Genomic DNA, 57,671 nt, shown 5'->3' with positions numbered 1-57,671 from the left:
CTTCGCCGTCTTCGTCCATATCCCATAAATCGTCGTACCGGCCGGGAGGCTTTTGCCGCTTGGCTTCCTCTTTCTGCTCCTGCATCCGCCGTGCGGTGTACCGCTGCTTATCCAGTTTATCGGGCCTCACGATATGCGGATCCACATGCTCTTGAATCGCCAGCACCGCGTCGATAAACTGCTCAACCGCCTCCGTGCCATGCTCAATCTCATAACGGGAGATGCGCTCGGCAGTAGCCGACATGCTCTCGACCATATTGCGGTTGGAGACGGAGAAGCGGGCGTTGTTTTTAAAGAAGTCGCAGTGTGCAAGGACATGGGCGACAATGAGTTTATTCTGAATCAGGGAGTTGCCGTCCAGGAGAAACGCATAACACGGATTGGAGTTGATCACGAGCTCGTAGATCTTGCTAAGGCCGAAGTCGTACTGCATCTTCATTTTATTGAAGGTTTTTCCGAAGCTCCAGTGGCTGAACCGGGTAGGCATGCCGTAGGCGCCGAAGGTGTATATGATGTCTGCCGGGCAGATCTCATATCGCATAGGGTAAAAATCAAGGCCAAAGCCTGTAGCGATCTCGGTAATCTCCGCAATGGAACGTTCCAGTTCCGCGATCTCGTCTTGGTGCACGAGAATCCCCCCTTCGTCATTAAAAACATGGTTCTTATCATTTATATGGGATCTTGCTGCAGATATGCGGGCAGAAGAGGGACGCCGGGAATATATACAGGCCCCTGTCAAAAATTGTACATCCTCTCGGTCTACAGACTTAGCAAGCTGCCCGACTATGTAACGGTGACCCTTACGATGCTTTGCGTTATAATGAGAATAATCCAGCGGTTTGGCAAACTTCTCCATTTATTTACCGATGGATAATAAGATGAGGTCAGGGAGGCAAATGAATGATCGAATTTCCTAAACCCGATGTGGAGCAATTTTTTCAAACGTATGGCATTCGTACCTTCGGAATCAGTGCAGACGAATCACGGCTTGTATTCAGCAGCAGTCTAAACGGAAAATTCAATTTATGGGCCATGGAGTTAGAAGGGGAGACATCCTACCCATACCCGCTTACATACAATGACCAGATCGCAAGCTTTATCAAGCTGGACCCGGAAGGGCGGCATATCTTAACGGCGTTTGACCGTGACGGGAATGAGAATTATCAGTTTCATGCGCTGCCCTGGAACGGCGGCGAGCCGATGCCTTTGTTCGAAGGGGCGGAGGCGGATGACAAACATTATTTTGTGCATCTATCGGAGGACGGCAAGCGACTGTATTACGTTACGTCGAAGGGGAATCCGTCCTTCCTGAATTCGCACGTATATCATCTGGACACCAAGGAGGATCATTTGCTGCATGAAGGCGAGGTGACGTCGACCGAAATGTGTGCTGTGAGCCCCGACGAGAGAACCATCGCGTATACGAAAGTGTATGCCAACACCTACTATGTTAGTTACGTGAAGCGAGAGGGCGAAGAGCCGCTGTGCTTGACGCCGTCGCCGGAACAGGTGCATATTTCGGGGGATGTGCTGTTTGCCGGCAATGACCAGGTCATTTTTGCAACAGACTTTGAATCGGAATTTTCTTATGTGGCCCGTTACGACATCCCGCAGCAGAAGTTTGAACCGCTGTGCCGCATCGACCGGGAGAGCATTCAGCTCTTGCGCTACCATAAGGATTCACGAACCCTCTACATTGTCACGGAAAAAGGGGTGGAGGATCGACTGTATGCCTATTCGCTCGACAGTGGTGAGTTAACTGCCATTCCTCTCCCATCGGACATCGTGGAGCAGTTGAACGTGACAAAGTCCGGCAATCTGTACCTGCTCGCCCGCGGCGCCGTGAAGCCGCTTAACATTTACCGCTATGCGGATGGCGCATGGAGCATGATCACGAAAAACGTTCTGACAGGATTAACCGACGAGGACATGGTGACACCGGAGGTTGTGACGTATCCATCTTTTGACGGTATGGAGATTGAAGCGCTCCTGTTCCGCGCCAAAGATCACGTGGCGAACGGCTATACGGTATTTTGGCCGCATGGCGGCCCGCAAGCCTCGGAGCGCAAGCAGTTCCGCTCCATGTTCCAGTATATCCTGGCCAAAGGGTATCACATCTTCTGTCCGAACTTCCGGGGAAGCACGGGTTACGGCAGCTCCTTCGTGAAATTGGTGGAACAGGATTGGGGCGAGGGACCGCGCAAGGACTGCTTGGCAGGCATGGATTGGCTGTTTGAGCAAGGCATCTCGAGCCGTGAGAAGCTCTTCGTGATGGGCGGCAGCTATGGCGGTTATATGACTCTGCTGCTGGCAGGGCGTAATCCGGAGTATTTCAAAGCGGCCATTGACATTGTTGGCGTCAGCAACCTGTTTACCTTCTACCATTCGGTACCGGAGCACTGGAAGCCGATTATGGAGCGCTGGATAGGCGATCCGGAACGGGATAAAGATCGCTTTATCAAGGACTCGCCGATTACATACCTGGATGGGATGGTGAACCCGATGCTGATCATCCAGGGGGCTAACGATCCGCGTGTCGTCAAAGAGGAATCCGACCAAATCGTGGAAGCCTTGAGGGCGAAGGGCCGTGACGTAGAGTATCTCGTGTTTGAAGACGAGGGACATGGCATTACGAAGAAGGCCAACGAAAAAATCGCTTATGCGCGGATGGTCGAATTCCTGAAGCGCAATCAGTAAGAGTCGTATGAAAAAAGAGGCGTACCTTAAGGTCCATCGGACTCGGAGGTATGCCTCTTTCCCGTTTAGTTATCCAGATTCTCGCTCGGATTCCAAAGCTTGATTCCATCGTCCTCCAGGATGCCCAAGGTCACATCCGAGATGTTTGGATCCTGGGTCAGCAGGGCGTTGATTCTCATTTTGGAATGGCCGGCCTCGGCCAGGCTCATCCCTTTCTTCAGCTCAATGTAGGCCTCCACATGATAGTTCCGGCCTTCCTGCAGGATGCGAAGACGATTGATATCGCGGACATCCGGATCGCCGAGAATGATCTGGGACATCTTCTCTTCCACTTCATTCGGAGCGGCGACTCCGATTAAGCCGACCATATTGTCATATCCAACCTTAAAGGCGACGCCTACCATCAGACAGCCGATGAGGATCGTGGCGATTCCATCCAGGATGAGGAAGTTGAAGAAATGTGCGAATATAATGGCAACCAGAGCAAAGAGGGCGCCCAGCGTAGCAACGATGTCTTCATAGAACACAAGCCGTGTAGGCGGGGCGGCGCGGCCGGCATTTTTGAAAGCCGCTGGCAGCAGGGCAAGGCCGGATGCTTGAACGCGGGTTTCCTTCATTATCTCTTTCATGGCTTTCATCAGAATGGAGCCATCAATGATAACGGCAATGGCCAGCACAATGAAATTAAGCCAGAAATTCGTGGCTTCTTCCGGATGTTTTAACAGCTTGAAGCCTTTCAGTATCGTTTCGTAGGCCATGATGGTAACCACGATCACCGCGACCATGCAGACCAGATTAATGACCCTGCCGAATCCGGTGGGGAACTTCTTGGTCGGCTTTCGCTCGGCCAGCACGCTGCCTACGAATACAAACCCCTGGTTTACCGCATCGGCCACCGAGTGCATGGCGGATGCAAACATCGTACCGCTGCCGCTGACAGACGCCGCAATCCCCTTGATTATGGCCAATCCCGTGTTGCCCAGTGCCGCAATGGCGGATGAGGTATTTCCTTTCTTAATGAGCTGCCATGTGTTCTTCAATCCAAACCCTCCGTCTATAATGTCGATTTCTATAAATCTGAAGTATATATTATCATATCATGCCAAATTAAGGGTATCCCCATCCCTTATCTTCACAGGAAACATGATGACATACATATTACTTAACATGTTTTTTGTTACATTAATCATGATTTACTCATATCTTCATTTCTTACCCAATACATTAAGAATATAGTGGAAAATAAAGGGATGTGGGAAACGAAACGGTTGGTTAGCGGTCTTTGGCATGATGTGGAGAATCGAGTTACCCCCTTGATAACAAAGCGTAAACTGCCTTGCAGCAAAGTGAAAAAACATGAGGAGGAAATGTTATGAAAGCGTTAACAAGTCCGGAGGCAGCGAAAGGCAAGGCGAACGAGGAATGGGGCCTGATTATATGCTCCAGATGTGATGAAATGGTGGATACGATTCCAACCGACGGAGTGAAGATCATTTATGGATATTGCGGAAAAGGGGAATGCAAAGGCACAGACCCTCAAGATTAAACGATGGTGATGATTAGACCGAATGTAAACAAAGCATGCTTATCGGGAGGAAACCTCCTGAAGCATGCTTTTTTAGTGGAATTATGTGGATTTATAACCTTTTCTGATAGGGGTTAAAAAAATGATTGATACCTAATTATGCATTTTTGAACGAAAATATGTTGCATATATATTATATATGACGTATTATATCGGCAAGTAGAGGAAATGCACGCAGGAGGGATCACTATCGAACTGACGACAAGGCAGCAGGATATCGTCGATATCGTAAAAAAACATGCACCCATTACAGGAGATCAGATTGCGGAGATGCTGAATGTCAGCCGAGCCACCCTTCGTACCGATTTATCCAAACTGGTGGTTCTGGATTATATTGATGCCAAGCCCAAGGTGGGGTACTTTCTGGGAAAGCGGGGTACGCGCGACCGGGAGGAGAAGTTTCGCCTTCTCAAAATGAAGGTTGGCGATCTGCACGGTGTTCCGGTTATTGTGCGTGAGACCACGACGATCCATGAAGCCGTTGTATCCTTGTTTCTGGAGAACGTGGGGAATCTGATCGTTACCGATGCCGACGGCCATCTGGCCGGGATTGTGTCCCGCAAGGATCTGCTAAAGGTAACGCTTGGCAACCCGATGGCATCCTCCATGCCGGTAAGCCTGATCATGACCCGACGGGCTAACGTGACAACGGTGCAGCCGGAAGATACGGTACTGGATGCCGCACGAAAAATCATCAATCATCAAATCGATAGCCTGCCGGTTGTTGTTCCATCCACCACGGGGAAGCCGGGGGAACACTGGAAGGTTGTGGGTCGGATTACAAAAACGAATATTATCAAAATGCTGCTCGACATGGTAGCCGAGGAATAATGGGAGGAATCGGATGAATCAGGCATTAACTCATTTCATAGCAATCTGTTCGGACTCCATTGGGGAGACGGCTGAAGCGGTTGTGCAAGCTACATTACGCCAGTTCGAGCTTCCGAATACAGAGATTAAACGTTATATGAACGTTCGCGACGAGGATGAATTGACCGAATTGATGGAGGAGGTGGCGCGGCGCGGAGGCTTTGTGGCCTACACGCTTGTGCAGCCGGAGCTTCGCGAGGTCATGCGGGAGGAAGCTGTGCGGCTCAACATTCGTACGGTGGATATTATGGGGCCGATGATGCAGGCATTTGCCGATACGTTCAACGACTATCCCAAACGACTGCCGGGACTGCTGCATCGCTTAGACGACAGCTATTTCCGGAGAGTCGACGCGATGGAATTCGCTGTCCAATATGACGATGGCAAGGACGTTAGCGCCATTTTGAAGGCGGACATCATCTTGCTGGGCGTATCCCGAATTTCCAAGACTCCGCTATCGATGTTTCTCGCTCATAAAGGCTACAAAACGGTCAATTTTCCGATCGTGCCGGAGATGTCTCCGCCGTCGCAGCTCAGAGAAGTCACGAACGGCACAATTATCGGACTTACGATCGAGCCGGAGCATCTTCTCAAAATCCGCAGCGAGCGCTTAAAGGTCATGGGACTGCCGCATCAGGTGCAGTATGCAGCCCTTGAGCGGATACAGGAGGAGTTGGATTACGCCCTGTCGCTGTATGCGGAGCTCGGATGTCCGGTCATTGATGTCACGGATAAGGCGATTGAGGAATCCGCAGGACTGATCATGAATTATCTGAAATAAGCTGCACCGGTAAGGAAAAAAGCAGAAGGAGGGATTCATTCATGGAGAGTTCATTAGCATTGGAGCTTGTAAGAGTAACGGAGGAAGCGGCACTGCAATCCGCCCGGTGGACAGGAAGAGGTGACAAGAACAGTGCTGATGAAGCCGCGACGGTTGCCATGCGCAAGCATTTTGATTCCGCAGCGATGGATGGGGTCGTTGTCATAGGGGAAGGCGAGATGGATGAAGCTCCCATGCTCTATATTGGAGAGCGCGTTGGGAACCGCAAAGGTCCGAAGATGGACGTGGCGGTGGATCCGCTTGAAGGAACGGAAACGGTGGCCAGCGGGCTGAACAACGCGTTGTCCGTGATTGCCGCAGCTCCCCGAGGCACCCTTCTGCATGCGCCCGATATCTACATGCATAAGCTCGCGGTTGGACCCGAGCTTGCGGGCAAGCTGAGTTTGAATGATCCGATTGAAGTAACCCTTCGAAAAGCATCGGAGATCTTATCAAAACCGCTGTCGGAGATGACGGTATCCATTCTCGATCGTGAGCGACACAGCGCGATGATTAAGGCTTTGCGAGAGTCCGGGGTAAGGATCAAACTGCTCAGCCACGGGGATGTCATGGGTGCGATCGAGACCTGCACGGACAGTGAGGTCGATCTCTATGTGGGCTCTGGAGGAGCTCCGGAAGGCGTTCTCGCCGCCGCCGCTTTGAAATGTCTGGGCGGAGAAATCCAGGGACGGCTTATACCGGAAACACCGGAGGATTTTATCAGATGCCAGGATATGGGGTTGGAGCATCCCGAGCAGCTGCTGACCATGGAGGATATGGTAGGCCGCGAAGGCGTATTATTCGTGGCAACCGGCGTGACGGCTGGCGATTTCCTGCGTGGCGTGAAGTATATGCCGGGTCAGCGGGCCGAAACGCATTCCGTCATGATGTACTCCGGCACTCGAACCGTCCGTTATATCCGCAGCGTTCATCATCTGTTTCAAAGCAGTGAAACGTTAGCTGCCGCTGCATCTTCTTAATGCATATGCAGGGCATCTATAACATAAAGGCACGCCAAAGGTTAACTAACCTTCGGCGTGCCTTTATGCGTTGTTAACGGTTTGGCGCAGCGGATGCTTAACCGTGTCTCTTCCGTCCGAGCATCAGCCAAGCTCCGCCAAGCACAAGCACTACGGCAATAACAGGCTGCACGACGGACAGGTAATTCAGCACGGGTCCGATAGAGAATACCACGAAGAACAGCAGCGACAATACGGTCAGAATGTTAATCGGGATGAGCAGCCACTTGTTACGCGATCCGAACCAGTAAAACTCGAACAGCCCTGCCGCAACGGCCAGGATAAAGCCGGGCCACATTGAACCCCATGAGTCGAACAAGGAAGCGATTTGGCTGACAATACCGGCTGTGAGCAGAATGCCGCCCGGTATCAACAGTCCGATGCCCTGTCGTCCAACCAGCGAGAAGTACATCCAGTGAAAAAACAGGCCTAACGGGATCACGAACAAGGTAGGCCAGAATGTGGCGAAGATGGAACCGGCGCCTACCGATCCGCCTTGGTTTAAGAGCAAGTATGCGCCGAGCAGGATGAGCAGCGGTGCCAAGATTGTACGTTTCGTCATACAAACTTCGTTCCTTTCCTTTTGTAGATTGATTAATCCAAGAATACCATGCAATGGATGGGGATGTCCTCGGTCCTTCGGGGAATGTTTCACCTAGACTTTAGTCTAGGATGACATGTTTAGCCAATAGTCAGCCCGTGTAATAAGGTCCTAAGCGCCCGGTGGGCAGCCTTGAGTACAGAAAAACAGTCCTGCGGCAGAACGTTACATGGCAGGACTGTCTTTTTCGAAAGAAGGATATTATGAAGGCTTCTTGGTATACATGAGTCCGACGGTTTGAGGACCGCAGTGGCTGCAAATGACGCAGCCCGCCGTAGAAATGCTAACCTGCCGTGCGCCTGTTTTCTCCTGCAGCTCCTTCTGCAAGAAGCGGGCTTCCTCTTCGGCCATGGTATGTACAACCACGATCAAATCATTGTCCATCTTATCCACTTGAGTCAGCGCATTCTGGATCATTTGCTCCAGCGCCTTCTCTTTTTTGCCGCGTACCTTGTAAGCGGGGATCATACCGCCGTCCACGACTTTGATAACCGGACGGATTTTCAGCAGGCTGCCAATGATGTTTTGCGTGCCGGAACAGCGTCCGCCTTTATACAAGTAATCCAGCGTATCAACAACGAATTCGCATTCCACTTCATTTACGGTACGGCTTAATAGCTCCACAATTTGCGGTATGGACGAACCTTCATTGGCCGCGTGAACAGCCTTCATAACAAGCAGTCCGATACCGGAGGAAAGATTGCGTGAATCAAACACGGTAACCCGGCCCTCGGGCAGCTCACCTGCGGCTATCAACGCATTTTGGTATGTGGAAGAAAGCTCTGACGAAATGCTGAGGAACAGGATATCCTCGCCTTGCTCAATAGAAGGCGTGAAGGCTGCAATAAAGTCGGACGGAGAAGGTGCCGCTGTTTTGGGAAGGCTGCCGATCTGATCGACTTTGGCGTATAGCTGTTCCGGCGTAATGTCGACTCCGTCGCGAAAGGATTGTTCTCCGAATACGACGTAGAGCGGAACGATGCCGATATGATATTCTTCTATCCATGAAGGTGGTAAGTCGCAAGTACTGTCAGCAAAAATTCTAATTTTACCAGACATGAACATCTCCCTTTATCAACTAATTGAATCTTGTACTACTAGAATACCTTGTTTGATGAGAAAAGGGAATGCTCTTGTCGTTTTGGGGCGAGTGCTGTGAGCATACTCCAAAAAGGCGGTGATTGTGCAACATATTCCATAGGTTTCCCGTTAATTATAATGGAGGTGGTTTTATGGCAAAGCGAAAGCATTTGAGCAAAATCATCGCAGCAGCTGCCGCAGCTATGCTGCTCATGGCAATTACGGCATGCGGCGGCGAAGACCCGACTTCTCAGCCGCCAGTTGATCCGAATCCGGTAGAGGATGATGTCAAGGAACCGGCTGAACCCGTCGAAGAGCCGAAGGTCGAGATCAAGCAGGGAACCGGTACCTATGTAGGTCAAATCGATAACAATTCCGTTGAAATTGAAACAGCAGATGGCCCTACCGCGTTCCGGCTGGGCGAAGGTATGGACCAAGTCATATCCAAGCTTCAGGGAGATGAGTCCGTCTCGTATGAGTATTGGGAGCAGCCCATTGAGGGCGAAGAAGAATTGAAACAGCTGATCCTCACCAAGCTGACGGTGGAAGAGGGAGGCGGGGGCACGGGTCCAGAGAACGCGCAGCTGCCTGCAACCAAAGATTTTGAACTTGAGCTGGAGGGCATGAAAGAGACCAAAACAGCTAAACTGGCCCAGGGTGACGGCTACGCGCTCTATATTTTTGATATCTTTTCCTTTGATGCAAAGACCAACAAGCTGACCATGAATGTGGATCAAGATTATTATGTCGAGATTACGAAGCTGCCTTCGGATTATAACGGGGATGAACTCAAGCTGGAAGCGGAGAAAGAGCTTGCCGAGACAGGTAAAGTTCGTGAAGCTGACGACCATGAGAAGCATAAGGGCATGGAGGATGCGTCCGTGTATATGATAGGCGAAGGCGAGAACCTGACCAAGATGTACATTGTGGATGAGATTGACGGACAGGGCTATATTTTCCGCGTAAATAACCCTCACCGTGAACCTTCCGAGGGGTTTGCCACGCATGCCTTTACATCCTTGAGCTCGATCGTTAATCAATAAGGCATAACAAAACAGCCTCCGCTGTTTGGCCATATGGCTAAGCAGCGAGGCTGTTTTGTTATTCATATCGGATGGGCGCATTCATTACTTGGACGTCTCCAAATATTGCTTAATAAAGCGCAATGCATTTGCGTCCCGTTCCGTGCCTTCACGAATGCCCGCAAACATTTCTTTCTTAAGGACAGGCAGTTCTTCGCCAAGCGGGCTGCCCATAATATCCACGGCATACACATGCTCCGAACCGTCTTCCTCATTTTTTCCCTTGACCAGCATCTCCGGTGTGAGCAGTTCCTTCAGCTCGCCTTCAACGTCCGCTTCGAGCGGACGTACCATCCCTTGATTGCCAATCCAATCAAAGGCGGTCTGATCCATAATGTACAGGTCCGGTCGCTCGGTTGACAGGACAAGCAGTGCCTTTTGCAGCATGGCTGCATCCTGCGGATTGTTGGAATCCAGAGGCGGTACATAGTTAATGTTAACGGTTACGCGTTTCCAATCGGGGAATTGCGCCAGAATCGCGTCTTCGATCGGCTTGAGGTCCTGTCCTCCATCCTGATTCATATAAGATCCGAGGAACATGACTTCCAGATCAACCGGGGGCAGATTGGCCAACCGTTCTTTCTCGGCCTGATGGTTGAAAATGCTGATCACGATATAAATGAGTACGCCGACTAGAGCAATTCCGCCGAGCACATGAAATTTATAATAACGGAAGAAATGATCGGTTTTCTCCGCTGTCCCGGCAAACCTTTTATATTTGCCGTACCGTTTCTGATTCATCTCTTCCAAAGCTTTACGGTTCTCTTCTTCAAGGATGAATTTATAGGCTTTGGTGATTTCGGCAAACTCGGCTTCGATCTCCTCCGCCCGGTCCGGCTCCCGCCTTTGATGTGAGCGGGTTTGGCGCATGAGCAGCGTATACCGGTCGTCGAGCTGTTCCTTGGTTGCATCCTCCGGCAGACCCATTCGCTCATAGGCTTCTTTCAATTGGTCCATTCATGTCACCTCTTCTATACTGTGAGAGTTTCCTATTTACCAGTATATAGTGTAGAGGTGGCAGGTTACAAACGTTTATGTGATGTTTCGACACTTGCCGGCTTGATAATGGGTAAACTGTCATGAACAAGCAAAAAATGCCGAATGAAAATGATGCGATATGGTAAATGATTCATAGCTTTCCTGAATGATTATGAATGATTTTGAAAGTTTTAGATTGTTTTTTGGAATGATTATGGTAGTATAAGCTTTGAGGGGGGATTCGATTATGCTGACGGAAGAAAGATACCGAATCATTTTAGAGCGCTTGCAAGAACGCGGCGTCGTGAAGCTGCAGGAATTGGTTGAACTCCTTGAAGCTTCGGAATCAACAGTTAGGCGTGATTTGATCGACCTTGAAGAACGTCAATTATTAAAGCGCATTCATGGCGGAGCGGCTCTGCCGAGCCCTAAGATACAGGAACCTGGAATTGAGGAAAAAACGTTCAAAAACATTCAACAGAAAAAGGTCGTTGCCCGTTTAGCGGCAGCACAGGTGGAAGATGGAGAAAGCATTTACCTCGATGCGGGAACGACCACACTGGCGATGATACCGTTCATCGACGCGAAGGATGTCACGGTTGTTACGAACGGTTTATCCCATATCGAAGCGCTGGTCAGCAAGCGAATCAAAAGTTATCTACTGGGCGGCATGATGAAAATTCATACCAAAGCCGTCATCGGCAGCATCGCGCTGCAAAATATGGACAACTTCCGCTTTGACCGTTGCTTTCTGGGCACGAACGGTGTGGATGTAGAGATGGGTTACACCACGCCCGATCCGGAAGAAGCCTTGATTAAGCGGCGCGCCCACCAGCTGTCCGCCTCCAGTTATGTCCTTGCGGATTCAAGCAAAATAGGTGAGGTTTCCTTCGCCAAATTGTTGGATCTGAACGAAGCGACGCTGATTACAGAGCCCTTGCCGGAATCATGGAAGAAGGCCATTTCACAGAAAACCAAAATAATTGAGGGATCATGATGATATATACAGTTACACTGAATCCTTCCATCGATTACATCGTGGAAGTTGAGCATATCGAGCTTGGCGGTTTGAACAGAATGACCCGGGACATGAAGTTTCCGGGCGGTAAAGGAATTAATGTATCGCGGGTGCTGAACCAGCTGGGAGCTGATAATACGGCCATCGGTTTCCTTGGCGGATTCACCGGTCGTTATATAGACGAGATGCTGGGCAAGGAAGGAATCTGCACCGATTTCGTAAATATCGCGGACGATACCCGCATCAACGTCAAACTTAAGCATGGCGAAGAGACCGAGATTAACGGCCTGGGTCCTATCATCAGCGACGAAGAAACGAAAGAGCTGCTTCATAGACTGTCGCAGCTTCAAGCAGGGGATATCGTTGTGTTGTCCGGCAGCGTTCCGCCTTCGCTGGGACCTGACTTCTATGGCCGTCTTATCGAAGCGTGCCGGAAGAGCGGCGCCGAATTCGTGATGGACACCACCGGAGAGGCGCTGATGAAGGCTTTAGCCTGGAAGCCGCTCCTCGTTAAGCCGAATCATCACGAACTGGCCGAATTATTCGGAGTCGTGATCGACTCAAGCGAGAAGCTTGTGGAGTACGGCCGAAAGCTGCTCGAGCAAGGAGCACAGCATGTCCTTATCTCCATGGCCGGCGAAGGGGCGCTGTTCATCACGACCGATCGGGTATATCACGCGAGCGTACCGTCAGGTACAGTCCGTAATTCCGTCGGGGCCGGCGATTCGATGATTGCCGGATTCGTCGGTACACTTGCGATGGGCAAGGACCCGATCGAGGCATTCCGGACAGGGGTCGCCTCGGGAAGCGCGACGGCGTTCTCGGACGATTTGGCTGTGCGGGAGACGATTGAGCGACTTCTTCCGCAGGTTAAAATCACGGAGTGGTAAGTCGCTTTACATCGAATCACGCGTTATGGTGCGGCTATGGCGTGGTTGTCATCACGATGATATCAAGGGAGTGTGAACCAGCATGAAAATCACGGATTTAATGATACAGGAAACGATGATCATGGACCTGAAGGCGGTCACGAAGGAGACAGCTATTGATGAACTGATCGCAAGCCTGGCTGCAAGCGGGCGGATCAACGATCCGGTCTTGTTCAAAGAAATGATTCTGAAGCGTGAAGCCGAATCCAGTACGGGGATCGGGGGCGGCATCGCGATGCCGCACGCGAAGACGAAAGCGGTTAATGAACCGACCGTCGTGTTTGCCAAGAGCAGTGGGGGCGTGGATTTCGAAGCGCTGGACGGAGAGGCGGCGTATGTGTTTTTCATGATCGCTGCCCCGGAGGGAGCGGGAAATACGCATCTTCGTACCCTTGCAGCGTTATCGCGGCTGTTGATCGATACAGAATTCATCGCCCAATTGATGGATGCGAAGACGCCCGAGGAGGTAACGGCTTTATTCGATTCCAAGCAGGCGGTAGAAGAAGCCGCCAAAGCTGAGAGGGAAGCGGCTAAAAAAAAGGAAGCTGCACAAAAGGAAGCCGAGAACAACCGTCAGGAGTCCGTCGGCGCTCCCGAATCTGACCAACGGAATGCTTCTGCAGGAACTTCGACTGCATTTGTGGTTGCCGTCACGGCTTGCCCGACCGGCATTGCCCACACATTTATGGCTGAAGACGCCCTGAAGAAGAAAGCTCAGGAGATGGGCGTCGAAATCCGGGTGGAGACCAATGGCTCGGAAGGTGCGCAAAACGTGTTAACGGAAGAGGAAATCCGCAGGGCTGCAGGCGTCATCATTGCCGCTGACAAAAACGTGGAGATGGCCCGCTTTAACGGAAAGCCTGTGCTCCAGCGACCTGTCAGCGACGGTATCCGCAAATCAGAGGAGCTGATCCGTAAGGCGATGAGCGGTGATGCGCCGATCTACCGCAGCGAAGGCGGCGGTGAGCCGCAGGCGAAAGGCGCGGAGAAGGGCAGCATAGGCACGAAAGTGTACAAGGATCTGATGAATGGTATTTCACATATGCTGCCATTCGTCGTAGGAGGCGGTATTCTTCTGGCCATCTCCTTCCTGATCGAGCAGCTTGCAGGTGAAAACCATCCCCTCTTCCAGCTGCTGCAGACGATAGGCGGGGGAGACGGCGCCTTCCACTTCCTGATTCCGGTTCTGGCGGGATTCATTGCGCTGAGCATAGGCGATCGCCCGGCATTGATGCCCGGCATGGTCGGAGGCCTGATGGCCCTCAATTCAAATTCGGGATTCCTTGGCGGGCTTGCCGCAGGTTTCTTGGCGGGTTATGTGGTGATCCTGCTGCGCAAAGTGTTTGCCGGCCTGCCAAGAGCGCTTGACGGCTTAAAGCCGATTCTGCTGTATCCGGTTGTCGGCCTTCTTGTCACGGGGACAATCATGTTCTACTTGTTCGATCCGTTCTTCAGCTGGATCAATCTCGGTCTGATTGATATTCTGAACAATCTGGGTACCGGCAACGCGGTGATTCTCGGTCTTATTCTGGGCGGGATGATGTCGATTGACATGGGCGGTCCCTTCAATAAAGCGGCTTATGCATTCGCGATCGGCGTCTTTACATCCAGCGGCAACACGAACGGGGCCATGATGGCTGCGGTCATGGCCGGCGGGATGGTTCCTCCGCTCGCCATTGCGCTGGCAACAACGTTTTTCAAACACAAATTCACGGAGCAGGAGCGCAAATCGGGCGTGACCAACTACGTGATGGGTCTTTCCTTCATCACGGAGGGCGCGATCCCGTTTGCCGCAGCCGACCCGCTGCGCGTACTAACTTCCTGTATCCTGGGCTCTGCGGTTGCCGGCGGGTTGACGCAGCTGTGGAGCATCAACGTGCCTGCTCCCCATGGGGGAATCTTTGTTGCCGCTCTGGCCAATCATGCGCTTTTGTTCTTGCTGGCCGTTCTCATTGGTTCGGTGATATCAGGCATGCTGCTAGGACTATGGAAGAAGCCGCTTGAGCGCAAATAGATTCATGTAAGACAAGACATAGCGAGTTTGGGGTAAGCATTTTTGCTGACTTCCGACTCGTTTTTTTTTCATTGTCGGTTGGGTCATTTCTATAGATGACCGCATGTTATAATCTAGTCGTGATAGAAAATGAAAGGAGAGATAGTAGAGATGATGGAACAGAACAGCAAGGGTCGAGGTCCCGGGCAGCTTATCGAAGAAATCAACCGCACGTCCACAGCCGAAGGGATGGCGGCGGTATGGTTTCTGGGACAGGAGAGCGTTGTCCTTAAGGGTGGGGAGGTTGTCATCTACATCGACCCTTATATGTCGGATGATCTGGAACGCAAAGCGGGATTCCAGCGCGCATTTCCTGCACCGCTGAAGCCGGAGCAAATCACGAATGCGAGCATGGTGCTGATCACCCATGAGCATGACGATCATATGGATCTGGGAACGATTGCGGTCATAGCCAAGCAGAATCCGGAGACCGTCTTTGTTGCACCGGCTTGCTGCCATGAAGCGATGAGAGAGGCTGGTGTTACGCCGGAGCGTTTGTTCGCGGCAGTGTGCGATCAATGGCAGCAGTTTGAGGGCTTCCGACTGATGGCGATTCCGGCTGCCCATGAAACCTTGGATGAGCATGAACAGTTTGGACACCGGTTTGTCGGATATTTGGTGGATATCCAGGGCGTGTTGATCTACCATGCGGGGGATACCGTCGTATATCCTGGTTTGGTAGAAAGGTTACAGGGGCATTCGATTGATATCGGGATGGTGCCGATCAACGGGGGAGATGCCTTCCGCCGGAAAGACGGGATCGTTGGAAATATGGGCTTCCGGGAGGCTGCAGAGCTTGCCGCAGCATCGAGATTCGATCTGACGATTCCGATGCACTATGATATTTTCCCTTGGAATGGAGAGAAGCCGGGGTATTTCGTGGATTATTGTTATGAGAATTATCCCTATATGAAGACCAAGGTGATGGCACGGACCGAGCGTTTGATTTATGTAAAAGATTAAAAGCGAAAGGCGTCCAAATCGATCATGGTGGAATTTTTTTTCAAATGCGGGACAGCAAGTCCGCAATTTTTCGAAATGACAAGCATATAAATGAGACATGCCCTTATAAATGGAGATGTGGGAAATGGTGTCATTTCGAAAACATGTCATTATCGTGATCGGCAGTTTTCTGATCGCGATGGGGACCAATTTTTTTCTTGTCCCGCATAAAGTTTTGGATGGTGGAGTTATCGGCATTGCTCTGATTGCTAACTATGTATTTGATCTACATATCGGATTCGTCATCATTTTGTGCAGCATTCCCATGTTTATCGCAGCCTGGATATTAAATCGCGAAATCTTTTACAATAGTCTGTCAGGCATGCTGATATCCTCATTTATCATCGATTTGCTTTCACCGCTGCAGCAGGTTTTTTTGCGATTTTTTTCCCCGAATGTCATCCTTAGCGCGCCCCTGGGCGGGGCATTGATCGGAGCCGGACTTGGATTTATGCTAAGAAACAATGCAAGCACGGGCGGAACGGACCTCTTGGCGCATTTCCTGGCTAAATATTTGCCATTAAATGTAGGCGTCATTATTTTGCTGATGGATGCGGTTATCATCGGGTTCGGAGGCATCCTGCTATCGGGAAGCACCTTCATGTATTCTGTTCTGACGATCGTAGCAGGCGGGTTTACGACGGGGATGTTCACTCAAAAGCGTTGGTTCAAAAAGAGAAGGATTAAATAAACAGACAAGCCTATCAAGAGTTGACTCTTGATAGGCTTGTCTGTTTTCAAAAAAATAGTTAGAGAAAATCATATATCATAACAGTACATATTTTTTATCTTTGCGCCTGGGCTTCCTTAAAGGCGTTAATATAAGCGCGTGCCTTTTCTGTAATCAGATTGAAGTCACCGCTCTTCAGTGCGTCCTTGGTTAGGTCCGATCCGATCCCGACCGCAAATGCGCCGGCCTTGATCCATTCATGCAGATTATCCAGATTCACGCCCCCGGTTGGCATGATGTTGGCCTGCGGGAGGGGGCCCTTCAGGGATGGAATGACGGATGGAGAGTACAAATTCCCCGGGAAGAGCTTAATGACATCGACGCCAAGCTCAAGAGCGGCGACGATATCATGAACGGTTACGGCACCCGGCATAACCGGGATGCGGTAACGATTGCTGAGCAAAATGGTATCGCGGTCGAAGCCGGGCGAGACCACAAACTCGGCACCGGCAAGAATGGTGATTCTGGCTGTTTCAGCATCCAGAACCGTGCCTGCGCCGATAATGGCATAGTTATCCGCTTGCGGATCGTTGGAGGAATACATTTTGGCCAGCGTTGTAATGGCTTCGGTAGCGAACGGTACAGTCATGGTTACTTCGATAACCTTGATACCGCCTTCAATCGCATGTTTGGCAATCTTGACAACCTCTTCGGGGGAATCCCCGCGAAGGACAGCGACGACGCCTGCATGATGAATTTGTTCGATCAGTCTTAGTTTTTTCATGTTTACACTCCTTCTCGTCTATGAATGGATTCGAAAGAAAAGATGACTCGTTTAAAGAACAGGAGTTAACGTTCGATATGAGCAGCGTTCCCGCGCCGCTGTTGTACCTCTTCCCAGGTCGGAAGTGCTTCCCAATCACCAGGCGCTTGGATCACCAGTGATCCGGTTAAGCCGCCCAATGAGAGAGCCTCTTCGGGTGTCCAGCCTTTGGCGATGCCAGCGAGGAAACCGGCACAGAAGCCGTCGCCTGCGCCCACGGTATCCACCACTTGATCCACCTGCTCAAAAGGAAGGGAATAGGTGTGGTTCTTGTGGACAATGACATTGCTCCCATTGAAACTTTTGATAATGGACATGGCGGGAAGCTGTCGCAGACGATCCAGGATCACCTGCTCGTCCTCTGTTTCGAACAGCAGCTTGCATTCATCATAACCTGGAAGAAAATAATCACAGGCTTCCGCAAGCTCCAGCAATACAGGACGAGCCTCTTCGATATTCCATAGCTTGAGCCTGAGGTTTGGGTCAAAGCTGATCAGGACGCCATGTGCTTTGCATACGGAAATGACATGCCGTATCGTCTCCAGGCAGCTGCTGCTTAAAGCTGCGGTGATGCCTGTAAAATGAAGGATACGGGCATTGGCTATGTATTCGGAGTCTACATGGTCCGGGGTCATTTGACTGGCAGCAGAGCCTTTGCGGTAGTAATAGACGGAGGATTGACCGCGAACGTTCTGTCGCAGCATAAGACCGGTCGGTGCAGCATCCGTTTGTCTGGCGGCGGAAATGTCGACACCTTCTCCTCGAAGCGTTTTCAAAATACCGGTTCCGATCGGATCGTTGCCGAGTTGACCGAACCATCCGCTGCTGCAGCTAAGTCTGGAGAGCCCGATAGCAAGATTGCTTTCGGCACCACCGAAGGATTGTGCCATGCTTCCTCCTTGTCCTATGCCCCGTGTGCCTTCCGGATATAGTAATCCCATCGATTCACCGAACGTGATGACATCGATAGGACGCTTACCATTCTTCATAGAATCTACCCCCTTATATTCAGTCTCCGTTACTAACACTTTACCCTGATGGGGAGGATAACTCAATAATAAATAACACAAGATAAACAACCTCCTATCAAGAGGGATAGGAGGTATGCATGGGCCTTACATGTTTATGGAGCAAACAAAAAACAAATGGTTAGAAACCTTTATACTGAGGCTCTTCCTGTTCAAGCTGCTGAACCCGCTGGGCCACTTGGTCCACGACTTGTTGTGTTTGTTGTGCTGCAGCCGTGAACAAATCTTTGGCATTTTGATCTTGCGTGGACAGTGCAAATTGCTCAAGACTGGCTTGAGCGCTTTTTAAGGATGAGAGACATGTTTTGACGTCGGATGCTACGGTCATTGGTTTTTATCACTCCTTTCATGCGTAATAATGTACGCATTTTGCAGAAGAACATGCATGAAGCATTGACTGGGAAATAATGGTGTGATTTCTATAGGGATATTTGACAATAATCTATAGAGTGATTATCAAGTCAAATGAGGAGGTTTTATTGTGGCCCAATGGTTGGAAATTGTACTTAGAACCTTATGTGCTGTGGTCGTGTTGTTTCTGATGACAAAACTGCTGGGCAAGCGGCAGGTTTCGCAGCTATCTTTTTTTGAATATTTAACGGGGATTACGATCGGCAGCTTGGCGGCCTATATCTCCTTGGATCTTGATGCGAACTGGTATTTGGGATTAGTAGCGCTAGGCGTGTGGGTAGCCTGCTCATTAATTATTGAATTCCTGCAAATCAAGAACAAGAAGGTCAGGGACTTTATCGATTTTAAGGCGACCGTGCTCATTAAAGATGGCAAGATATTAGAAGACAATTTAAAGAAAGAAAGACTGTCTGCCGATGAGTTAATGGAGCAGCTGCGGAAAAAAGACGTGTTTCAGGTCGCTGACGTGGAATTTGCCATCATGGAGTCAAGCGGAGAGATTAATGTGCTGCAGACGCGTGAGAATCTGCCTTTAACTCCTAAAGATCTTGGTATCCAGGTAGCGCCGGAAAAAGTTGCACAGGTTGTGGTCATGGATGGTAAAGTCCTGGATGAACCGCTGCGCGTTATGGGCTTCAATCAGGGATGGCTGGTAGAAGAACTGGACAAGCAGGGCGCAAAGATCAAGGATGTATATCTTGCCCAGGTCGACACTTATGGACAACTAACCGTCGATCTGTATGATGATCAGATCCAGGCTCCACAAAATGAGGAGCGAAAACTGCTCTATGCGAATTTAAAGAAATGTCAGGCGGATTTGGAGTTATTCAGTCTCAGTACGAAGAGTAAAAAGGCCAAGAAAATGTATGAGGAAAGCTCCAAACAGATCGAGAACATTATAGCCGAGGTAAAGCCAATCCTGAATACTTAATTCACCACCGCCGAGTCATAATTCGGCGAAAATCAGAATAGGATATTTTTGTGTATTACAAAAGGAGCCGGTTGCCGCCGACTCCTCGCACAGCAGATCATCACCTGCAAGGTGGATATTTGCTTGCAACCAGACGTAAGAAATAGATTCATCTGTACAAGGGACGGGTCTATTTCTTATTATGGAAGGCAAGGATCGAAACGACCAGAGTGGCGAACGATATCATTAAAGCCAAAGCTTCATTCACGCCCATGCCTATCACCTCCTGCTGCCACCCTTGCCAGCTGGTCTACTGTACTATATAATATGCCAATTGCTTACAATAAAAGAACCTTTTTGTAGGAAGCGCTTACATAAAATGTTGATTTTTTGACGAGATAAGATAGTATAAACTTCAGAGGCTTATCATACTTTCCTTGCGAAGGAGAAGGCTATAATCAGTATAAAAGGTGATGGACCCAGAAACTAAGAGAGCGGCAAATGCTGCTCTCTTATTTCATTTTTCATTTAGATATCGATACAGTTTCAGATTCAAGCGGGTTTATGATTCGCTTTAGGTTTTTGTTGACCCTTGGGTTTGCGTTTGCGGAACAGGGAGACCATCCAATATAAAATGGGGATGAACTCCATAAGAATAAAGAACATCGCCATCCCGAAAGAATTGAAGTCCTGGAGAAAAAGGATCGGATTTTGCGAATACTGATATGCTATCACGATAGCGGTTCCCCCAATAATGGCGATCAGCGGCCCATCCATTTGCTTCAGGTGAAGCAACTTGGCAAGACATCTTACACTTACGTGGATGAGAAAGGCGCTATGGAAAAACATCGAACTGCTCCATAAGCCAATGATAAGCGGATCGGAGTTGCCGAGGAACCCACTGGCTGAGCGCATTAATTCAACAAGTGGATATTGCATCTCCCGCCCTAAATAAGGGCCGAAATTCAGTAAAGCAGAAGCCCATTGGAGCAATATGCCTATCGTCACCAGCATCCCGGCGGCGGCGAGGTTTCGAAATGATTTCCGGTTAAATTGGATATAGGGAGCGAGAAAGAGGAAGACGATCCATTCCGCGAAGAATGAAAAACAGAACAGGGCATCCTTAATGGCCGATTCATAATTGTGATGCCTGACCATCGCAATCATCATATCAAAATGGGCTTCCTTGAAGAAAAACATGTTCATGCACACGATCGCAATGACAATGACGAGAAAGAGCCCGTCTGAAATATAAATCATCGTTTCCATGCCCCATCTGGCGGTAATCATAACGACCAACCCCACGATCAGGAGCACGAACCATTGAGGAGACTCACGCATGTAATTGGTGTCGAAGAATAAGGTGAAGCTTTCGATATCCATTCCTATGTAATTGATCGACCAGAAGAAAACCAAAGCGACGACCGGGATATGAATCCATTTGCTGACAAGTTTACTGCCGAAATCGATCCAAGGTTTCTGAGAATCCCACAGCGCGAGCTTTACCGTAAACCACAGGAAGATTAAACTCATCACATAGCCGCCCAGAATCGCAGCCCATCCTAAGTAAGCAGAGTTCCACAATAGGGGACTGATCAGAAATCCAGTAGGTATGGCGTTAAGGTAGACAAATCCGAAACGGAACAGCTGCCAGGGAGTATTGCGCATGTTGGGTTCGTACATCCTTTCCGTCATAGATTATAGTCCTCTGTGAAAGTAAGCCGATAGATGTTGTTGTTATAGGTTATCAAGCCAACCGAACAGCAGCATAATCAGATGGTTGGGGGTCAGCCGCTCGTTAGAAAGCAAGGCGAATAAATTCCAGACGGTAAACGCAAGGATCAGCAGGAGAACCGTCCATTTTTCACGAGGTGCTTTTGCCTTTTTCTTCGCGATATACCATTCCACCAAGGAGTACACGAGGAACAGAAGAGCGAGCATAAGCAAAACCTCCTTATTTCGGATTCATTTTGAGTACGGATCCGAAGTTTCGAATCTTGATGTCGGTAACAACTTGGATCTCCACTTCGTTTTTGTAATAATCGGGCCAGTCGGCACGAACCTTTTGCCAATGATCCGGATAGTTCCAATCCACCAGCATGCCAAGCTGCAGGATGTCTGCTCCTACTCGCTGCGATGTATGAAGAGCTTTTCTTAAATGACCGGCGATTTGATCATTGAGCTCACGCTCGATGAGCTCTTTCACCTGCAGGGTATCAAGCTTCCTTTGCTTTGGTTTGTATATGACATCGCCCGTTCCGCTTAGCTTTACTGTGAACACCGGATGACCCGAAACCATGCGTACGGACTTATTGGATCTGGATGTGATGACAAACACGCTTGCTTTCTCGCCATCACTCCAATGAACAGTATACATAGGACCTTTCACCTCGTTTACTCCCCAACTGACGGCAAGCGACTCCTTCATCGGGAGTGTGGCAACGAGTTTATGATGACGGAAAAGCGCCGTGCCCTGAATCCCTGCCCAGGGTTCCAGTTTCTCTTGGTCGGCCACCATCGGCTTCAAGCCTGCTGACAAATAGTTCAAAGCATAGCCTTGATTGGCCGATTCGGCATAGAGGCAGTCCTTCAGGTTCGTCACGATCATGTTGTGCTGGTCTGCAAAGCGGGTGAGCACCTCCGAGGGCATCTGCTCAAAGACCGGCGTCAGCTCCGCGACTTTTTTAGCGTCTCCGGGTGCAACCATTAAATAAATATTCAGGTTGGTTGTCGGTTCTCGCTGAAGCCAGTCCGTAAGCTCCTCTAATCCCGCCTCCGCGAAGCTTTTGCCCACGATTACGACCTTGGTGTGACTGAAGTCAAAACGTCTGGAAAGATCCCGTTGAATCAGGTGCAGGGCATCCTGCACGGTACTGGAGGTCTTGGTTACCATGGCATACGGGTCACCACCACCTTGGCCGCCTGCTTGGCTTCCAGATGTAAGCCGATTTGGAAGGGGGGCACTGATCGTAACTTCTACGGTGTCTTTTTGCTGACCCTTATTCACATACATGGCAAATACAAAGGTTTGCTCATTGATTTCAACCTTGGTCATCGTGAAACCGCAACCCGTTAACAGAGTCAGGGGAAGCACCAATTTGAACAAGTTAAACCATTTGAGTAGAGGCATTATGGCTTTCTTCTCCTTAAATTGTTGGAAGACGCATAGGTTTTAGGCCGGTTCTTCATCAGCATGGATGGTGCCCGCAAAAAGGTATCCTTCCATTCGGATATCACAAGCGGCGCAACCGGCTGCAGATAAGGCGTATTAAACGACTTCAGGGAAGCCATGTGGCCATACACAAGGAAGGCAGCGGCAAACACGCCGATAAGGCCGAGTGTCCCTCCGAGAATGAGTATGGGGAAACGCAGCAAGCGGAACGCAAGCCCAAGCTCGAAGTGCGGAATGATATAAGAAGCGATTCCGGTTATCGAGACCACAATGACCATCGGGTTGGATACGACGCCCGCTTCCACTGCGGCCTGTCCAATGACGATGGCGCCGATAATGGATATCGTCTGCCCGACGGGCTTCGGGATGCGGGTTCCGGCTTCCCGCAGCGCTTCAAAGGTTAGTTCCATGATCAGTGCCTCCGCTAAAGCGGAGAACGGGATATTCTCACGCGATGCCGCAATGGTGATCAGCAGATCGGTGGGTATGATGGATGGCTGAAATGTCGTGATCGCCACATATAGTGAAGGCATCAGTAATGAAATAATGGCGAACACGAACCGGACAATCCGGATCCAGCTGGAGGAGAAGAAGCTGTGATAATAATCCTCGGACGACTGCAGCAGGGAAAATAGAGTGACAGGCACGATTAGTGCCGACGGCGTTCCATCCTGCATAATGCCGACCCTGCCTTCAAGCAGAGAAGCGGCAACGGAATCCGGTCGCTCTGTGTATTGAAACTGCGGAAACGGGGATTTCACGCCTTCCTTCATTTGCTCAGACAAGGTGCTGATCCCGAAGGTGCCATCAATGGATATGCTATTCAGCCGCCGGTCCACTTGAGCGACAACTTCGGGTTTGCATAAACCGTCGACATACACCATATATACGGCGGTCTTGGAATATTGGCCGATCTGATAACGTACGGTTTTGAGGTCCGTATGCTTGATTTTGTGCCGGAGCAGCGATAAATTCGTGCCAATGTCTTCGATAAAAGCTTCTTGCGGCCCGTTCACCACGAGCTCATTCTGAGATTCCGAAACCGCCCGTTTCTGATACAACGCGATGTCAAATAAATAAGCCTCTGCCAACTGCTCCACAACCACTACCGCTGTGCCTTCGACAATCATATTGGCAATATACTCCGCCGAGGAAGATCGATGAAATGGAACCGACAGGACATCTCCACGATCCATACGGTCAATAAAGTCGTTAAAATTATGCTGAATCAACGCGGCTTCCTTAATCAGGGGTTTAACGATATGTTCGTGCAGGGTGCTGATATCCACAATGGATTCAATGTAGATGGTGGTGCACGTCGATCCATGGATACGTAAGGATTGATAGATGACATCCTCGCAATTCGCAAGCCGCTCTTTAACAGGGTCAAGCAGTACGTGCTGCGCCTTCGTTTTCACTTTCGTTTTCCCCTCCTTTTGCCGGTAGTAGTAAAGGCTCATCCTCTTTAGAATGCCGTGTTTTTAGCAATTTATACCGAATTTTCCAGAGGAACCGGCTAGGGCAGAAGAGGAGTTGAGATTAAGGCAGGGACAATGCAACTTGCTTCTGAAAAATAAAAAAAGCGCCTAGGAAGGGGGTTCCAGGCGCTTTTCCATGTGAGCTTTAATTAAGACTTTGATTTTCCTCTTCGAATGGATTTTTTGATTTTATGAAGCAAGGGTCTACGGTAAACGGAGAGCATGATGCGCAGCAAAATATAGAGTATCAATGTAGACAGGATGCTGTTGATGAGGGCACCGACAAGAAAGTTGACGCCCATATCGCCTAATCTGCCAAAATGGCTCGTCTCAATTCGATAATCCGTCTCAGGCACAGGCACCGAGAGGGCATCTTCGATTTCAAAGGTTTGGGGAAATGTGGTGAACAGATGCACAAATACCCCGATTCTATAGTTTAAATAGAACAGGATCGGCCACAATACGGAGCCTGCCGAAGCTGCAAGGAAGGCGGAGGGGATGTTCGCGCGAACCAAGCGAGACAACAGCGGAGCCAGCAGCAGATCAATGCCAAAGGTTGGATACCAGCAAGGGAAGAAGCCTACGGCAAAACCGAGCGCAATTCGATGATCGCTATTTTGCATGCGGAGAGTCCGGAGAATATAGTATTTCAGTCGTCGAATGTATTTATGAAGCAAAACCGTCTCCTCCTGCACGTACTAAATACAATAATGAAGGGATTGGAACCCCAAATCATATGTAGGGGATTCTATTTATAATAGGAAGAACTTTCAAGAATTATATAGTAGTGCTTGTAAACCGTCAATCGATGAAGGATCAATATATGTGTGGAGTATTACTTTGACATGCATAGTAATATGCGTTATATTATACCCATTCCATTCCGTTAGGGAGGTCCGGGTATTTGATTGAATCCTTACATAACAGTGATTTGATACGTGGCAATATTGATACCTTTATTCTGCGCGTGTTATCGGACGGGGATAATTACGGCTATCAGATCATTAAAGAAATTTCGCTACGAAGCGGGAATCGATTTGAGTTGAAGGAGCCTACATTATATTCCAGTCTGAGAAGGTTGGAGAAGCAGGGATTCATCCGTTCCTATTGGGGAGAAGAAACCCAGGGCGGAAGGCGCAAATATTACAACCTCAGCCAGGAGGGACAGGGACGCTTGCTGCAAAATCAGGAGGAATGGAAGGCTGCGCGCGAGATTATCGATGTTCTGATCGGGAACGGAAAGGAGCTGACAGATCAATGACCAACAGGCATGACTTAGAGATCTTTGTGGACCGTCTATTTGCGAATCAACGCAAAACCAAGGAAGTGGTAGAGCTGAAGAATGAGGTTCTCAGCAATTTGGAGGCGCGGGTTACGGATTATATGGAGAACGGCATGGAATATCAATCAGCCATCAGTCTGGCGATCGATAACATCGAAGATATCGAGGCCCTCATTGACGATAATCAAAAAGTTTACAGCTACCGTTTCCGGTATGACCTTGTTCAGAGCGCGCTTATTTATTCCTTGTTGGCGTGGATCGTCACCATCCCGGCCCGATTTTTGCCAAGCGGTATAGGGGTGAACACCCTCCTGCTGTGCGTCGTTGTCTTAACCGGAGCGGTGTATCTTTCCATGTCACGGCATCTGAAACGGTATGAGAAGCAGACAGCTGTCATCAACGCAGGTAAATTGGCCAAATGGAGCAAAGGGGCATGGTGGCTGTGGTCGATATTTATCGTCGTTGTATCCATGTACACCTTCGTGATTCAATACGGCAGTGATCTATGGTTTGGGCGAGAATTGCGGATCGATGGGCCCTATTCGTTCTATGTGACCGTCATGCGATATGCCATCCCAATGACGTCGGTCATCATTCCGCTGCTTGTCCAAAAAGCTTGTAAACTAACCCTTCGACTTGAGGTGAATGAACCATGAGCAGAAAAAATTGGCTGATCGTTGCACTCCTGCTTGTCGGCGTAGCGGGTATGGCTGCATTAGAGGGAGTCATCAAGCCCAGGGCCAACGAACAGGCCGTTCAATATGAAGCGGCGCAGAATGATCCGTTAACGCATGATATCCGGAATTCGTTAGGCTTCGCCAGCCCGTATATGGGGAATGCCGGGAACCTGATCAATTTGAATGCTTCGCTTCCGATGCGTGACATCGGGCGCACATTTCAGCTGTACCCGGAGGAATTGACGGCCGAGCTCCGATTCCAGGCCAGGGCTGGTGATCTGCAAGAGGAGAAGCTGAAGCAGCTGCTGGTTTATAATTCCACTGCGAATTTTGCCATGATTGATAATTTGCAGAAGCTGATCTTCGTCTTTGAAGACCAAGCCTTCACCATCCGGCGGGACGAGGTGGAGTCGTGGTATGGCAGCCAGGTTACGCTTGCTTCATTACGGGATGCCGGGACATGGGAGAAGGAAGTTCAATCCCGTCTTGATGATAGGAAGTATGTTAGTGATTACGTAGAGAACCTGGTTGAACGTAAGTATCTATAGAGATAAAAAGCGTGCAGTAGAGTTAAAGCGAAGGGGAGTATAGGGATGGGAGCGGAGCAACGCCAATTAAGTTTGGGTGCTTTTCTAATGAATTACGGCCATCATATCGCCGCTTGGCGGCATCCCGGTTCGGCGGGGGTCGGAGCCGTGGATTACGATTTCTATAAGCGCTGCACTCAAGCAGCCGAACGCGGGAAATTCGATATGGTATTCCTTGCGGACAACAACTCAATTCCATTGATCGAGGATTTGCAGACGAATGTCAGCTTTCTGCAGCCTGAAGCGCTGACCATGCTCAGCAGTCTGGCTGGCGTTACGGAGTATGTTGGATTAGCCGGCACGGCATCTACCACATTCAACGAGCCCTACGCTTTGGCAAGGCGCCTCTCCACGCTGGATCATATCAGCGGCGGCAGAGCCGCATGGAATGTGGTGACCTCTACGAAGGATGCAGAGGCACGCAATTTCGGCTCGGCTGTATTAATGGAGCACGGGAAGCGGTATGAACGGGCGGAGGAGTTTCTACAGGCTGTGACGGGATGTTGGGACAGCTGGGAGGACGATGCCCTTGTGTTGGATCGGCAGAGAGCTGTCTTTGCGGATACGACCCGGATTCATCGGGTGCATCATGAAGGAGCGTTTTTCAAGGTGGAGGGTCCGTTGAACATGCCCAGATCTCCGCAAGGCAGGCCCGTTATCATTGAAGCGGGAACCTCGGAAGCGGGAAGAAGGCTGGCAGCCCAAACAGCCGATGTTGTGTTCACGGCCTGTGAGAGTAAAGAAGATGCGATAAGGTATTACCGCGAGTTTAAGGACTTGCTCAAGGAGTATGGACGGGAAGGGGAAGAGGTGAAGGTGCTGCCGGGCCTGCTGATCTTCCTCGGAGAGAGCGAAGCCGAAGCATTGGCGTATCACCGGACGTTCAGCGAGCTCATCGTGCCGGAAGCAGGGGTGAAATATGTATCTCAATTGCTAAATGCGGATTTGACCGGATATCCGGTAGACGGTCCGCTGCCTGATCTGCCGAGGGAAGGGAACAGCAGCCGGGCGATCATGATTATGGATATGGCTGCGAAATCGGGCATGAGCATTCTGGAGCTTGGCCGGCATTACGCGGTCTCCAGAGGTCATATGACGATGATCGGAACCCCGCAGCAGATTGCCGATCGGATCGAGGATTGGTTTCGAAGCAGGGCTTGCGACGGATTCAACATAATGGCCCCTTTGCTTCCGGGTGGTCTCGAACAGTTTGTGGATCGTGTAGTACCGCTGCTCCAGCAGCGCGGCGTGTTTCGCGAGGACTATACAGGCAGAACGTTACGGGACCATCTCGGTCTCATCCGGCCGAAAACCCAACATGAAAAATAATTGACGACAAAATTAGACGGTGCTATAATCCTACTTAACATATCGGAAATAATAGAATTAATGCACATTCTACCGGACAGCCGGAGATGCATCCTTGGATCAACTTGTGATCCGAGGAGTGTCTTCGGCTGTTTTTTTAGATATCAGACTTCGAAGCAGGGGCTTTCCTGATATCGCAAGAAAACCTGCCTTTGAATCGCGGTCGCTCATCCTTGAAAAAACCCCGATAGAGGTTTTCTTATATGAATCTTACGAGGAGGCTGCAATGATGAAGTATAGAGCGCTGGGCAGAACCGGAGTTCAAGTGTCGGAGGTGAGTCTGGGGACGATGGCCTTCGGGCGCTGGATCGATGAGAGGGCTTCGGCCGCCGTATTGGACCAGGCACTTGGTTCTGGCATTAATCTGATCGATACGGCTGACGTGTATGGCACGGGCATGGATAACGGAAATGTAAACCAGCTCGGGGAAGCGGAAGACATTCTAGGCAGGCTGCTGAAGGAGCGAAGACAGTACATTCTCCTTGCAACCAAGCTGCATAACCGCATCGGACACGGCATCAATGACCAAGGTCAAAGCCGCTATCATATTTACCGCGCGCTGGAGAACAGCCTTGCCCGGCTCCAAACGGATTATATCGATCTCTATCAAGTACATCGGTTTGATGAGTTTACCCCGCTGGACGAGACGCTTGAGGCGCTTACGGATCTTGTGCGTCAGGGCAAAGTTCGCTATATCGGCTGCTCGAACTACGCCGCTTGGCAGCTTGCCAAAGCCCACGGCATCAGTGCGCTGCATGGCCTTCGCCGATTCGAGAGCGTGCAGCCGGAATACAGCCTCATTACGAGGGAGATCGAACGCGAGCTGATCCCCTTTGCCCTGTCCGAGCAGGTCGGGGTTATCGTGTACAGTCCGCTCGGCCGGGGCATATTGTCAGGGAAGTACCGGGCGGGCGAAGCTCCCCCATCGGACTCGCGCCTGGCTGCAGGTGAACAGCGATTACAATTGCTGCTGAACCAGAGGCATGCTCTTTCTATTGTAGAAGCGATCCGGCCGCTGGCTGAGCAGCGGGGATGGACGCTTCCGCAGTTCGCCCTGAACTGGGTGCTCAGCCGCCCGGGCATCACGTCAGCCATTGTCGGGGCATCCAAGCCCGAGCATATCGCGGAAACATTGAAGCATTCGGATGAGCGGCTGACAGAGGAAGAACTGCAGGAGATCGACCGCTTAACGGAGGAACTCCGCGGATAAAGCGGATATATAGGTGACACACCCATACAGCACGATATCAACGATAACCAATATGAATCAGGAAGGTGACACAACCATGAGTTTAAAACGTCGTCAATTGCATCTTGGATTGTTTTTATTCGGGACAGGCTATCATCCAGCGGGCTGGAGACTGCCCGAAGGCAAGACGGACGGGGCTTACGATCCCCAATTCCTGAAGGAGGTTGCCCAGAAACTCGAGCAGGCCAAGTTTGATTTCTTCTTCTTGGGGGACCGGTTGGCCACGAGCGCCGATATGCAGCATTTATTCCCTTCCCAAATGACGCGGCTGGAGCCGTTTACGATGCTGTCCTATCTGGCTGCGGCAACGGATAAAATCGGTTTGATCGGCACGGTGAACACCACCTATGCCGAGCCTTACAACATCGCCCGCTTCACGGCATCGCTGGATCATCTTAGCCAGGGCCGGGCCTCATGGAATGTCGTGACAGGCTCCGATCCGCGGGCCGCACTGAATTTCAGCCGGGAGAAGCATTGGGATAACGCCAAGCGGTACGACTACGCCGAGGAATTTATCGAAGTTGTGAGCGGGCTGTGGGACACCTGGGAGGATGACTCTCTTCCGCGGGACAAAGCAAGCGGCGTGTTCGCCGACGGAAGCAAGGTGCACACGCTGGACCATGTCGGCGAGCACTTCTCCGTCGCCGGGCCGCTGAACATTCTGCGCCCGATTCAGGGGCAGCTACCCCTAATCACGGCGGGAACCTCCCTGCGCAGTCAAATGCTGGCGGCCAAATATTCCGACATGGTCTTCACCGGAACGAATGTGAAGGAAGTCGCCGTGAAATTTTTCAAGGAAGTGAAAGGCCGTCTGGCGGAGTATGGAAGGGAGGATTCGGATTTGAAGGTCCTGCCGGGGCTGGTTCCGATCGTGGGCCGGACGGAGGAAGACGCACGGGCCAAATATGCGGAGCTGAATGAACTGGTTGTGACCGATTACGATCTGGGTCCGCTGTCGGATAAGATCGGGATCGATCTAAGGGGATATTCCCTGGAGGATCCGCTGCCGGATGTATCCGCTTCGGAAACGGCACTGCAATGGGCCGACTTGGCCAGAGGGGCCAACGGGCGCGAGGATATTACGGTCAGGGATCTGTTCTATTTCTTCACCGTGACGGTCCGCGGGCATCTGCTTGTTGTCGGCAGCGCGACGCAAGTGGCGGATATCATCGAGGAATGGTTCCGGGATGAAGCGGCTGACGGATTCAATGTGTGCCCGCCTTATATGCCGGGTGGACTGGATTTGTTCCTGGAGTTGGTTGTCCCCGAGCTTCAGCGTCGGGGATTGTTCCGTACCGAATATGAAGGCAGCACCTTCCGGGAGCACTTGGGATTGAGCCGCCCCGGGAACCGCTATGATCTGATTGCGAAGGGGTGAGCCTGATGGGAACGAGGAAAGCCAAGAAATTCCGCGGCATCTGGGCAGGGCAGGCGGTTTTGCTGCTGATTATACTGGTCATCTGCGAGCTTCTGGTTCGTACGGAAACCGTCAGCAGCCTGTACCTGCCCGCACCTTCCCAGGTATTCCGAGAGCTGTTCAAACTGTTCGGCGACGGGGAGATTTGGAAGCATCTGTATGTCACCCTGGCCGAATTCGTTGCGGGCTACGGCATTGCCGCCCTTGGCGGTTTGGCCGTCGGCATGGCTCTGGTGCTGATCCCTTGGGCGGAGCAGTTCTTCCGGCCGTATCTCTCGGCGCTGATGGCGATTCCGAAAGTCACGATTGTGCCGCTGCTTGCGCTTTGGCTCGGGATCGGGGTCACGCATAAAATATCGATTGTGTTTCTGTTCTGTTTCTTTACGATCACGGTCAATACGATGACCGGCATCAAACAGACGGCGGACAATCATCTGAAGGTCGCCCAAGTATTCGAGGCCACGCGGTACCAGACCATCATGAAAGTGATTTTGCCATCGGCTTCGCCAACCATTTTTGCGGGTCTGCGCCTATCGGCTGCAACCGGACTGGTCGGGGCTCTGTTTGGGGAGATGCTCGCGTCGAAGGATGGCCTTGGGAATATTCTCGTGAAGGCGACATCGCTGTATAATACCGCGCAGGCCTTTGCTATCGTAGCGCTGGTTACCGTTGTATCCGTACTTATTATTTCATTCATCGATTTGTTGGAGCGCAATGTGTTCTTGAAATGGAAATCATCATAGTTCATCAGAAAAAGCTTCACTTACAGGGGGAGAGATCCATATGAACAGAAGAGAAATACGTCCATACCTTATAGCTCTTGCGGCGATATGGCTGATCGCCATGACGGCCGGCTGCGCAAGCGGTCAAGATAGCGGCAAGGGAGCAGCATCGTCCACCGGAGACGGAGAAAGCGCGGCAGGCACCAAGCTGGAGAAGATCCGGTACGCCCCGCTTAGCGGCGTCAGTGGATTGGCGGTGTCCTTCGGGGCGGAGAAGGGATTCTTTGAGGAGGAAGGGCTTGACGTCGAATTTATCACCACCAAGGACCCGATTGCCGGTCTGACCAGCAAGGACATTGACGTGGTTGACGTGGCCACGACGACGGCGATTGTGGCTGCGGGCAAGGGCGCTCCCGTCAAAATCGTCTCCTCCATGTTCCGGACCAAGGGGCCGTTCTATCTGATTGCCTCGCCGGAGATAAAGAGCGTGGAAGACCTGAAGGGCAAGAAGGTGGGCATCGCCGTGTTCGGCAGCGGGCTGGAGGTGTATACGCAGGTCATCCTGAAGGAACATGGGTTGGAGCCGGAGGATGTGACCTTCATTGCCAACAGCACGCATCAGGCGGCTTACGCGAGTCTGGAAACCGGGCAGGTCGACGCCACCATCATCCATGAGCCGTTCGCTTCTCTTGCGGAAAAGCAGGGGAAAGGCCATATCATCGCTACAGGATGGGATTACCTGCCGACCTTCCACACCGGTGTGCTGGCGGCGCGCGACGGTATTCTGGATGAGAAACCGGAATTGGTCGAGAAGCTGCTGCGGGCCTATTTCAAATCCCAGGAATATGCGAAGAGCCATCCGGAAGAGTACAAGGCTTACTATCTGAAAAATATCGAGATCGATCCCGAGGTGCTGGATCTGGCGCTCGAGCGTGAAGAGGTGCTGTGGGAGAACAATCCGGACGTGGACATCAATGCGCTGAACGACACCCAGCAGATTCAGAAGGAATTGGGCTTCCAGGATGAGATCTACAAGGTGGAGGACATTCTGGACCTCAGATTTATTCCGACAAAATAAAGTGTGGCAGGAGGCCTTCCTATGTCTGGCTTTACGGTGAAAAATGTCTCGAAGGTATATGACGGTGATCTTCCTACGATCACGCTTCAACATATCAATTTGCAGGTCCGGGACGGCGAATTCCTGTGCATCCTTGGGCCGAGCGGCTGCGGGAAAAGCACGCTGCTCGAACTGCTGGCGGGGTTGCAGCTCCCGACGGAAGGCGAGATTTTGCTGGATGGCGCGAAGGTTAAGGGACCCACCCGGAGCTCGGGGGTTGTATTCCAGGATGCATCCCTGTACCCGTGGCGGACGATTTCACAGAACGTGGGTCTCGGGCTGGAGCTGGGCGGCATGAAAAAGACGGAGCGGCAAACGCTCGTAGACAAATATCTGAATATGGTCGGTCTCCAGGGATTCGGTTCAAAATATCCCCATCATCTGTCGGGAGGCATGCGGCAGCGCGCAGGGATCGCAAGGGCACTCGTGAGTAGTCCGAACATCCTCCTGATGGACGAGCCTTTTGGCGCGGTGGATCATCTTACCCGGCTTCAGCTTCAGTTAGATCTGCTCCGCATATGGCAGGAGGAGAAGAAGACGGTGGTATTTGTGACCCATGACGTATCCGAAGCTGTTTTTCTCGCAGACCGAGTCGTCCTGTTGTCCCCGCGTCCCGGGCGAATTCACCATATTTTCGACGTTCCCCATGAGCGTCCACGCAAGCGGGAGGATGCCAGTCTGCTGAAGATTCAGAACGATATCTACTCCGCGATTTATGATGTGAAGACGGAAGCGGATTTGGAATTTACTATTTAAAAACAGCCGCTGGAAATCAGAAGGGACGTGAAGCTATTGTCAAATGTCGTAAGCAAGGAATGGGTGCTGGAACAACTGCAGTCGAACCCGGGTCAGCTGGTTATCGCGGATGTCCGATTCAGCCCGGGCGATCCGGGTTACGGCTTTGAGGCTTACCGGTATGAGCATGTGCCCGGCGCCGTATTTGTTGATTTGAAAAAGGATCTGATGGATCCGCCAGGCGAGCATGGCGGCCGGAGTCCGCTGCCGCAACCGGATGAGCTTGCCCGGCGATTCGGCAATCTCGGAATCGATGCGAGTACGCCTGTCGTTGTCTATGACGATGATCTTCGGCCGGAAGGAGCGCGGTTATGGTGGATTTTGAAATACCTGGGCCATGGGTCGGCATATATATTGGATGGAGGATTCGCAAGCTGGAAGTCAGCCGGATATCCGCTTACTTCGAAGAAGAGCGAGTTAACTCCGCGTGTATTCCAGGCAAGTGTCCAGAAGGATTGGCTGGCTGATGTGAACGAGGTGAGGGCAAAGCTTGGCGCAGCCGGCGTGACCCTGCTCGATTCAAGGGACTGGAAACAGTTCACGGGAGAAACAGCGCCGCTGGATTCGGTGGCCGGACATATTCCGGGGGCGGTGCACGCCTTTTGGAAGGACGGGATGGACGAGGACGGTACATGGAAGGGAGCAGAGCGGCAGCGGGAACGTTTTGCCGGAATATCTCCCGAGGATGAAGTGATTGTGTATTGCGGCTCCGGGCTGTCCGCGTGCCCGAACGTGCTGGCTTTGCAGGAAGCCGGATACGGTAAGGTGAAGCTGTATGCAGGCAGCTGGAGCGACTGGATCAGCTACAAGGACCATGAGATTGCCGCAGGTGAAGTTTGATCATGGATCATGCTGAGACTGGCGCAAGTTAAGGTGCTTCTCGCAGGTTATCCCGACTTGACGTAAGATTTATCGACGGTATAGTTGAAAACATAACTGTTCGAAATCGACATGCGGCAAGGGGGTTAACAACCTTGATGGAATGTAAAAGTTTTATTGGCGCACATGATGAACATTGGGAAGATGACGGCTTAAGAAGCCACCAGGAACTTGAAATTACGTTGATAATGGAAGGAAGCGGCCGCTTTTGCGCGCACGGCAGGGAAGCGAGAGTGGAATCCGGGAACGTAGTTCTCATTCCGTCCGAGGTTCCCCATTCGTTCCACGCGTTGTCCCCTATTCGCTTCGGCGTGCTTTTGGCAGACCGCATTCCGTCTGAGGTGAAAGGGCTGTTCGACAGGCTTATTCAGGATGGCCGCACTCGTATCATCGCCCTGTCCCGTCTGGATCGGGACCGTTATGAACGCTTGTTCCGCGAATGGCTGAGAATCCGTTCTGCTCCGTTGAAAGACCCGATACGGAATTATACGGTCTGGGTGGAGCTGCTTTTATTGTTTCTTAACGAACACGCCCATTCCGATCATCAGGCGCTGTCCATCTCGTTCATCGGCGACTACATCCGTCAGCATATCCGGGATCCAATACATGTCTCTACCCTGGCGGAAATGGCGGGACTGTCCGAGGATGGCTTCCGCAAGCAGTTCGCCAAAATATACGGCATGACCCCGAAGCAGTACCAGCAGCAATGCCGGCTTGCGGAAGCGAAGTGGCTCTTAAGCTCCTCCGATAAAGACCTCCAGTCGCTTGCCGAATCGGTCGGCTTCTCCCAGCTTCACTCGTTCTCGCTCTGGTTCAAAAAAATGGAGGGCTGCCCCCCATCAGAGTGGAGAAACCGGCAGCGCCTATATCATCACTAACGCGCTTACGATAGCCTACCGCGGATGCAGACGAGTTTTGCGTAAATTTGGTTCGGTTTTCGGTAACGACTTCCTCTTCCGGATCCACTAGGATAAGGATACTTGAAGCGTGCATGTTTCGCTTCAGGTTATGCTGACGGACAGAAAGGGAGGTTTGTTATGAAGGTGACCATCGGACAACGGGAATTGGAGTGGGGAGGTAAATACCTCACGGAATTAAGAGACTGCAATGACATGCTAGAGGATACGGTAGCGCTGCGAAACCGGCTGCAGGAGGATGGATATCTCCTGATTCGTGGTTTCCATAAGCGGGAACAAGTCTTGAACGCAAGAATGGAGTTCTTGAACAAACTGGGGGCCATGGGCAGGCTGGATCCCCATGCCCTTGTCGAAGACGGGATCATCGGATCGGAGAATAAGGGCGGAATGTGGGGCGGCAGTACCGAGCAATTGCAGCCGGATTTCCCCCAGTTTTTGGACGTCGTCAATTCGCCGACGGTGCTGGACTTCTTTGGACGATTGCTGGGCGGCGCCGCGATGACATACGACTACAAGTGGCCGCGCGCCGTCGCTCGCGGAGGCAATACCGGCGCTCATTACGATGTTGTGTATATGGGTAGAGGCACGAAGAATCTGTACACCATGTGGACGCCGTTTGGGGATATCCCTCTTGAAATGGGAACGTTGGCGATGTGTCTCGGGTCCCAGCATTTTACGAAAATCAAGCAGACCTACGGGGAAATGGACGTTGATCGTGACAATGTTGCCACGGGCTGGTTCTCCGAGGACCCCGTCGAGATTGTGGACCGCTACGGCGGGCAATGGGCGACGACCGCTTTTGAAGCCGGCGACGCCATTATATTCGGAATGTACATGATGCACACCTCGCTGAACAACAACACCAACCATTACCGAATCAGCGCGGATACCCGTTATCAGCTTGCATCCGAACCGGTGGATGAGCGATGGATCGGCCGCAAACCCAAAGGTCATTATGCTTGGGGACGCACGCCGCAGAAGTCGGTAGCTGAAGCCCGCATGGAATGGGGAGTATAAGCGTTCCCATGGCTTAAGCTCGGATTGCGAGTAGAGCACATCGCAAAAAAAAGAACACAAAGCTCGCCGACCAGATCACTGGAGGCACAGCCATGGGCTGTGTCTTTTTGTTGTTTTTTACCTGATGAAGGCAGGCGTAACTGCCAGGGTTCCACGGTAGCTGGAAACATTCTTTTTTTGTGAGGGAGGGATATCATGTGAAGGAGTTGGCCTTTGAGTATGCCGAAATGAAGTACTGCATACCGTCGGATATGGAAAGAAAGGGCGGAATCTGGATTCTCCGTACAGGCCGCAGCACGGCAAAACCCCATTATTACGTGGGCCCCAAAGTATCCGAAAACTATTCGCTGCATTTTGTTCTAAGCGGAAAGATCTCACTGGCTTACGGGGATGAGGAGGTCACTTTGTCGGAAGGGGACGTCTTTTGCCTGTTCCCTCATACGAGGTTCAGTTACTGGGAACCGAATCGCCATTCGGAGCCGTCGCTGCGTACGCAGTGGGTCGTCCTGGATGGAGAATTGACCGACAGTGCATTGACCCGGATCGGGTTACATCCGGGCAAGCCCTTTATGTTTGCCGTGATGAAGGGGGAGCTGCAGGCGGTGTTGAATCAAATATACGGGTGTGTGGATGACGATACCATTGGCAACGAATTTGGACGACAGAAATGGTTATATCAGCTGTTTGAACTGCTGGCTGCCGCCACGGTCAAAAGAGGGAGTAAAACGAACTGGCTCGAGCAAAGCGTTCATTATATGGATTCCCATTACATGGAGGGGATCACGGTCACGGATGTTGTCGAGTATGCCGGCGTACACCGGACGCATCTGTATTGTGAGTTTATTCGGGTGTATGGCATCAGTCCGAGTCATTATTTAATGAAGCTGCGGATGGAGCGGGCAGCGGTGCTGCTGACCGAAACCGATGTGTCCGTGACGGAGGCTGCTTTTTCGCTGGGATATTCCAACCTCCACACGTTCTCGAGAGCGTTCGCTAAATATTACCGCACGTCCCCCAGCTCGTATCGGCAGCAGCACGTGCCGGTACCCATATAGTGAATCAGACGGGTAGGATAACAGGACTGTGACAGGGTGGAGCATAAGGCCCGTTGCAGTCCTTTTTTGCTTGGCAAGGCAGCAAGAGCCGTTAAATAGTGTCGTTTTATCCTTGAAATGGCTAAGATTTCCAAGTGATTTGCGTGTAGGATAGAATGGATCAACCATTCTTGGTGGTCACACGGCTATGAGATGAAGGGAGGGATCGAGCGGTCAGGGGGATGAGCAGCACGGGATCTTCGAGCTTTTTTCCGTTTATTACATTTCAAGAAAGAGGTGTTATTCATGAAAAAGCTAAGTGTGTTCAGAAAGAAAATGACGACAATGCTTATGGCTGGCAGCTTGTTATGCGGATTGTTGGTACCGATTCAAGCGTCGGCTGCCAACGTTGCATTTAATGAGCCGCTGAACGGCACGAACCCTAATCTGTTTTATACTTCCGATGGATGGGCGAATGGCCCGGATTTCGGGGTGGGCTGGAAGGCGGCAAACCAGGAGTTCTCTAACGGAATTATGGCTTTACGGCTTGACAATGCGGGATGCCCTGCGAACTGCTCGGGCAAATCCTACGCTTCCGGTGAATATGCGACACATCTGAAGTACGGCTATGGCCGGGTTGAAGCGCGGATCAAAGCGGCTAAGGGAACGGGCTTGGTGACGAGCCTCTTTACGTATTCCGGTCAAGCCACAGGCACGTCCAATGACGAAATCGATATTGAAATCCTGGGGAAGGACACCACGAAGATGGAAACGAATTATTTTACCAATGGCGTAGGCCAGCACAGCACCATCATCAATTTAGGGTTTGATGCGTCGCTCGATTTCCATAATTATGCGTTCGAATGGTCACCCTCGTCCATCAAGTGGTACGTAGACGGCCAACTGGTTCATACGGAGAATGGCTCCCGCGGGGCGCTTCCGACGAGTCCGGGCCATATCATGGTTAATCTGTGGTCAGGATCGGGACCGGCTGAGATATGGACCGGAACATTCAATTACCCGGGTTCGCCGGTACGCGCGTACTATGACTGGATCAAATTCACGCCGGCCAACTAATTTATCGGGTATTCGGCAGATGATTTTATCAGGTATGTTGGAGTTTCTTTGATTAGCATCCGCTTATTGTTCTGGAATCATCGCACCAACAAGCTGTCCCAGGTCAGAAATGACATTTGGGGCAGCTTTTTATTTACAACTATGAAATATAGATGGTAGAGTTTTTTACAACAAATGTATGGATGCAACGCTTACAAGAAAATATCGGTTATGGAGGGATTTATCATGCCATCGATCATGCGGGAAGAAGCGATACCGAAGGAAAAAGTAATATTAGCCAAGAATTATCCGATTTTTGTCGCCGATACGATTGGCGTGACCAGCCCCTATCAGAAGCTTCATTGGCACAACGTGCTGGAGATAAATTACATCAAATCCGGTATGGGTTACTACATCATCAACGGGCAAAAATTTGAATTCCAGCAAGGGGATGTACTGCTCATCAACTCGAATGATCTTCACTGCGCTTACGAGACGAAGGATCTTGTCATGACCGTCATTTCTTTTGATTCGACTTGGTTTATCCATAACCTCCGGTTCGATCCGGAGCTGTTCAGCCCGTTTCGCGAGATGGGCAAGCATTACATGAACCTGATCCCCCGCGACCATCCGGCCATGGGGAAGCTGCGTTCGCTGCTGTTTGAGCTGCAGGAGGAGCATGTGGGGGAACAGCGGTCTTACGCTACGGTAGTATACTCGCTTCTGCTCCAATTTCTTGCCACCGTAAACCGGCAGTGCCGGATCGAAGGGGAAGGCGGAAGCGAACCCAGCATCAGCGAACGGCAGCTGGAGAAAATGCGTCAAGTCATCATGGTGATGGAGCAAAATTTCGCCCACCCCTGGACGCTGGAGGAGTTGGCTTCCCTGGTCTATCTCAGTCCTTCCAGGTTCAGCGAAATATTCAAGCGTGCGGTCGGCATGCCGCCCCTCTTGTACCTGATCCACATTCGGCTGGAGCAGGCGGTCACGATGCTGGAAGGAGGCCATATGAAAGTGATGGACGTCGCCCTGGAATGCGGCTTCCGCACGCTGACCAATTTTAATCGTCTGTTCAAAAAGCACATCGGCATGACGCCGAAGGCTTCACAAAAGCAGCATTCCTAAAAACCAGTGAAATAGTGCTGGTTTTTGCTTGTTTTAGCAGAGAAATGAGCCTGGTCAGGCGATACAATAAAATGGCAAGCATCTCAAGAATGTGTCAATAAACCTAACACAAAATAAAAAGGGGGAGATGCCCATGCCGCAAATCGGGATCGGCAGCAGGACGGAGACACATGTGAAGAAAGGCCGCTTGCGCCGCTTTCTGAAGCAATGGGATATACAGCTGATGGTGCTTCCGGCCATGATGTTCATTCTGGTTTTCAGCTACATTCCCATGTACGGGGTACTCATGGCGTTTCAGGACTACAGTCTGTTCAAGGGGTTTCTGAACAGCCCGTGGGTCGGCTTCAAGCATTTTGAGATGTTTTTTGGGGCGCCGGAGTTCTGGACCATTATGCGGAACACCTTGGTCATCAGCCTGCTGAAGCTGTGCATCGGGTTTCCTGCACCGATTCTGCTCGCACTGATGCTCAATGAGGTTGGGAGGCATTCCTTCAAACGGATCGTCCAGACGATCAGCTATCTGCCTCACTTCTTGTCGTGGGTCATCGTCTCGGGCTTTGCGATCTCCATTCTGTCCACGGACAACGGCAGTCTGAACATTCTGCTGCAGAAGCTGAGCCTGATCGATGAACCGATCAATTTTCTATCGGAGCCGAAGTACTTCTGGAGCATCCTGACGGTAACGAATGTGTGGAAGGAGATCGGTTTTTCCTCCATTGTGTATTTGGCGGCCATTGCGGGCATTAATCCCCAACTGTATGAAGCGGCTTCAATTGACGGTGCGAGCCGTCTGAAGCAGATCATCTCCATCACTATTCCGTCCATTATGCCGATCATCGTTGTGTTCTCGATTTTGGCGATCGGCAACTTCCTGAATGCCGGCTTTGAGGACATTTTGCTGCTGGCTGGTAATCCGGTATTGCGGGATGTCAGCGACGTGCTGGACACGTACGTCTACCGGATTGGCATTCAGAACAGCCGATTCTCCTACGCTACGGCGGCGGGTCTATTCAAGGCGATCATCAGCGTATTGTTGTTGGCCGGAGCCAACTACTGGGCCCGACGGTCGGGGAACAGCCTATGGTAGGGCAGAAAGGGGAGAGATGCATATGAGGCTGTCAAACGGAGATCGGGTATTCGTTGGGTTCATCTACGGCTCTTTGGCATTGCTGGCATTTATCGCGCTGTACCCATTCTGGAACGCTGCCGTCATCTCGTTTAACTCGGGGACCGACACGATGCAGGGCGGCATTACGTTCTGGCCGCGCGAATTTACGCTGGAGAATTACCGCGTAGTGTTCAAGGACGAGCGCCTCATTGACGGGTTCGTCATCTCGGTGCTCCGTACGGTGACCGGTACTTTTCTCTCCATTGCAGCAACCGCCATATTCGCTTATGGCATATCTAAACGCGAGTTGATGGGCCGGAATTTTTATATGGTCACCTGCATCGTGACGATGTACTTCAGCGGCGGACTCATTCCGAATTATTTGCTTATTCGGGAGCTGGGCCTGATGAACTCGTTCTGGGTTATGGTCGTACCAGGCATCATCAGCGTGTGGAATATGATCATATTCCGGACGTTCTTTAAGGGCATCCCGCCCGGCCTTGAGGAGTCGGCCCATATCGACGGTTCCTCGAACTGGGGCGTATTCTTCCGAATCGTGCTTCCGCTATCGGGACCGGTCATTGCGACGCTGTCGTTGTTCACGGCCGTGTATCACTGGAATGATTGGTTTGCGCCAAGCATTTACATATCCAACACGGATCTGCTGCCGATCCAGACGAAGCTTCAGCAGATCCTCAATGCCAACATCATGATGGAACAGATGCAGAACATGGATGCCGCGGCGCAGGGCCGGATGAGCGCGATGAAGGCCGTAACGACCAAGTCCTTGTCCATGGCGACCATGATGGTGGCAACCGTCCCGATCCTGTGCGTATACCCGTTCGTTCAGAAGTATTTTGTGAAGGGCGTATTAATCGGTTCTTTGAAGGAGTAATTCAACAGCCATCTTGCCAAGGGTTTGAAGCGGCAGCTTTGACCATAGATGAATCATGAAGGGAGCACTTGGAATGAAAAAAAGGGGAAAAAGGCTTCTATCTGCATGGTCAGTCACGCTTGTCATCATCATGGCTTTAACGGGATGTTCGGGTTCGGGAGGGAATGCCGCAAGCCCGGAGAAGGAAGGCCCAAGCTCGCAAAACAATGAGAAACCAGCCGGAGAGGATACCTTTGTGCTGGGAGAGAAGCCGCTGGAATTCTCGTTCTATGGCCACTATGACTGGTATACGATGCCGGATTGGGGCGCGGATCTTGCAACCAAGTGGATCCAGGAGAACAAGAAGGTCAACGTGGTTCCGGTCAGTTCCGGCGGCGTTGCCAAGAACAAGCTCAGTACGATGATTGTGTCCGGGGAGCTGCCGGATGTCATATGGATGGAACGGGGCGCGGAGGTCGAGAAGCTGCGTGCCGAGGGCATGCTGGTGCCGTTCGACGATTATCTGGATAAATACCCAAATCTGAAAAAATGGGCCGGGGAATCCACGCTCGATCTTCTTCGCTCGCCGGACGGAAAGCTGTATCAATTCCCGAACTGGTATACAACGCAGCCGAACGGCAATGCCGGCTATCTCGTCAATAAAAAGATATACGAGGAGCTTGGATCGCCAAAACTGGAAACGCCGGATGATCTGTACGCCTATTTGAAGCAAGTGAAGGCGAAGTATCCGGGTGTCGTTCCTCTGGAGGTTGGCCAATCCGCAGCGGGCGTGGACATCATGGTGTCTGCTTTTGCCGAGAACCGCCCGTATACGTTCAACAGTATGATCGCCGTACCCCAGGGGGATCAACTTGTGTCGCTGTTCACGGATCCCGTTTATCGGGAGCTGCTTCAATACATGAGCCGATTGTACCGCGAGAAACTCATTACGCAGGATGCCTTCACGCAGAAGCTGGAGCAAGTCGAGCAGAAGATTCTGAGCGGCAACGTGGCGGTTTATGTAGCCTCCAGCCCGACCGAATTCGGTTCCAAGGGCAACAATCTGCTGAAGGCGCAGGACCCTGATGCCGGTTACATCATGATATGGCCGGTACACAAGGAAGGATTGGATCGCGACAAGATTTTCCCGGGCGATTACAAGCAGCTAGGCTGGAATGTCAGCGTCATCACGCAAGCGGCGAAAGATCCGGAAGCTATCTTTGCTTTCCTGGATTGGTTCACCGGTCCCGAGGGCCAGCGGACGATCATGTGGGGCCCTGAAGGCTTGTACTGGGACGGGACGGACGAAGAGGACATGCCGCTGTTCACCGATAAATTCACCAGCGATGCGAAGGGGCGCGATGAGTTGATGAACGCCACGGTGAACTTCCAGTGGAACGGCAACACGGTGTATGTCGACAATTCCAAGATGAAATTCGAATCTACGCTGCCGCCGGAGAAGCGGAACTTTGAAACGTATTGGCAATCGGAGATTACCTGGAAGACGCAGATGAACACGACGGAGTACGTCAACCTCGATCCGGCAGGCGATTCCGAGGAGGGCATAATTGCGCAGCGTGTGTTCGAAATTTATGAGCAGGCCAGAGCCAAGGCAATCAGCTCGGCCTCCTCGGATCAGGAAGTGCTCTCGCTTCTGGATAAGGCAGAGGCAGATGCGCAAAAAGCGGGTTACGACAAGCTATTACAGTACAAAACAGCAAAATGGCAGGAGAATAAGCAGAAGCTGAAAGCATCGAAATAAACGTCACGGCGAAGCCGTCCATTCCTTCAGGGGCTTGCGGAATATGCGCTGGCATTCGCTGGGCAGGACGGCTTCATGAGCCGGGCATCATAGGAGAGATCATACTTGAATTACTACTTGGGAGTCGACGGCGGAGGAAGCAAGACGCTGGCCGTCGTGGCGGACGGGACAGGACGAATCGCTGGAAAGGGAATGGGCGGCTGCGGCAACCATCAGCTTGGCGCAGCGCGTGCGGAAGCAAGCATCAGGCAGGCCGTTGAAGAGGCGCTTGGACAGGCGGGACTCGGGCGAGAAGACATCGCCTGCGCATCGTTCGGGCTGGCGGGAGCCGACCGCGAGGCGGACTTTCGCATCTTGCGGCCCATGATCGGCGCCATGGGCTTCAAGAAACACCATATCGCCTGCGATACCGTCATTGCCATGAGAGCCGGCACAAGACAGAGGGACGGCGTCGTCCTTATATGCGGAAGCGGGACGAACGGTTATGGCGTCAACGCGGCAGGCGAGGAGGTTCAGATCGGAGGATTCGGTTATGCGTTCGGCGATTTCGGCGGAGGCGCTGACCTGGCCGTCGAGGTGTTTCGGACGGTCGTTCGTTCCTGGGAAGGCCGCGAGAAGCCGACTTCATTGACGCCGCTAACGCTGGATGCGCTTAGGTTCGGCAGCGTGGAAGAGATGTTTCACCGATTTTTGGACGAGGGCAGAAGGGCGCCGCATACACTGGCGAAATTGCTGTTTCAAGCCGCACCCGCCGATGAAGCTGCAAGAGAGATATTGGAAAGGCAAGGCATGGAGCTGGGGAAGGTCGCCAGCGCGGTAATTCGTAAGCTCGGCATGGGCAATGACGCCTTCGATGTCGTGCTGGCCGGCAGCGTCCTGACCCGGGGAGAAAGGGATTACGTCGTTCCGTATATTGAGTCTCAGGTTCTTGCGGCAGCCCCGAATAGCCGGGTGCGCATTTTGGCCCTTGAGCCCGCAGCGGGTGCCGTCCTGCTCGCAATGGATGAGAACGGCGTGGTTCCGGGCACAGCCGTGTATGAACAATTGCAGCATGAGCTTGCCGTGAAGGAGAGGAATGTGGAATGGATACTGGATTGAAGGTTGCTGTTATCGGGGGCGGATCCTCGTATACCCCCGAGCTGATTGAAGGTTTCATCCGTCATTATGAGTCGTTTCCGGTGACGGACATCGTCCTCGTGGATATCCCGGAAGGCCGCCGCAAGCTTGAAATTGTAGGCTGTCTGGCCCGGCGGATGATTGTGCGAAGCGGATTGCCGATTCGCATTACGTTGACCTTGGACCGTCAGGAAGGACTGAAGGATGCCCATTATGTATCGACTCAGATGCGAGTCGGACTGCTGGAGGCCAGAGGCTGGGACGAAACGATCCCCCTGAAATACGGGATGCTCGGGCAGGAAACGACCGGAGCCGGCGGCATGATGAAGGCTCTGCGTACGATACCGGTGCTATTGGATATATGCAAGGACATGGAGGCATTATGTCCGGATGCCTGGCTGCTGAATTTCACCAATCCCGCCGGGATGGTAACGGAAGCCGTCATGAAGCACTCCGACATCCGCTCCATCGGTTTGTGCAACTCCCCCATCGCCGCTTACAAGTGGTTGTCCGGGCTTTACGAGGTGCCGGTCGAGCGAATCTACTGTGAGTTTGCCGGATTGAATCATCTGCACTGGATCAGCCGGATCGAGGTCGATGGCGTGTCGAAGCTGGAGGAGCTGCTGGCAACGGGAGGGAGCTACTCAGCTCGCAACGTGCCGCAGCTTGCCTGGAACGATACGCTGATCCGGGCGATGGGCGCGATTCCATCCTATTATTTAAAATATTATTATCTCCACCGGGAGATGCTGGAGGAGCAGCAGGCTGCCGCGGCCAGAGGCGAGACAAGGGCCGAAACGGTCCAGCGTCTTGAGGATGAGCTGTTTGAGATTTACAAGCGGCCGGAACTTGCCGAAAAGCCGAAGCAGCTTGAGCAGCGCGGCGGCGCTTATTACTCCGAGGCGGCTGTCAATTTGATGAAGGCCATTCATACGGATAGTGGGGAGATTCAAACATTGAACGTGATGAACGGCGACACGCTGGACTTCCTGCCGGCGGATGCCAGTATCGAAGTGAACTGCGTCGTGACGAAGAACGGCGCGGTGCCGGTACCTGTCGAGCGAGTGCCGGCTGCGGCGATCGGCCTGATCCAAGCCGTGAAGACCTACGAGAGCCTGGCCATCGAGGCAGCGGTCACGGGCAGCAGGGAGAAGGCGCTGCTAGCTCTTAGCGCGCATCCGCTCACCGATTCCGTCAGTGCCGCTGAAGCCATGCTGGATGAGATGCTGGAGAGGAACCGTTCGTTTTTGCCGCGATTTTTTCAAAAGGTCAAAGCTTAGGAATCCAAATGAAGCCGGCAGGTTATTGTAACGCATATCGTTTTTCCAGCGTCCATGAGCAGCCTGCCGTGATTTTACCACCTGGGAAACGTAATTTATGCTAGAATGGGATCAGGTTAATTTCAGGAGGCGTTCGAGATGAAGACAACAATCGTTCACGGGCAAACTTATAGGGGGATTAGCGCATAATTGCCCTTAAACTGCGTGCTTCCTCGCCTATGAAAAGGGGAACGACGATTTGAAAACATGGATATTGAAGCAGTACGATTACCACGTATGGGCTAACCGGAAGGTTTGCGAATATTTGCAGGGGCTTTCAGGAGAGGTATACCGCAAGGAGATTGTCAGCGTTTTTCCATCCATTTATGACACGATGGTGCACATCTATGTCATTGATTCCGGCTGGCTGTCGTTCTTTAACGTGGGAGGAGTCACGGAGGTATCGCCTGCGTACTTGGAGAGTCTGAAGGATTCGATCGATCGGCTGGTTGCGGAAACGGAAGGCAAGCGAATCGAAGAATTGGGCCAGTTAATGGACGATCTGGCGGCGCGCTTCCGGTTGTTTATCGAACAGCACGAGAATCTGGACACCATCTATCCGTCCGGAGATTTTAGAGCCAGCTGCCTGGATTATATCCAACATATAGTTAACCACGGGACCTATCATCGGGGGAACGTAACCGCGATGCTCCGGCAAATCGGCCATCCCGGCACGCCTACCGACTATGGCTATTATTTGTATACCATAAGCCACTAAGCGTCCATGATTCAAAATGGGAAAAAGCCTGGAACATCGCGTTCCGGGCTTTTTTTATGGGTCCGAATCACGCTTAGTCGGTTGTTGCGTTTCGGATCACGGATACGCTCGATTCCCTGACGATGAGCCGCGGCTCGAATTGCACGCGCTCGTATTGCCCGGTCTTTTGCTCGCGAAGCCGCTTCAGCAGCAATTCCGTCGCAAGCCGGGCCACTTCATCGCCCATGATGGACACCGAACTGATCTGCGGCGTCGTGACGGTGGTCCATGCATTGTTATCGATGCCGACGACCGCCACATCGTCGGGAACCCGCACCTTTAGTTCCTTAAAACGGTTGACGATGCCGATGGCAACCATATCGTTAACCGCATAGATGGCATCCGGCATATGCTTCAGGCCATAAAAATAGTCCGCCGCGCGAACCCCCGTCTCAAACGAGAAATCCTCCCCGAAATAGACAAGAGACGGATCGACTTGCGTCAGCGATTGCTCATATGCCCAATACCGCTCTTCGATTTTATCTTTGGGCGCACCCGCGTAGGCAATGCGGTTCCGACCGATTTTCAGAAGATGCTCCATGACAAGCCTGCCCTCCTGGCGTGCCAGGCCGACGATATCGGCTTTATACTCATCTCCCAGCTGTTTCCCGTAATTAATAATCGAGACGGGGAGGCTTGATTTGTTAATCAGGTCGCCCAGTGTTTTGGGATAAGCCAGCGGCATGATTATCAGGCCGTCCACGTGCAGTTTTTTGATATCTCTGACGATTTCCAGCTCGTTTCGGGCATTCCCGGCCGTATTGATCTGAACGACCCGATAGCCGTGCTGTTTGGCGGTCTGTTCGACCGACCAGGCGATTTCCGGGATGATCGCATTTCGGATGTCAGGCACGGCCAAGGCGATTTGATTCGTCTGCCGAACCTTCAGGCTTTGAGCCGATGTATCCGGACTAAATCCGATTTCTTCGATCACCTGCATGATCCGTGCTTTCGTTTTCGGACTGATCCCCTTGGTGTCGTTGATGGCTCGGGACACGGTTGCAATGCCAACGCCCGCTTGTTTGGCGACATCTTCAATCGTCACTTTTTTGGGATTCACCATATTCAAAAGGTCCTCTCTATATCGGAAACGTTTCCTGTTCTTGTTCTTATTTGAGATCTTAATGAAGCAATATCTATATTATAACATTAAGAATACCTTTAAATCATGGAACACCTCGACGAAGAAAAGAGGTGCGAGGGACGTTGGCGTGTAAGTAGCTGCAGCTCCCTGGAAAAGCCGATGAACTCTGATTGTCGATTGTCCATGACTTTTCATACATTTTAGTCGATCGTGTTTGACAGATTGTCAAAACTGTGACATATTTGATTTCGGAAACGTTTCCTGTTTTGTTTTTATTTTTTCGAACCCATAAGGAGATGAAGACAATGCAAGCATTGCGCTGGCATGGAGTAAAGGATCTGCGTTTGGAGACGATTGCGGAGCCTCAAGCAACGAATGGAAAAGTGAAAATCAAGGTTGAATGGTGCGGGATTTGTGGCAGTGATCTCCACGAATACGTGGCCGGACCTATATTTATACCTGTGAATACGCCTCACACCCTTACCGGAGAACAGGCTCCGGTGGTTATGGGCCATGAATTTTCCGGCCAGGTGGTAGAGGTTGGCGAAGGCGTTACGAAATTCAAGGCTGGTGACCGCGTGGTTGTTGAGCCTGTATTTGCGTGCGGAAAATGCGCGGCTTGCAGACAAGGTAAGTACAATCTGTGCGACGAAATGGGCTTTCTTGGCCTTGCCGGCGGTGGCGGCGGATTCTCCGAATATGTAGCTGCGGATGAGCATATGGTGCATAAAATTCCGGACAGCGTCTCGTATGAACAAGGAGCTTTGGTAGAGCCTTCGGCGGTCGCTTTGTATGCCGTACGCCAAAGCCAGCTTAAGGCAGGAGATCGGGCGGTCGTATTCGGTGCGGGACCGATCGGTCTGCTTGTCATCGAAGCATTGAAGGCAGCAGGGGCGTCCGAGATTTACGCCGTGGAGCTGTCTGCCGAGCGTAAACAAAAGGCCGAGGAATTGGGTGCCATCGTCATTGATCCGAAGGCCTACGATGTAGTTGAGGAACTTCATCGCCGGACCGGCAGCGGGGTAGATGTCGCATTTGAAGTGACGGGTGTTCCGCCCGTACTGAATCAAGCGATCAATTCTACGAAGATCGGCGGTCAGATTATGATTGTCAGCATTTTCGAAACCTCCGCTCCCATCGTGCCCAATGACATCGTGATGAAGGAACGTAATATTACCGGTATCATCGGTTATCGCGATGTATTCCCGGCTGTCATCAGCCTGATGGAAAAAGGATTCTTCCCGGCGGATAAGCTGGTCACCCAGCGGATCAAACTGGATGAGGTTATTGACCGAGGCTTTGAGGCCTTGCTCAAAGAGAAGAACCAGGTGAAGATCCTGGTGAGCGCTCACTAATATCGCAGCTGCGCTTCGCAGTTGCATAACTTATGAAAGACCGCGGATGCGGTCTTTTTGTTTCGCGGAATAAAAAGGTTGCCTTCGAGCTGAACCAGAGCAGTGCATAGCACTCGCTCTTGTGCGCAATCAAGCTTTAGCCATGACACAAAAGAACGGCGATTTCCTCCTGCATGACCGGAGGCGATCGCCGTCTTTTTTTCTGAAAACCGTTCAACTTAATCTTTGATCAGCAAATATATAAAGTAGGGCGCTCCAAGACAGGAAACGACCAATCCAACCGGGATTTCGGAAGGGGCCATCAGGTTCTTGCCAATCATATCGGCCACAAGCAGCACCAGAGAGCCAAGAAGCGCAGAGACAGGCAGCATTCCCTGATGACGGGGGCCCACCAGCTTACGAGCCAGATGCGGAGCAACCAGCCCCAGGAACGCGATGCCGCCGCCAACGGCCACGCAGGCGCCAGCCAGGGCAACAGAGATGAACAGCAGCGTTCTACGCTCGCGCTCCACCGTGACCCCAAGCCCGGCAGCCGTGTGGTCCCCCAGGTTGAGCACATTCAAATGTTGCGATTTATATACCGCCCAGGGAATCAGCAGAAGGATCCACGGAAGGATCGCAGCGACATATTCCCAGCTTGCCCCCCAGATGCTTCCGGACAGCCAGATGGTGGCCTGCATGAAATTGTTGGGGTCCATCATCAGCTGGAACACGATAATCAGCGCCCCGAAGGCCGCGTTGATGCCAATCCCCACAAGCACCAGCCGGATCGGTGTTACGCCTTGCTTCCAGGCTATTGAATATATGAGAAAGGCGGCAAGAAATGCACCGACTAGGGCGGCAAAAGGCATGATATAGACGGACCATATGCCGGAGCTGAAGGAGCTGCCTTGGAAATAAAAGATATACAGCACGACGGCCAGTCCTGCTCCGGAATTAATGCCTAGGATGCCCGGGTCTGCCAGCGCGTTCCGCGAAACACTCTGCAGAATAGCGCCGGAGACGGCGATTCCCGCTCCGATCAGGATGGCAATGACCATGCGTGGTAAACGAAAGTGCATCAGTACGGTATAATTTTGCTCAGATCCTGTCCCGTTGAATGCTTTAATGACCTCAGCCAGCGGGATTTTCATCGTTCCCATATTCAGGCTGACCAGAAATACGGCGAATATGGCCAGCAGCAGGATCATCGACACGGACATGATTTTTCGCGTTGTATTCATCGTTACAGCCCCCTCCCTTCCCGACGTGCAAGATAGAGGAAGAAAGGAACGCCGATCATGGCCGTAATTGCGCCGACAGGCGTTTCGAACGGAGGGTTGATCATCCGCGCCCCCACATCGGCAAACACCAGCAGAAGTGCTCCCATGACAGCGGAGCAAGGGATGATCAGCCGATAGTCGGGACCTACGATGAAGCGAACGATATGCGGGATGACGAGCCCCACGAATCCGATCGTTCCGCCTACAGCCACCGCTGCGCCTGTCAGTAGCAGTACAACGAGCGTGCCCAGGAACTTCACGGTTCCTGTTTTTTGGCCAAGGCCGGTAGCGACTTCCTCGCCCAGGCTCATGACGGTAATGGATCTGCTGAGCGCCAGCGCAATCAGCAGCCCGACGATGGCGACGGGGATCAGAAGTTTCACGTTCATCCATTGCACACCCGACACGCCTCCGGCATACCAGAAGCTGATATCCTTGGCTACGTTAAAACGGATGGCAATGGCCGAGGATATCGAGCTCAGCAGTGCGGTAACGGCTGATCCGGCCAGCGCCAGCTTGACAGGCGTCAGTCCCCGCTTGGATAACGAGCCGATGAGAAGCACGAGTCCCGCCCCAAGGCCCGCACCTGCAAAAGATAACAGCATGAGCGTGGTGATGGACGGCGACTCCATAAAAGCAAACCCGATCGACATCATGAAAGTGGCACCTGCGGTGACTCCCATAATGGAAGGGGAAGCAAGCGCGTTTCTTGTCATGCCTTGCATGATGGCTCCCGAAACCGCCAGGGAACCGCCGATCAGTGCAGCCGCCAAGGCCCTCGGCATGCGCAGTCTCTGGATAATCTGGTGCTGGGTGGAATGGGCATCGAAGCGGACAAACGCCTCCCATATGGTGGACAATTTAATGTTCGAAGCGCCATAGATAATCGAGGATGCCATCGCGGCGGCCAGTAGACCAAGCCCCAGGAGAATGACGGCCGCCGCTGTTTTGGGGCGGTAAATGGATTTTGCGTTTGTTTTGTGATTGGGATGATTTGCCTGCATGTTCACCTAAACCTTTATGTTGATAAAAATATTAAAATAACGTATTGTAAATGAGAATGAATTTCATTATCATGATTAGTGTTATTATATCACTTCATGCGTAGAATGCTAGTGATTGCGCCAAAAAAATATACATAGGGGGAAACGAAAGATGAGTCTTTTCAAGAAAAAAATATGGATTATCGCAGGACTGCTGGCAGCTTTCACGCTGCTTGCAGCTTGTGGAAATAGCAAGGAAGCAGCCGGGAACGAGCCAACGGAGGCCCAAGCGCCAAGTGACCAGAACAACGGCACCGAAGCCAAGCCGGACGAAGGAAGCACAGAAGCCAAGACAGAACGCACGTTGACAGACGCTATGGGCCATGAGGTAAAAATTCCGGCGGAGCCGAAACGAGTGATTGCTTCTTACTTGGAGGATAACCTGGTGGCATTGGGTATTACTCCGATTGCGCAGTGGTCGGTCAAGGGCGGAAGCGTCCAGGATTATCTGCAGGACTCATTGAAGGATGTGCCTACGATTGAGCATGATCTTCCCTTTGAAGCGGTAGCGAGCTTCCAGCCGGATCTATTGATTATGGACTCGGCTTCCATGGTCGAAGGCAACAAGTACAGTCAATACGAGAAGATTGCTCCAACCTACGTCATCGGCAATGAGGTCAATAACGATTGGCGCGAAGAGCTGAAGAAAGTGGGAGAAATCTTTGGCATGGAGGAGGAAGCGCAAGCGGCGCTCGATCAATACGAGCAGAAGGCCAAAGATGCCAAGGAGCAAATCCAGCAATCGATCGGCGGTGAATCTGCTGCAGCGATTTGGCTTGTCGGCGGTAAATTGTTCGTCGTTAGCGAGACGTTGTCCAGCGGAGCCGTTATGTACGGTGACTTGGGTCTCACGGTTCCGAGTGTGGTGAAGGAAATTTCGGCATCGGCTACGGGCAACTGGTCCTCCATTTCCCTAGAAAAATTGGCGGAGCTCGACGCGGATCATCTGTTCTTTATTAACAGCGACGGTCAAGGGGCCGAAGTGCTCCAGGATCCGCTCTGGGCGAATATTCCGGCCGTTAAGAACGGCAACATCTATGAATATGGAAAAGATACAAGCTGGCTGTATACCGGTACGATTGCCAACAGCCAGATCATTGATGACGTGCTGGAGAGTTTGGTGAAATAAACGTTATGAGATTGAACGTGCAGCTGTCTTCCCAGTGTTGATCGGGGAGGCGGCTGTTTTGCTTTGGATACTTTAACCTGCGCTTTGCTGATTCTGGATATAACACATGGGATTTTGAGCAGGAAAACATCAGCACCCAGAGAACTAATTAGCGAGGTAGTTGACTGCTATGCCAGAATATACGCTAAGATAGGGAGGAGGATGGAGAGATTGACCAAACCCCCATTGTATGGTGTGGGTATCTTTGTACCGGTGAGTGATTTGAAGCGTTCAACGGCATGGTATACCGAGATGCTGGGCCTCGAAATCATTCACAGGGATGAACCCGATGCTATTGTCATGCGAATGAACGATGAGAAAGTGAGCTTCTGTCTGGTGCGCTCCGATGAGGTTAAGCAGCCGGTTTTTCCTAACAACAACTATGGTGTAGGACAGTACTTCAATATCCACACCACGGATGTTGGCGGGATGCATCGGCTGTTGAAAGCCAAGGGAGCGGATGTGGGCGATATTGAGGATTTTGATGGATTCCAAGGCTTCTCGCTGATGGACCCGGACGGCAACCGGTACGGCGTGACGGCATAGCAAAACCAAGGACAGCGGTACAGGAACGACAAGACATGGTGTCACTCTTAGTAAAAAGAGCAGGATATCGTAATAGCAAAAACACCCGTCGCTTAGCAAGGATGGGTGTTTTGCTGTTTGATTGTTTATGGAATGCGCATCGGCGTAATCCGCTATTCCTGATCCCGACAGTGCTCCTCGGCCGCCGAAGTAAACTCTTCCTCATTCTCGGAAGCAAGCTTGTCACCGTATTGGTCCAAACGTTCAGGGCTGCTGGAAGGACCGTCGTTCTTAGGTTTGCTGTTTCTGCCTGTCATGCTGTATTCCTCCTTATGTGGGGTTCTCATCGATTGCCAACGTACGAATGATCGTACTTTGCGAACGTTTATGTTGTTCCTGTTTTGGCGCGGGATTATGCACGCAAGCCTCTTCTTTCTGTTCATGAAGTAATGATGAACGCGCCCGAAACTGCTTGTTCGTATTAGCCGTGACATGATACCATAATAGAATTTAGAAGATTCATAGATTCAACACGCTAATACGAATACGATATGGATATCACGGAGGTTGCGTAAATGAAGTTAGTGTCATGGAACGTCAACGGATTGCGAGCCTGTGTAACGAAGGGCTTTATGGATTATTTTCAACAGGCGGATGCCGATATATTTTGCGTGCAGGAGACGAAGCTGCAAGCCGGGCAAATTGAGCTTGATTTGGGGCCGGAGTATCAACAATATTGGAATTATGCAGAGAAGAAGGGATATTCGGGAACGGCGATATTTACGAAAGTCGCACCACTGTCCGTACGCTATGGTTTGGAGGAGGACAGCGAGCCGGAGGGCAGAGTGATCACGCTGGAGTTTGAGGACTTCTATCTTGTGAACGTATATACGCCGAATGCGAAGCGTGACCTGAGCAGGCTGGATTACCGGCTGGAGTGGGAGGAACGGTTCCGTGCTTACTTGCTTCAGCTTGACGAACGTAAACCCGTGATCGTATGCGGCGACTTGAATGTGGCGCATCAGGAGATCGACCTGAAAAATGCCAAGTCTAATCATGGCAATTCCGGCTTCACCCTGGAAGAGCGCGGCAAAATGACCGATCTGCTGGCAGCGGGCTTTATCGATTCCTTCCGTCACTTCTACCCGGACCGTACGGACGTATACAGCTGGTGGTCGTATATGGCCAAGGTAAGGGAGCGGAATATCGGCTGGCGCATCGATTATTTTCTGGCGTCTGCCCGTTTAACCGAGAAGCTGAAGGATGCCGAGATCGACTGCCATGTGATGGGAAGCGATCATTGCCCGGTGAGTTTGACGCTCAGCGAGACATTACGTTAAGACTGACTTTTTTAGAAAAAAGCCAACCGGAGAGCAGGGGACTGAATAACAGCCTCGCCTACGCCGGTTGGCTTTTATATTGAAAGCAAAAGCTTTCGTTCACCTCACCCAATCTGATGTTTCAGCTTGTCCAGAAAGATCGAGGCCGGCTTCGACAGATGGTGGGTTCCGGGCTGTACCCACCCGAATGAGGAAGCAGCGTGGCCAGGGGGCATCTCCAGCTCCAGTGTTACGATGTTTCCCGAAGGTATGGGGGTGAAGCTGGAGAAGGACAAATCGACCCCCACCGTGACCGCTACATTCTCTTCGACGACCTTCTGTATGACCCTCGTCTGGTTGGTTGAGAAGAGCAGCTCCATTTTCCCGTACTGCTCCTCGAATTCATCCATTAGTTTGAACAGACTGTCATCCTTGTAGAGAACCAAGGGGTATTTACGCAGTTCTTCCGGCGTGATCGATTGCCGCATGGCGAGTGGAGATTGACGGCTGACTCCGACCACGAATTTGCTCTCCAGCAGCTTGCCGAAATGGAGGCCGCGGTGTTGATGAATGATGGAATCATCGACAAAAATCAAACCGATATCCGCATGATTTTGTTTGATATCCTCAATAATATCAAGCGTTGCTTTTTCCGTGATTTCGAGTTTGATTTGGGGAAAGTCCTTTTTGAACTGAATAATGGCATCGATGGATAGCGTTAAGGGTACCGGAACGGTAGCAATTCGCAAAGATCCGCTCAGCAGATTGGAATATCCTTCGGCCTCTGATTTCAGCTCCTGAAATTGTTCCAAAATGGCATAGGCTTTCTGGAGGATTCGCTGGCCCTCGGCTGTGGGGACGGCACCAAGCCGTGATCGGGTGAACAAGGAGAAACCGAACTCGGCTTCCAGACTGGACACCGCTTGGCTGACGGCGGAAAGGGTAACGTTGCAATTCTGGGCTGCTTTGGTTAACGATCCTGTTTTGGCAGTCTCCACGATATATTCCAGTTGTTCAAGATTCATATGACTCATCCTTAATCTATAGTTAAGTAATATTAATTAGGTTTAAATTTACTTAAATATAACGCAGCGTTACAATGAACACAAGGACATGGACACACAATGTTCAAATAATAACGCTATTTTACCCTAGGAGGTCATTGATAATGTCAGAACAACGTGTAGCGGTAATTACCGGCGGAGCGAGCGGAATCGGTCGTCAGGTCTCCCTTAAATTTGCAAGAAAAGGCGATCGTGTCGTCGTTGCCGATTATAATGAGGCTGCCGGTCAAGAGACGGTGGACATGATCAAAAAAGAAGGCGGCGAAGCCACTTTCGTTCAAGTCGATGTTTCCAAACAAGAAAGCGTCGAGGCGCTTGTGGATAAAGCGGTTGAGCTGTACGGCCGCATCGATGTCATGCACAACAATGCGGGTATTGGCGGGGCTGGACCGGTTCTCGAGCAAAATATGGATCTCTACCATCGCACCATTAACGTGAATCAGCACGGGATTGCTTACGGTATTATTGCGGCAGGCAGAAAGATGAAAGAGCTTGGTATTAAAGGCGTTATCATCAATACAGCATCCGTATTCGGATTCCTGGCTTCACCTGGCACATTTGCTTACCACGCTACAAAAGGCGCCGTCATCATGATGAGCAAATCGGCTGCGCTTGAACTGGCGCCATATGGCATTCGTGTCGTTGCCGTTGCTCCCGGAGCAGTGGATACACCGATTATCCAGGGCTATAAGGATTCAGGAATGCTGGATTCCATGAAAGCCAAAGTCATGGGCGGAGAATTAACACAGCCTAAAGTTGTAGCGGATACCGTGTATCTCGTGTCTCTGGATGAAGCTGCTGCGATTACAGGCAGCGTGGTCATGGCTGACCAAGGCTATGCTTCATTCAAATAATCCGTTAGGCATTTAATGGCAACGTATATAGAGCATTAAACATACAGAACCTCTCTTTGGAAGGAATGCAGGCTTAAGCCTCCATATCTCCGAAGGGAGGTTTTCTTGGTTTTCCTGTCAAAAGATTTCCTCTCTCCACAAAAAACAGGTAAAATAGAAAGGAAATTTAAAAGACCATACATATGGTGTCAGACGACGAGTACTGGAAGAGAGGTATATAAATATGATCATTAAACCTAGAACACGCGGATTTATTTGCACAACGTCCCATCCTGTAGGCTGCGAAGCCCAGGTGCAGGAGCAGATTGATTATGTGTTACAACAGCCTGGCATCGAGGGGCCGCGCAATGTGCTGGTTATCGGCGCTTCCACCGGGTACGGCTTGTCGGCCAGAATTGCTGCCGCATTCGGCTCCAGAGCAAATACTGTAGGTGTGTATCGTCCCAGCCAGGCAACCGAGAAGCGGACCGCTTCGGCAGGCTGGTATAATTCGGTCGCATTCGAGAAGGCAGCGGAGGCTGCAGGCTTAAAATCGTTCAGCGTGACGGGAGATGCTTTCACGCAAGAGACCAAAGCCAAGACGGTTGAGCTTATCCGCAAAGAGCTGGGCCAGGTTGATCTCGTAGTGTACAGTGTTGCTTCTGCGCGCCGTACGCTGCCTGACACGGGCGAGACGGTCAGCTCCGTATTGAAGCCGATCGGACCGGCCTATACCAACAAGACGGTAAATTTCCATACGGGTGAAGTGACAGAGGTAACGATTGAGCCGGCCACGGAAGAGGAAGTGAAGAACACCGTAGAAGTGATGGGCGGCGACGATTGGGAATTATGGATGAATGAGCTGGCGGAAGGCGGCGTCTTGGCTCCTGATGTGACCACGATTGCGTTCTCTTACATCGGCTCCGAGATTACCAAAGCCATCTACCGGGATGGATCCATTGGACAAGCCAAGGATCATCTGGAGGCAACCGCGCTGAAATTGAACGAGAAGCTTGCTGCCGGAGGCGGACGCGCTTATGTGACGGTCAGCAAAGCGTTAGTGACCCAATCCAGCTCGGCGATCCCGGTCGTTCCGCTGTACGTATCGGCGCTGTACAAAGTCATGAAGGAGAAGGGGCTGCACGAGGGCTGCATCGAGCAGATCTATCGTCTATTCTCCGATCGTCTCTATAAAGGGCAAGAAACGCAGGTGGATGAGAAGGGGCGCATCCGTATCGACGATTGGGAACTTCGTGATGACGTGCAAGCTGAGGTGGCCGAATTGTGGAGCAAGGTTACGAGCGAAAATATTGAAGAACTGACGGACCTTGCCGGTTACCGCCGCGAGTTCTTCCAGTTGTTCGGCTTTGAAACCGACGGCGTGGATTATGATGCGGATGTTAATCCTGTGGTCGATAATCCGAAAGCCATTTAACGAGCAAAAGCGAGTCCCGGACATGACCGGGGCTCGCTTTTTTTATATCATCTTGAATATACGCATCCGTATTGGCAAGTCCCTGATTCATTCAAGATAAAGGGATGTAGATTTGGGCTTTAGCGGCATGTACCGAGGTTCTCAGTTCCAGGCTGTAGAGCGCCGGGTTTGGCGTAAGA

General features: G+C 51.5%; 59 protein-coding genes (2 of these 59 cut by a window edge). 39 read left to right on the top strand and 20 right to left on the bottom strand.

What is annotated here, in order from left to right; translation table 11 throughout:
• Positions 1-628, bottom strand: partial view of a SpoVR family protein gene (locus OHJ21_RS17945; protein ID WP_326114384.1) — the beginning only. Its footprint begins 764 nt before the window's first position; only the first 628 of its 1,392 coding nucleotides appear in the window; its start codon is at positions 626-628; its stop codon lies off the left edge, out of view.
• Positions 629-900: 272 nt separating this feature from the next.
• Here OHJ21_RS17945 and OHJ21_RS17940 point away from each other — a divergent pair, with 272 nt between their 5' ends.
• Positions 901-2,697, top strand: coding sequence for a S9 family peptidase (locus OHJ21_RS17940; protein ID WP_486020751.1), 1,797 nt, complete (start codon positions 901-903; stop codon positions 2,695-2,697).
• A 65-nt stretch (positions 2,698-2,762) separates the two neighbouring features.
• Here OHJ21_RS17940 and OHJ21_RS17935 read toward each other — a convergent pair whose 3' ends face one another.
• On the bottom strand, positions 2,763-3,737 hold the full coding sequence (locus tag OHJ21_RS17935) for a cation diffusion facilitator family transporter (RefSeq protein WP_486020749.1): 975 nt from the start codon (positions 3,735-3,737) through the stop codon (positions 2,763-2,765).
• Between the two features lie 332 nt (positions 3,738-4,069).
• Between OHJ21_RS17935 and OHJ21_RS17930 the strand changes: the two genes are divergently transcribed.
• From OHJ21_RS17930 to glpX, 4 genes are all read left to right on the top strand, one after another.
• Positions 4,070-4,243 carry a GapA-binding peptide SR1P gene (locus tag OHJ21_RS17930; protein WP_100538913.1) on the top strand — a complete coding sequence of 58 codons (174 nt, stop codon included), beginning with the start codon at positions 4,070-4,072 and terminating at the stop codon, positions 4,241-4,243.
• Positions 4,244-4,450: 207 nt separating this feature from the next.
• Complete coding sequence (locus tag OHJ21_RS17925) at positions 4,451-5,113, top strand: helix-turn-helix transcriptional regulator (protein ID WP_486020747.1); 663 nt, start codon at positions 4,451-4,453, stop codon at positions 5,111-5,113.
• A 13-nt stretch (positions 5,114-5,126) separates the two neighbouring features.
• Positions 5,127-5,933, top strand: a complete 807-nt coding sequence (locus OHJ21_RS17920; protein ID WP_100538911.1) for a pyruvate, water dikinase regulatory protein — start codon at positions 5,127-5,129, stop codon at positions 5,931-5,933.
• 41 nt (positions 5,934-5,974) lie between these two features.
• Positions 5,975-6,952, top strand: a complete 978-nt coding sequence (gene glpX, locus OHJ21_RS17915; protein ID WP_326117134.1) for a class II fructose-bisphosphatase — start codon at positions 5,975-5,977, stop codon at positions 6,950-6,952.
• Positions 6,953-7,049: 97 nt separating this feature from the next.
• Here glpX and OHJ21_RS17910 read toward each other — a convergent pair whose 3' ends face one another.
• Complete coding sequence (locus OHJ21_RS17910) at positions 7,050-7,553, bottom strand: hypothetical protein (RefSeq protein WP_100538909.1); 504 nt, start codon at positions 7,551-7,553, stop codon at positions 7,050-7,052.
• 240 nt (positions 7,554-7,793) lie between these two features.
• The gene (locus tag OHJ21_RS17905; protein ID WP_486020745.1) at positions 7,794-8,651 is read right to left on the bottom strand and encodes a DegV family protein; all 858 of its coding nucleotides are present in this window, start codon (positions 8,649-8,651) and stop codon (positions 7,794-7,796) included.
• A 173-nt stretch (positions 8,652-8,824) separates the two neighbouring features.
• Here OHJ21_RS17905 and OHJ21_RS17900 point away from each other — a divergent pair, with 173 nt between their 5' ends.
• Positions 8,825-9,715 carry a hypothetical protein gene (locus OHJ21_RS17900; protein ID WP_486020743.1) on the top strand — a complete coding sequence of 297 codons (891 nt, stop codon included), beginning with the start codon at positions 8,825-8,827 and terminating at the stop codon, positions 9,713-9,715.
• An 84-nt stretch (positions 9,716-9,799) separates the two neighbouring features.
• On the opposite strand, the gene OHJ21_RS17895 is transcribed toward OHJ21_RS17900, so the two are convergent.
• Positions 9,800-10,711 (bottom strand): J domain-containing protein, encoded by a 912-nt coding sequence (locus OHJ21_RS17895; RefSeq protein ID WP_326114389.1) that lies wholly within the window; start codon positions 10,709-10,711, stop codon positions 9,800-9,802.
• A gap of 268 nt (positions 10,712-10,979) precedes the next feature.
• Here OHJ21_RS17895 and OHJ21_RS17890 point away from each other — a divergent pair, with 268 nt between their 5' ends.
• From OHJ21_RS17890 to OHJ21_RS17870, 5 genes are all read left to right on the top strand, one after another.
• A complete protein-coding gene (locus tag OHJ21_RS17890; protein WP_326114390.1) occupies positions 10,980-11,729 on the top strand; it encodes a DeoR/GlpR family DNA-binding transcription regulator in 750 nt (249 codons plus the stop codon).
• On the top strand, positions 11,729-12,640 hold the full coding sequence (gene pfkB, locus OHJ21_RS17885) for a 1-phosphofructokinase (protein WP_326114693.1): 912 nt from the start codon (positions 11,729-11,731) through the stop codon (positions 12,638-12,640). Before OHJ21_RS17890 ends, pfkB begins: the two co-directional genes overlap by 1 nt.
• An 82-nt stretch (positions 12,641-12,722) precedes the next feature.
• Positions 12,723-14,693, top strand: a complete 1,971-nt coding sequence (locus OHJ21_RS17880; RefSeq protein WP_326114392.1) for a PTS fructose transporter subunit IIABC — start codon at positions 12,723-12,725, stop codon at positions 14,691-14,693.
• Positions 14,694-14,843: 150 nt separating this feature from the next.
• Entirely contained in the window at positions 14,844-15,695 is an 852-nt protein-coding gene (locus tag OHJ21_RS17875) for an MBL fold metallo-hydrolase (RefSeq protein ID WP_326114395.1), read from the top strand.
• A 124-nt stretch (positions 15,696-15,819) separates the two neighbouring features.
• Complete coding sequence (locus tag OHJ21_RS17870) at positions 15,820-16,425, top strand: YitT family protein (RefSeq protein ID WP_100538902.1); 606 nt, start codon at positions 15,820-15,822, stop codon at positions 16,423-16,425.
• A gap of 94 nt (positions 16,426-16,519) precedes the next feature.
• On the opposite strand, the gene OHJ21_RS17865 is transcribed toward OHJ21_RS17870, so the two are convergent.
• The 3 genes from OHJ21_RS17865 to OHJ21_RS17855 all read right to left on the bottom strand — a co-directional run bounded on the left by OHJ21_RS17865 (position 16,520) and on the right by OHJ21_RS17855 (position 18,583).
• The gene (locus OHJ21_RS17865) at positions 16,520-17,188 is read right to left on the bottom strand and encodes a bifunctional 2-keto-4-hydroxyglutarate aldolase/2-keto-3-deoxy-6-phosphogluconate aldolase (protein ID WP_486020739.1); all 669 of its coding nucleotides are present in this window, start codon (positions 17,186-17,188) and stop codon (positions 16,520-16,522) included.
• 65 nt (positions 17,189-17,253) lie between these two features.
• Positions 17,254-18,216, bottom strand: coding sequence for a sugar kinase (locus tag OHJ21_RS17860; RefSeq protein WP_486020737.1), 963 nt, complete (start codon positions 18,214-18,216; stop codon positions 17,254-17,256).
• Positions 18,217-18,376: 160 nt separating this feature from the next.
• Entirely contained in the window at positions 18,377-18,583 is a 207-nt protein-coding gene (locus tag OHJ21_RS17855) for a DUF1657 domain-containing protein (protein WP_053491912.1), read from the bottom strand.
• Positions 18,584-18,736: 153 nt separating this feature from the next.
• Between OHJ21_RS17855 and OHJ21_RS17850 the strand changes: the two genes are divergently transcribed.
• A complete protein-coding gene (locus tag OHJ21_RS17850) occupies positions 18,737-19,597 on the top strand; it encodes a DUF421 domain-containing protein (RefSeq protein ID WP_100538899.1) in 861 nt (286 codons plus the stop codon).
• 169 nt (positions 19,598-19,766) lie between these two features.
• Here the strand turns inward: OHJ21_RS17850 and OHJ21_RS17845 are convergent, their stop codons facing one another.
• From OHJ21_RS17845 to OHJ21_RS17820, 6 genes are all read right to left on the bottom strand, one after another.
• A complete protein-coding gene (locus OHJ21_RS17845) occupies positions 19,767-19,850 on the bottom strand; it encodes a putative holin-like toxin (protein ID WP_223260591.1) in 84 nt (27 codons plus the stop codon).
• A 278-nt stretch (positions 19,851-20,128) separates the two neighbouring features.
• Entirely contained in the window at positions 20,129-21,244 is a 1,116-nt protein-coding gene (locus tag OHJ21_RS17840) for a GerAB/ArcD/ProY family transporter (RefSeq protein WP_100539508.1), read from the bottom strand.
• 69 nt (positions 21,245-21,313) lie between these two features.
• Positions 21,314-21,517, bottom strand: a complete 204-nt coding sequence (locus OHJ21_RS17835) for a hypothetical protein (RefSeq protein WP_486020734.1) — start codon at positions 21,515-21,517, stop codon at positions 21,314-21,316.
• Positions 21,518-21,530: 13 nt separating this feature from the next.
• Positions 21,531-22,706: a Ger(x)C family spore germination protein gene (locus OHJ21_RS17830; RefSeq protein ID WP_100538897.1), complete on the bottom strand. Its 1,176-nt coding sequence runs from the start codon at positions 22,704-22,706 to the stop codon at positions 21,531-21,533.
• Complete coding sequence (locus tag OHJ21_RS17825; protein WP_100538896.1) at positions 22,706-24,166, bottom strand: spore germination protein; 1,461 nt, start codon at positions 24,164-24,166, stop codon at positions 22,706-22,708. The genes OHJ21_RS17830 and OHJ21_RS17825 overlap by 1 nt, the downstream gene beginning before the upstream one ends.
• A 209-nt stretch (positions 24,167-24,375) precedes the next feature.
• Positions 24,376-24,903 (bottom strand): DUF2062 domain-containing protein, encoded by a 528-nt coding sequence (locus OHJ21_RS17820; protein WP_100538895.1) that lies wholly within the window; start codon positions 24,901-24,903, stop codon positions 24,376-24,378.
• A 227-nt stretch (positions 24,904-25,130) separates the two neighbouring features.
• Here OHJ21_RS17820 and OHJ21_RS17815 point away from each other — a divergent pair, with 227 nt between their 5' ends.
• The 21 genes from OHJ21_RS17815 (at position 25,131) to OHJ21_RS17715 (ending at position 46,365) form a co-directional block, all read left to right on the top strand.
• Complete coding sequence (locus tag OHJ21_RS17815; RefSeq protein ID WP_100538894.1) at positions 25,131-25,487, top strand: PadR family transcriptional regulator; 357 nt, start codon at positions 25,131-25,133, stop codon at positions 25,485-25,487.
• Positions 25,484-26,164 carry a permease prefix domain 1-containing protein gene (locus OHJ21_RS17810; RefSeq protein ID WP_100538893.1) on the top strand — a complete coding sequence of 227 codons (681 nt, stop codon included), beginning with the start codon at positions 25,484-25,486 and terminating at the stop codon, positions 26,162-26,164. Before OHJ21_RS17815 ends, OHJ21_RS17810 begins: the two co-directional genes overlap by 4 nt.
• Positions 26,161-26,733: a DUF4825 domain-containing protein gene (locus OHJ21_RS17805; RefSeq protein ID WP_100538892.1), complete on the top strand. Its 573-nt coding sequence runs from the start codon at positions 26,161-26,163 to the stop codon at positions 26,731-26,733. Before OHJ21_RS17810 ends, OHJ21_RS17805 begins: the two co-directional genes overlap by 4 nt.
• 45 nt (positions 26,734-26,778) lie before the next feature.
• A complete protein-coding gene (locus tag OHJ21_RS17800) occupies positions 26,779-28,101 on the top strand; it encodes an LLM class flavin-dependent oxidoreductase (protein ID WP_486020731.1) in 1,323 nt (440 codons plus the stop codon).
• 268 nt (positions 28,102-28,369) lie between these two features.
• Entirely contained in the window at positions 28,370-29,350 is a 981-nt protein-coding gene (locus tag OHJ21_RS17795) for an aldo/keto reductase (RefSeq protein ID WP_486020729.1), read from the top strand.
• Positions 29,351-29,426: 76 nt separating this feature from the next.
• Positions 29,427-30,767, top strand: a complete 1,341-nt coding sequence (locus tag OHJ21_RS17790; protein WP_100538889.1) for an LLM class flavin-dependent oxidoreductase — start codon at positions 29,427-29,429, stop codon at positions 30,765-30,767.
• A gap of 5 nt (positions 30,768-30,772) precedes the next feature.
• Positions 30,773-31,549, top strand: coding sequence for an ABC transporter permease (locus OHJ21_RS17785; RefSeq protein ID WP_100538888.1), 777 nt, complete (start codon positions 30,773-30,775; stop codon positions 31,547-31,549).
• A 40-nt stretch (positions 31,550-31,589) separates the two neighbouring features.
• Positions 31,590-32,606, top strand: a complete 1,017-nt coding sequence (locus tag OHJ21_RS17780; RefSeq protein ID WP_100538887.1) for an ABC transporter substrate-binding protein — start codon at positions 31,590-31,592, stop codon at positions 32,604-32,606.
• A gap of 21 nt (positions 32,607-32,627) precedes the next feature.
• The gene (locus OHJ21_RS17775) at positions 32,628-33,401 is read left to right on the top strand and encodes an ABC transporter ATP-binding protein (protein ID WP_100538886.1); all 774 of its coding nucleotides are present in this window, start codon (positions 32,628-32,630) and stop codon (positions 33,399-33,401) included.
• A gap of 36 nt (positions 33,402-33,437) precedes the next feature.
• On the top strand, positions 33,438-34,280 hold the full coding sequence (locus OHJ21_RS17770) for a sulfurtransferase (RefSeq protein ID WP_486021052.1): 843 nt from the start codon (positions 33,438-33,440) through the stop codon (positions 34,278-34,280).
• A 137-nt stretch (positions 34,281-34,417) separates the two neighbouring features.
• Entirely contained in the window at positions 34,418-35,197 is a 780-nt protein-coding gene (locus OHJ21_RS17765) for a helix-turn-helix transcriptional regulator (protein ID WP_486020726.1), read from the top strand.
• Between the two features lie 159 nt (positions 35,198-35,356).
• Positions 35,357-36,253 carry a phytanoyl-CoA dioxygenase family protein gene (locus OHJ21_RS17760; protein WP_486020725.1) on the top strand — a complete coding sequence of 299 codons (897 nt, stop codon included), beginning with the start codon at positions 35,357-35,359 and terminating at the stop codon, positions 36,251-36,253.
• Between the two features lie 197 nt (positions 36,254-36,450).
• The gene (locus OHJ21_RS17755; protein ID WP_486020723.1) at positions 36,451-37,308 is read left to right on the top strand and encodes a helix-turn-helix transcriptional regulator; all 858 of its coding nucleotides are present in this window, start codon (positions 36,451-36,453) and stop codon (positions 37,306-37,308) included.
• A gap of 285 nt (positions 37,309-37,593) precedes the next feature.
• On the top strand, positions 37,594-38,364 hold the full coding sequence (bglS, locus tag OHJ21_RS17750; protein ID WP_326119353.1) for a beta-glucanase: 771 nt from the start codon (positions 37,594-37,596) through the stop codon (positions 38,362-38,364).
• 225 nt (positions 38,365-38,589) lie between these two features.
• Positions 38,590-39,468: an AraC family transcriptional regulator gene (locus OHJ21_RS17745; RefSeq protein WP_015737064.1), complete on the top strand. Its 879-nt coding sequence runs from the start codon at positions 38,590-38,592 to the stop codon at positions 39,466-39,468.
• A 133-nt stretch (positions 39,469-39,601) separates the two neighbouring features.
• Positions 39,602-40,555 (top strand): ABC transporter permease, encoded by a 954-nt coding sequence (locus OHJ21_RS17740; RefSeq protein ID WP_100538881.1) that lies wholly within the window; start codon positions 39,602-39,604, stop codon positions 40,553-40,555.
• Between the two features lie 22 nt (positions 40,556-40,577).
• Positions 40,578-41,471: a carbohydrate ABC transporter permease gene (locus OHJ21_RS17735; protein WP_100538880.1), complete on the top strand. Its 894-nt coding sequence runs from the start codon at positions 40,578-40,580 to the stop codon at positions 41,469-41,471.
• Between the two features lie 73 nt (positions 41,472-41,544).
• Entirely contained in the window at positions 41,545-43,212 is a 1,668-nt protein-coding gene (locus OHJ21_RS17730) for an extracellular solute-binding protein (RefSeq protein ID WP_100538879.1), read from the top strand.
• Between the two features lie 105 nt (positions 43,213-43,317).
• Positions 43,318-44,310, top strand: coding sequence for an N-acetylglucosamine kinase (locus OHJ21_RS17725; RefSeq protein WP_100538878.1), 993 nt, complete (start codon positions 43,318-43,320; stop codon positions 44,308-44,310).
• Entirely contained in the window at positions 44,295-45,608 is a 1,314-nt protein-coding gene (locus OHJ21_RS17720; protein WP_486020720.1) for a 6-phospho-beta-glucosidase, read from the top strand. The genes OHJ21_RS17725 and OHJ21_RS17720 overlap by 16 nt, the downstream gene beginning before the upstream one ends.
• A gap of 238 nt (positions 45,609-45,846) precedes the next feature.
• The gene (locus tag OHJ21_RS17715; protein ID WP_100538876.1) at positions 45,847-46,365 is read left to right on the top strand and encodes a DinB family protein; all 519 of its coding nucleotides are present in this window, start codon (positions 45,847-45,849) and stop codon (positions 46,363-46,365) included.
• Positions 46,366-46,438: 73 nt separating this feature from the next.
• Here the strand turns inward: OHJ21_RS17715 and OHJ21_RS17710 are convergent, their stop codons facing one another.
• Positions 46,439-47,467, bottom strand: a complete 1,029-nt coding sequence (locus OHJ21_RS17710) for a LacI family DNA-binding transcriptional regulator (RefSeq protein ID WP_100538875.1) — start codon at positions 47,465-47,467, stop codon at positions 46,439-46,441.
• Positions 47,468-47,793: 326 nt separating this feature from the next.
• Between OHJ21_RS17710 and OHJ21_RS17705 the strand changes: the two genes are divergently transcribed.
• Positions 47,794-48,843, top strand: coding sequence for a 2,3-butanediol dehydrogenase (locus OHJ21_RS17705; protein WP_100538874.1), 1,050 nt, complete (start codon positions 47,794-47,796; stop codon positions 48,841-48,843).
• A gap of 218 nt (positions 48,844-49,061) precedes the next feature.
• Here the strand turns inward: OHJ21_RS17705 and OHJ21_RS17700 are convergent, their stop codons facing one another.
• Both OHJ21_RS17700 and OHJ21_RS17695 read right to left on the bottom strand, forming a co-directional pair.
• Complete coding sequence (locus OHJ21_RS17700; protein ID WP_100538873.1) at positions 49,062-50,066, bottom strand: FecCD family ABC transporter permease; 1,005 nt, start codon at positions 50,064-50,066, stop codon at positions 49,062-49,064.
• A 2-nt stretch (positions 50,067-50,068) separates the two neighbouring features.
• Positions 50,069-51,109, bottom strand: a complete 1,041-nt coding sequence (locus OHJ21_RS17695; RefSeq protein WP_100538872.1) for a FecCD family ABC transporter permease — start codon at positions 51,107-51,109, stop codon at positions 50,069-50,071.
• A gap of 151 nt (positions 51,110-51,260) precedes the next feature.
• On the opposite strand from OHJ21_RS17695, the gene OHJ21_RS17690 reads away from it, so the two are divergent.
• Positions 51,261-52,277, top strand: coding sequence for an iron-hydroxamate ABC transporter substrate-binding protein (locus OHJ21_RS17690; protein ID WP_486020717.1), 1,017 nt, complete (start codon positions 51,261-51,263; stop codon positions 52,275-52,277).
• 210 nt (positions 52,278-52,487) lie between these two features.
• Positions 52,488-52,862 carry a VOC family protein gene (locus OHJ21_RS17685; RefSeq protein ID WP_100538870.1) on the top strand — a complete coding sequence of 125 codons (375 nt, stop codon included), beginning with the start codon at positions 52,488-52,490 and terminating at the stop codon, positions 52,860-52,862.
• A gap of 152 nt (positions 52,863-53,014) precedes the next feature.
• Here OHJ21_RS17685 and OHJ21_RS17680 read toward each other — a convergent pair whose 3' ends face one another.
• Positions 53,015-53,158 carry a hypothetical protein gene (locus tag OHJ21_RS17680; RefSeq protein WP_009595787.1) on the bottom strand — a complete coding sequence of 48 codons (144 nt, stop codon included), beginning with the start codon at positions 53,156-53,158 and terminating at the stop codon, positions 53,015-53,017.
• Positions 53,159-53,416: 258 nt separating this feature from the next.
• On the opposite strand from OHJ21_RS17680, the gene OHJ21_RS17675 reads away from it, so the two are divergent.
• Positions 53,417-54,181, top strand: coding sequence for an exodeoxyribonuclease III (locus OHJ21_RS17675; RefSeq protein ID WP_486020715.1), 765 nt, complete (start codon positions 53,417-53,419; stop codon positions 54,179-54,181).
• Positions 54,182-54,285: 104 nt separating this feature from the next.
• Here OHJ21_RS17675 and OHJ21_RS17670 read toward each other — a convergent pair whose 3' ends face one another.
• Positions 54,286-55,185, bottom strand: a complete 900-nt coding sequence (locus OHJ21_RS17670) for a LysR family transcriptional regulator (RefSeq protein WP_100538868.1) — start codon at positions 55,183-55,185, stop codon at positions 54,286-54,288.
• Positions 55,186-55,328: 143 nt separating this feature from the next.
• Between OHJ21_RS17670 and OHJ21_RS17665 the strand changes: the two genes are divergently transcribed.
• The gene (locus tag OHJ21_RS17665; protein WP_486020712.1) at positions 55,329-56,078 is read left to right on the top strand and encodes an SDR family NAD(P)-dependent oxidoreductase; all 750 of its coding nucleotides are present in this window, start codon (positions 55,329-55,331) and stop codon (positions 56,076-56,078) included.
• A gap of 223 nt (positions 56,079-56,301) precedes the next feature.
• The gene (fabV, locus tag OHJ21_RS17660) at positions 56,302-57,492 is read left to right on the top strand and encodes an enoyl-ACP reductase FabV (protein WP_486020711.1); all 1,191 of its coding nucleotides are present in this window, start codon (positions 56,302-56,304) and stop codon (positions 57,490-57,492) included.
• 91 nt (positions 57,493-57,583) lie between these two features.
• On the opposite strand, the gene OHJ21_RS17655 is transcribed toward fabV, so the two are convergent.
• Positions 57,584-57,671, bottom strand: partial view of an HTH domain-containing protein gene (locus tag OHJ21_RS17655; RefSeq protein ID WP_394054244.1) — the 3' end only. The gene runs 605 nt beyond the window's last position; the window shows 88 of its 693 coding nt (coding positions 606-693); its start codon lies beyond the right edge, outside the window; the stop codon is at positions 57,584-57,586.

Source organism: Virgibacillus sp. LDC1 (assembly GCF_025792345.1).
GTDB classification, from domain to species: Bacteria; Bacillota; Bacilli; order Paenibacillales; family Paenibacillaceae; genus Paenibacillus_AQ; species Paenibacillus_AQ lautus.
Note: the sequence above shows the minus strand (reverse complement) of the source record. Positions and strands in the feature narration are given on the sequence as shown.

Bases quoted from the DNA above. Each gene is read 5' to 3' on its own strand.
- fabV (WP_486020711.1), top strand. From the start codon at position 56,302: ATGATCATTAAACCTAGAACACGCGGATTTATTTGCACAACGTCCCAT.
- OHJ21_RS17835 (WP_486020734.1), bottom strand. From the start codon at position 21,517: ATGCTCGCTCTTCTGTTCCTCGTGTACTCCTTGGTGGAATGGTATATC.
- OHJ21_RS17855 (WP_053491912.1), bottom strand. From the start codon at position 18,583: ATGACCGTAGCATCCGACGTCAAAACATGTCTCTCATCCTTAAAAAGC.
- OHJ21_RS17805 (WP_100538892.1), top strand. From the start codon at position 26,161: ATGAGCAGAAAAAATTGGCTGATCGTTGCACTCCTGCTTGTCGGCGTA.
- OHJ21_RS17810 (WP_100538893.1), top strand. From the start codon at position 25,484: ATGACCAACAGGCATGACTTAGAGATCTTTGTGGACCGTCTATTTGCG.
- OHJ21_RS17690 (WP_486020717.1), top strand. From the start codon at position 51,261: ATGAGTCTTTTCAAGAAAAAAATATGGATTATCGCAGGACTGCTGGCA.
- OHJ21_RS17670 (WP_100538868.1), bottom strand. From the start codon at position 55,185: ATGAATCTTGAACAACTGGAATATATCGTGGAGACTGCCAAAACAGGA.
- OHJ21_RS17665 (WP_486020712.1), top strand. From the start codon at position 55,329: ATGTCAGAACAACGTGTAGCGGTAATTACCGGCGGAGCGAGCGGAATC.
- pfkB (WP_326114693.1), top strand. From the start codon at position 11,729: ATGATATATACAGTTACACTGAATCCTTCCATCGATTACATCGTGGAA.
- OHJ21_RS17760 (WP_486020725.1), top strand. From the start codon at position 35,357: ATGAAGGTGACCATCGGACAACGGGAATTGGAGTGGGGAGGTAAATAC.
- OHJ21_RS17800 (WP_486020731.1), top strand. From the start codon at position 26,779: ATGGGAGCGGAGCAACGCCAATTAAGTTTGGGTGCTTTTCTAATGAAT.
- OHJ21_RS17740 (WP_100538881.1), top strand. From the start codon at position 39,602: ATGCCGCAAATCGGGATCGGCAGCAGGACGGAGACACATGTGAAGAAA.
- OHJ21_RS17840 (WP_100539508.1), bottom strand. From the start codon at position 21,244: ATGCGCAATACTCCCTGGCAGCTGTTCCGTTTCGGATTTGTCTACCTT.
- OHJ21_RS17695 (WP_100538872.1), bottom strand. From the start codon at position 51,109: ATGCAGGCAAATCATCCCAATCACAAAACAAACGCAAAATCCATTTAC.
- OHJ21_RS17745 (WP_015737064.1), top strand. From the start codon at position 38,590: ATGCCATCGATCATGCGGGAAGAAGCGATACCGAAGGAAAAAGTAATA.
- OHJ21_RS17795 (WP_486020729.1), top strand. From the start codon at position 28,370: ATGAAGTATAGAGCGCTGGGCAGAACCGGAGTTCAAGTGTCGGAGGTG.
- OHJ21_RS17920 (WP_100538911.1), top strand. From the start codon at position 5,127: ATGAATCAGGCATTAACTCATTTCATAGCAATCTGTTCGGACTCCATT.
- OHJ21_RS17910 (WP_100538909.1), bottom strand. From the start codon at position 7,553: ATGACGAAACGTACAATCTTGGCACCGCTGCTCATCCTGCTCGGCGCA.
- bglS (WP_326119353.1), top strand. From the start codon at position 37,594: ATGAAAAAGCTAAGTGTGTTCAGAAAGAAAATGACGACAATGCTTATG.
- OHJ21_RS17845 (WP_223260591.1), bottom strand. From the start codon at position 19,850: ATGGGCGTGAATGAAGCTTTGGCTTTAATGATATCGTTCGCCACTCTG.
- OHJ21_RS17680 (WP_009595787.1), bottom strand. From the start codon at position 53,158: ATGACAGGCAGAAACAGCAAACCTAAGAACGACGGTCCTTCCAGCAGC.
- OHJ21_RS17720 (WP_486020720.1), top strand. From the start codon at position 44,295: ATGGATACTGGATTGAAGGTTGCTGTTATCGGGGGCGGATCCTCGTAT.
- OHJ21_RS17700 (WP_100538873.1), bottom strand. From the start codon at position 50,066: ATGAATACAACGCGAAAAATCATGTCCGTGTCGATGATCCTGCTGCTG.
- OHJ21_RS17895 (WP_326114389.1), bottom strand. From the start codon at position 10,711: ATGGACCAATTGAAAGAAGCCTATGAGCGAATGGGTCTGCCGGAGGAT.
- OHJ21_RS17775 (WP_100538886.1), top strand. From the start codon at position 32,628: ATGTCTGGCTTTACGGTGAAAAATGTCTCGAAGGTATATGACGGTGAT.
- OHJ21_RS17870 (WP_100538902.1), top strand. From the start codon at position 15,820: ATGGTGTCATTTCGAAAACATGTCATTATCGTGATCGGCAGTTTTCTG.
- OHJ21_RS17790 (WP_100538889.1), top strand. From the start codon at position 29,427: ATGAGTTTAAAACGTCGTCAATTGCATCTTGGATTGTTTTTATTCGGG.
- OHJ21_RS17780 (WP_100538887.1), top strand. From the start codon at position 31,590: ATGAACAGAAGAGAAATACGTCCATACCTTATAGCTCTTGCGGCGATA.
- OHJ21_RS17940 (WP_486020751.1), top strand. From the start codon at position 901: ATGATCGAATTTCCTAAACCCGATGTGGAGCAATTTTTTCAAACGTAT.
- OHJ21_RS17875 (WP_326114395.1), top strand. From the start codon at position 14,844: ATGATGGAACAGAACAGCAAGGGTCGAGGTCCCGGGCAGCTTATCGAA.
- OHJ21_RS17860 (WP_486020737.1), bottom strand. From the start codon at position 18,216: ATGAAGAATGGTAAGCGTCCTATCGATGTCATCACGTTCGGTGAATCG.
- OHJ21_RS17905 (WP_486020745.1), bottom strand. From the start codon at position 8,651: ATGTCTGGTAAAATTAGAATTTTTGCTGACAGTACTTGCGACTTACCA.
- OHJ21_RS17705 (WP_100538874.1), top strand. From the start codon at position 47,794: ATGCAAGCATTGCGCTGGCATGGAGTAAAGGATCTGCGTTTGGAGACG.
- OHJ21_RS17925 (WP_486020747.1), top strand. From the start codon at position 4,451: ATGCACGCAGGAGGGATCACTATCGAACTGACGACAAGGCAGCAGGAT.
- OHJ21_RS17785 (WP_100538888.1), top strand. From the start codon at position 30,773: ATGGGAACGAGGAAAGCCAAGAAATTCCGCGGCATCTGGGCAGGGCAG.
- glpX (WP_326117134.1), top strand. From the start codon at position 5,975: ATGGAGAGTTCATTAGCATTGGAGCTTGTAAGAGTAACGGAGGAAGCG.
- OHJ21_RS17930 (WP_100538913.1), top strand. From the start codon at position 4,070: ATGAAAGCGTTAACAAGTCCGGAGGCAGCGAAAGGCAAGGCGAACGAG.
- OHJ21_RS17730 (WP_100538879.1), top strand. From the start codon at position 41,545: ATGAAAAAAAGGGGAAAAAGGCTTCTATCTGCATGGTCAGTCACGCTT.
- OHJ21_RS17830 (WP_100538897.1), bottom strand. From the start codon at position 22,706: ATGCCTCTACTCAAATGGTTTAACTTGTTCAAATTGGTGCTTCCCCTG.
- OHJ21_RS17735 (WP_100538880.1), top strand. From the start codon at position 40,578: ATGAGGCTGTCAAACGGAGATCGGGTATTCGTTGGGTTCATCTACGGC.
- OHJ21_RS17880 (WP_326114392.1), top strand. From the start codon at position 12,723: ATGAAAATCACGGATTTAATGATACAGGAAACGATGATCATGGACCTG.
- OHJ21_RS17900 (WP_486020743.1), top strand. From the start codon at position 8,825: ATGGCAAAGCGAAAGCATTTGAGCAAAATCATCGCAGCAGCTGCCGCA.
- OHJ21_RS17890 (WP_326114390.1), top strand. From the start codon at position 10,980: ATGCTGACGGAAGAAAGATACCGAATCATTTTAGAGCGCTTGCAAGAA.
- OHJ21_RS17865 (WP_486020739.1), bottom strand. From the start codon at position 17,188: ATGAAAAAACTAAGACTGATCGAACAAATTCATCATGCAGGCGTCGTC.
- OHJ21_RS17710 (WP_100538875.1), bottom strand. From the start codon at position 47,467: ATGGTGAATCCCAAAAAAGTGACGATTGAAGATGTCGCCAAACAAGCG.
- OHJ21_RS17765 (WP_486020726.1), top strand. From the start codon at position 34,418: ATGGAATGTAAAAGTTTTATTGGCGCACATGATGAACATTGGGAAGAT.
- OHJ21_RS17675 (WP_486020715.1), top strand. From the start codon at position 53,417: ATGAAGTTAGTGTCATGGAACGTCAACGGATTGCGAGCCTGTGTAACG.